Raw genomic sequence first — 57,671 nt, forward strand, 5'->3', positions numbered from 1 at the left:
TGCGGCGGATCAGGTTGGCCGCGGCGACCAGCGTGCCGCCGGTGGCGATCAGGTCATCGAACATCACCACCGAGTCGCCGTCGCACAGGCTGTCGGCGTGGACTTCCAGAAACGCCTCGCCGTACTCGGTCTGATACCCCTCGGCCAGCACGTCCGCAGGCAGCTTGCCTTGTTTGCGAAACAGCACCAGCGGCTTGTTCAGTTCGTACGCGATGATCGAGCCGATGAGAAAACCCCGCGCATCCATCGCGCCGACGTGGGTGAATTCCGATTCAATGTAACGCTGGACGAAGCTGTCGATCACCAGGCGCAAGGCCTTGGGCGACTGAAACAAAGGGGTGATGTCACGGAAGATGATGCCGGGCTTGGGGAAGTCCACGACCGGGCGGATGAGGGATTTGAAGCTGAGTTCGTCGAAAATCATCGAAAGGTCCTGGGCAGGAAGACGCGCACAAAGAGCGTAGTCTAAGCCTGCCCGACCCTGACGGCCATCAGCTTTCCAGCGAACCTCCGGCCAAGGCGCACAGCTGGATCGGGTCCAGAATGTGAATTTCCTTGCCCTCGGCAGAGATCAGTTGGTTCTGCTGGAAGCGCGTGAACACCCGCGAAACGGTCTCTACGGCCAGCCCGAGGTAGTTGCCGATTTCGTTGCGCGACATGCTGAGGCGGAACTGATTGGCCGAGAACCCTCTGGCGCGGAAACGGGCGGAGAGGTTCACCAGAAAGGTGGCAATGCGCTCGTCGGCGGTCTTTTTCGACAGCAACAGCATCATTTGCTGATCATCACGAATCTCGCGGCTCATGACCCGCATCAACTGACGTCGCAATTGCGGCAATTGCACGGACAATTCGTCCAGACGCTCGAACGGGATCTCGCAGACCGACGTGGTTTCCATCGCTTGGGCCGAGACCGGGTAGGCCTCCGCGTCCATGCCCGACAGCCCGACCAACTCGCTGGGCAGATGAAAGCCGGTGAGCTGTTCTTCGCCGCTGTCGCTGAGGCTGAAGGTTTTCAGCGCGCCGGAACGCACGGCGTACACCGAATCGAACCCGTCACCCTGACGGAACAGAAACTCGCCTTTCTTCAGTGGACGGCCACGTTTGACGATGTCGTCGAGTGCGTCCATGTCTTCCATGTTCAATGAAAGCGGGAGGCACAGCGGGGCCAGGCTGCAATCCTTGCAGTGAGCCTGGGTATGAGCGCGCATTTTGACTGGCTCAGACATTGGGAAATTCCTTGTGAGAAGACACTTATCAGTCATAAGGGTAGCCCAGGGCTCAACCTTGCGACCAGCACGCGCCCTCCGTGGCGTGAAAATGATTCCTGCCGGCTTTGCGGAAATTTCCTAGATCACTCTGGAAAAACGCTGACGGTTTTGTAAGTCGAGGTAGGCGTCGAACACCATGCACACCGAACGCACCAAGAGACGTCCGGCGGGTGTGATCCGGATGCCGTTGGCGTCCAGATGAATCAGGCCGTCTTTGGCCATGGCCAGCAGTTTTGGCCAAACGTCGTTGAAATAACCGCGAAAATCGATGCCGAAGCGTTTTTCAATCGCGGCAAAGTCCAGCGTGAAATGGCAGATCAATTGCGCGATGACGGCGCGGCGAATGTGATCGTCCTCGTTGCACAGCAGCCCACGTTTGGTCGCGAGTTGATCGCTGGCGAGGGCCATTTGGTATTCAGCCAGATCACTGCTGTTTTGCGCATAAAGATCGCCAATCTGACTGATGGCCGACACGCCGAGGCCGATCAGGTCGCAGTGTCCGTGGGTGGTGTAGCCCTGAAAATTGCGTTGCAACGTGCCTTCTTCCTGCGCGATCGCCAGGTCGTCGTCGGGGAGGGCGAAATGATCCATGCCGATGTAGCGATAACCGGCGCGGGTCAACTGTTCGATGGTGCGTTGCAGCATCTGCAATTTGTGTTCGGCACTGGGCAGTTGGGCCGTGTCGATGCGCCGCTGCGGCATGAAACGCTCCGGCAGATGGGCGTAATTGAACACCGACAGGCGGTCAGGCTGCAGGGCAATGACCTCGTCCACGGTGCGGGCGAAACCGTCCGGGGTCTGTAACGGCAGGCCGTAGATCAGGTCGATGTTCACCGAGCGGAATTGCAGGGTGCGGGCCGCTTCGACGATGGCGCGGGTTTCATCGAGGCTTTGCAGGCGGTTGATGGCGCGTTGCACGAGCGGGTCGAGGTCCTGAACGCCGAGGCTGACACGGTTGAAACCCAGCTCGCGGAGCAGGCCCATGGTCGACCAGTCGGCTTCGCGGGGGTCGATCTCGATGCCGTAATCGCCGGAATGTTCATCCAGCAGGGTGAAGTGTTTGCGCAGGTGCGCCATCAGCTGACGCAGCTCGACGTGGCTGAGGAAGGTCGGGGTGCCACCGCCGAAGTGCAGTTGCTCCACCACCTGACGCTCGTCGACATGGCAGGCGATCATCTGGATTTCCTGCTCCAGACGCTGCAAATACGCCTGCGCCCGGCCTCGGTCCTTGGTGATGACCTTGTTGCAGGCGCAGTAGTAGCAAATGTTGGCGCAGAACGGGATGTGCACGTACAGCGACAACGGGCGCATCGCCTTGCGGCTGTCGCGCAACGCATGCAGCAGATCGAACGCGCCAACCTGATTATGAAACTGCACGGCCGTGGGGTAGGACGTGTAACGCGGTCCTGTCAGATCGTGGCGGTGGATGAGGTCTGAGTCCCAACGAAGGTCGTCGAGCATGCGGGTAGTCCCGAGGAGGCTGGCGTTAAAGGCAGTTTAAGGACTGTAGGACGGGGGTTTATTGATCTGGGTCAATGGCGGGTCAACCGGATACAGCTGGAGAAACAGGCGCTTTCTATGGGAGCGAATCCATTCTGGGCGGCATTCCGACGAAAAAGGGTTCTGGCGATGGAGACAGGGTGATTGTACGGGCCATTCGCGAATGAATTCGCTCCCACAGAAGAGACCGCATTTTTCCAGACGTTTACCCGGCCGGTCGTGGCCAGGCGGGTGATAATCAATGCCCCATCAACCAATGCTGATGCGGCCCCGGCAGGGTCCACAGTCCGAACAGCATCACCAGCAATCCGCCCGCGATCCGGATGCCGCGTTTACGCAGCAGTGTCGTCGTGCGTTCGGCCGCCAGTCCCGTTGCCAGCAACACCGGCCAGGTGCCCAGCCCGAAGGCCAGCATCAACAACGCGCTGTACACGGCATTGCCCTGACTGGCCGACCACAGCAACGTGCTGTAGACCAGGCCGCAGGGCAACCAGCCCCATAGCGCGCCGAGCAGCAGGGCCCTCGGCAGGCTCGACACGGGCAGCATCCGACTCGCCAGCGGCTGAATGTAACGCCACAGCCAGCGCCCCAGTCCTTCGATGCGCGTCAGGCCACTCCACCAGCCCGCCAGGTACAACCCCATGCAGATCAGCAACAGTGCCGCGATCACCCGCAACACCATGGCCCCCGGGCTGTTGGCCACGGCCCAGCCTGCCAGCCCGATCAGCACACCGGCGCAGGCGTAGCTGAAAATGCGTCCGAGGTTGTAGGCCAGCAGCAGGCGGAAACGTCGGCTGCGCTGCTCTTTGGGGATGGCCAACGTCAGCGCGCCCATCAACCCGCCGCACATGCCCAGGCAGTGACCGCCGCCGAGCAAGCCGAGGATCAGGGCGGAAAGGAGTTGGGGAAGGAGGTCAGGCATGGGCGGCATTTGGTGTTTTTAGGCTGAGCGCACAGACGCTATCGCGAGCAAGCTCACTCCTACAGAGTTGTGCGACATCCTGTAGGAGTGAGCTTGCTCGCGATAGCGACGTTGAATGCACCTCAAGCCCTGAACTGTTCACCCGATCTTCTTCTCACTCGGGACCGCTTTACCCGACGCCTCATCCACCCCGGCCTTGTGACTCGGGTCCTGATCGTCAAACAGAATGCTGTGCGCCGGGCCGTCCAGGTCGTCGTACTGGCCGCTGTCCACGGCCCAGAAAAACACGTAGATCGCCACCGCCACGATCAGCAGGGCCACCGGAATCATGATGTAGAGCGCGGGCATCGGGCCTCCGGAATCCGTTACACAGGCAACGGGCGTTGATGGCCCATCGGAACGAGTGTGACATCGCTGGCCTTCATCCGCGTCAGACGCAGCGCGTTCAGCACGACAATCAACGAACTGACTGACATGCCCGCCGCTGCCCACAACGGGGTGATCCAGCCCAGCGCCGCGAAGGGCAGCATGACGCTATTGTACACAGCGGCCCAGATCAGGTTTTCAAGGATGATGCGCCGGGTGCGCCGTGCGAGATCGAACGCCTGGACCAACGCCTGCAAACGGTTGGACAGCAGCACCGCGTCGGCGCTGGTTTTCGCCAGGTCGGTGGCCGAACCCATTGCCACGCTGATGTCCGCCGCCGCCAGCACCGGCACGTCGTTGACCCCGTCGCCGAGCATCAACACGGTCCGCCCTTCGGCCCTGAGTTGTTGAAGCAGGCGCAGTTTGTCATCCGGGCGCAGGCTGCCATGGGCCTCGTCGATGTTCAGTTGAGCGGCGACACACGCGACCATCGGTGAGCTGTCACCCGAGAGCAGCAGCGTTTTCCATCCGCGCTGTTTGCACGCGTTGATCAATGACGCCGCGTCATCGCGCAGACGGTCGTCGAGCACCAGCCACGCCAACGCCTGCTGCTCATCGCCCAAGAGCAGCCGCTGGCCGGGTTCATCGGGCATCCTGGGCACTGCGTTACCGCTCAGCTCGCAGACGAAGCCCGGCTCGCCGATTCGCAAGCGGCGACCTTCCACCCTGCCTTCCAAACCCAACCCAGGCGTATTGATCACCTGTTCGGCGTTCATCGGTGCCATGCCAAACGCACGGGCAATGGGGTGTTCGGAATGGCGCTCCAACGCCGCCGCCAGGCACAGACAATCGTCGCTGCTCAACGACCCCAATGGATGAATCGCTCGCAAGGTCAGGCGTCCTTCGGTGAGGGTGCCGGTTTTGTCGAAGATCACGGTGTCGATACGATTCAGCCCTTCGAGCACATGGCCTCGGGTCAGCAGCAGGCCCAGGCTGTGCAGTGTGCCGGTGGCGGTGGTCAGCGCGGTAGGCGTTGCCAGCGACAGCGCGCAAGGGCAGGTCGCGACCAACATCGCCAGCATGATCCAGAACGCCCGTTGCGGGTCCAGTTGCCACCACAGCAGACCGATGCCTGCGGCGAGCACCAGCGAAATCACCAAGAACCACTGTGCGGCGCGGTCGGCGATCTGCGCCATTCGGGGCTTTTCCGATTGCGCGCGGTCCAGCAGGCGAACGATGGCCGACAGCCGCGTGTCATGGCCCAGCGCGAGGACTTCAACGGTCAGCGGGCTCTCGACGTTCAGCGTCCCTGCGGTGACAGCATCGCCTGTCTGTCGCGACTGAGGCAGGTATTCCCCGGTGAGCACGGATTCATCGATGCTCGATTGCCCGTCCACGATGCGCCCGTCCGCTGGCAGCACGGCGCCAGGGTGCACCCGCACTCGATCATGCAGGCGCAATTCGCTGAGCAAAATACGCTCGCTCTGGCCATCCTCATCGAGACGCAGGCAGGAGGCGGGCAGCAGATTGACCAGTTGTGCGGTCGCGGCGGCCGTTCGTTCCCGGGCGCGGCGTTCCAGATAGCGTCCGGCGAGCAGGAACAGCGCGAACATCCCGACCGCGTCGAAGTACAGCTCGCCGACCCCGGTGATCGCCGTCCAGATCCCGGCGATGTAGGCCATGCCAATCGCCAGCGACACCGAGACGTCCATGGTCAGATGACGGGTGCGCACGTCGCGCAAAGCCCCTTTGAAGAACGGCACGCAGCTGTAAAAGACGATGGGCGTCGTCAGAAACATCGCCACCCAACGAAGGATGGTGTGCATCTCGGGGCTGAGGTCGATGTTGAATTCCGGCCAGGTCGCCATGGTCGCCATCATCGCCTGAAACCACAGCAGGCCCGCGACGCCCAGTTGGCGCAGGCTGCGACGGTTTTCCTGCGCAAGCCGCTCGGTGGCCTGATCCGCCTGATAGGGGTGCGCGACGTAACCGATGCTGCGCACTTCGTTCATGACCTGACTCAACGGCAACTGACGGTCGTTCCAGCGCAGGTGCAGGCGGTGGTTGGACAGGTTCAGGCGCGCCTCGACCATGGCGGGCAGGGCGCGCAAATGACGCTCGATCAACCAGCCGCACGCGGCACAACTGATGCCTTCGATCAGCAGCGTGGTCTCGGCGACGTCTTCGGCGTGATGCACGAACGGCGCCTGCACGTCGGGACGGTCGTAGAGCGCCTGCTCGTCCGCTAATTGCGTGGGCAACGTCTGAGGGTTGGTCGAGGCTTCGCTGCGATGGCTGTAGTAGCTTTCCAGCCCGCCCTCGACGATGGCTTGCGCCACGGCCTGGCAACCAGGGCAGCAGAACGCCCGTGTTTCACCGAGCACGACTGCATTGAAACGGCCACCACGAGGGACGGGCAGGGCGCAGTGGTAGCAGGGGATGGGCGCGTTCACGTCATCACTTCTTCGGCGCTTCGGCACCTTGAATCGGCTCGTCGCCCAGAATCAAGTCCTTGTCGCGGGTGATGGCTTCTTCTTCGAACAGGCGCCAGGTCTGGCTGTTTTCCACCCCTAGCAGCTCAACGAAACGCCGCCCTTCCACCCGGTCGCTGAGCTGTCCGACGTAGCGCCCCGGCTCGGCCGCGACCCGTGCCAGCACGATCTTGCGGTCTTTTTCCGGTTGGGTCGGGGAGATCAGATTGAGCACCAGCGTTTCCGGCTGGCTGTTGCCGGTCAGGCGCAGGCTCGTTTCGCCAGTCACGTCATCGAGACTCACGGTGGCGCGCAGCTTCAGGTTTTGCGCGAACAGTTCGCGGTCCAGCGAGCGGTTGATGCCTTTGCCCGCTTCGTAATAATTGTCGCTGACGAGGTTGTCCGGATGGGTCACGGCAATCGTCACCATCGAGAGTGTGAGGGTGACCGAGCACGCCAGAATGCCGATGAGAATCCATGGCCACAGGTGTTTGTACCAAGGGCTTGAAGCGGTTGCTGCGGTCATGTCTGACGTCTCTCAACGAACGTGGGGGCCGATGAACCGGCTCTTGGCCTGAACTTCGGTGCCGCTGTTTTCAATGTCTTTCAGGATGAACGTGATGTCGTTGGTGCTCGACGGCAGGCGTTCGGGCGCCACCGACAGCTCCACGGGCTGGGTGTAGATGTCTCCCGCTGGCACTTTGATCTCGCGACGGCCTTGCAGCTTGAGGTCCGGCAGACCCGTGGCGTCCAGCACGTACGTGTGATCGACCTGATCCTTGTTCATCACTTTGAGGCTGTAGACGTTCTCGATCCGGCCTTCGGCGTTCTCGCGGTACAGCACGCGGTCCTTGCTGACGTCGAAGCCCACCAGCGAGCGCATGAAAAACGCGCCGGTCAGCACGCCGATCATCACCAGCAGCACGACTGCGTAACCGATCAGGCGCGGCCGCAGTTTATGCGTCACTTGGCCGGAGAGGTTGTGTTCGGTGGTGTAGCTGATGAGGCCGCGAGGGTAGCTCATCTTGTCCATGATCGTGTCGCAGGCGTCGATGCACGCCGCGCAGCCGATGCACTCGATTTGCAAACCGTCGCGGATGTCGATGCCGGTGGGGCAGACCTGAACGCACATCGTGCAGTCGATGCAATCGCCCAGTCCCTGCGCCTTGTAGTCCACGTCCTTTTTACGCGGGCCACGTTTCTCGCCGCGACGTGGGTCGTAGGAGACGATCAGGGTGTCCTTGTCGAACATCACGCTTTGGAAACGCGCGTAGGGGCACATGTAGATGCACACCTGTTCCCGCAGCCAACCCGCGTTGCCGTAGGTGGCGAGGGTGAAAAAGCCGACCCAGAAATACGACCAGCCGTCGGCCTGCCCGGTGAAAAACTCAACGGCCAGTTCGCGAATAGGGGTGAAGTAGCCGACGAAGGTCAGGCCGGTGACCAGGCCGATCAACAACCACAGACCGTGTTTGGCGAACTTGCGGCCGAACTTGCCCGCGCTCATGGGGGCCTTGTCCAGCTTCATACGCTGGTTGCGGTCGCCCTCGGTGACCTTTTCGCACCACATGAAAATCCAGGTCCAGACACTTTGCGGGCAGGTGTAGCCGCACCAGACGCGTCCGGCGAACACTGTAATAAAGAAAAGCCCAAAGGCGCTGACGATCAGAATGCCGGAGAGCAGGATGAAGTCCTGCGGCCAGAAGGTCGCGCCGAAGATGTAGAACTTGCGCTCTGGCAGGTTCCACCACACCGCCTGATGACCGCTCCAGTTGAGCCAGACCGTGCCGAAATACAACAGAAACAGCACAACGCCCCCGCCAATCCGCAGGTTGCGAAACACACCGGTGAACGCCCGGGTGTAGATCTTCTCCCGAGAGGCGTAAAGGTCAACGTCCTCGCTCTTTGAGGGCGGCGTGACGTTGTGGACCGGAATCTGATTGCTCATTGGCATGTGCTCATCAAAGCGCCCCACGGCTGGGAAATTGCCCCGGCCAGTGCGTGCCGGTCGGGGTCGTTGGTGGTGTTCAAGCGGTGCCTCTTTTCCCTGTGATTTTAGTCGACGGGGCGACCTGCACGGTCTGTTTTGCCCGAAGGTGGTGGGCGCATGCGTTGATGGTTTCAGGTCAGTCTTCTGTCCCGTAGGGAGCAAGTGTTTCATTCAGCTGACTGACCCACGGATTGATCACCTTCACGCCGCTGCCTGAAAAATCAGCGGTGTTTCGGGTTACCACTGTCATACCGTGAACCAACGCCGTGGCAGCGATCATGGCATCGTATTCACTGCGCGGATCTGGAACGTGCAACCGGGCGCATTTCAGGGCCACTGCGGCGTCAACGGGCAAGATTCGTCCCGAAAATGCAGGCAGTACGTGATGATCAAGCCAGGTCCTCAGCATTGCCGATTGCGTTGAATCATGTCGTTCCAGTCTTAGAATGCCTGTCTCCAGTTCAAGCACGGTAATTGAAGAGAGATAGAGGCTTGCGGCGGGCGTTCGGTCCGCCCACCTGCGCACGCTCGGCGCCGCCTTGTGATTTTTCCTGAGTTCGGACACCACGTTGGTGTCGAGCAGATACATCAGGAAAGGTCCACGTCTCGGGGCGTGATAACGGCACGTTTCGGATGGAAATCGATGTCTTCGATGCCGGGCATTGCGAGCAAATCGACGATGCTGACCGATCCGCCAGTAAGCTTTTGATAATCCTCAATCGTCAGCAGTACGTGCGCTGGCCGACCGCGATCGGTGATGAAAACCGGCCCTTCTCTAGTCGCCTTTTTTGCGCCACTGGTGTCTTGATTGAATTCGCGGCTGGAAATCGTAGTGATCATGGGGGGGACCTGCTTTATATTTGATGTAGTTACGTTGCTACGCTACGTGATTTCGCATCCTAAGCCACTTATGTGCCTCACTCAATCTTCAATATGTAACCAAGAAGGACCCCGCCAGCCGCACAGTGCGGGCCTATCTTTCCCATTCCTCACTCCCGCGGATCCGCCGCCTTCTCCCCATGAGAAAGGCTATACACATACGCCGCCAGCAAATGCACCTTGTCGTTCCCTTGCAGCAATTCCTGCGCAGGCATCTGCCCCTGACGCCCGTACCGAATCGTCTGTTGCAACTGCGCGAAGCTCGATCCGTAGATGAATGCGCCAGGGTGGGTCAGGTCGGGGGCGCCCATGGCGGCGGTGCCTTTGCCTTCGGGGCCGTGGCAGGCGACGCAGTTGGCGGCGAAGATTTTCTGCCCGGCGACCGGGTCGGCCTTGGCGTCTTCGGGCAGCTTGCGGCCGTCCAGTCGGGTCAGCACGAACGCGGAGACATCCCGCACGCCCTGGTCGCCGACGACTTCACCCCATGCTGGCATCACGGCGTGGCGACCGCCCATGATGGTGGTCTTGATGGTCTGCGGATCGCCGCCCCAGCGCCAGTCGGCGTCGGTGAGGTTGGGGAAGCCGTAGGCGCCTTTCGCGTCGGAGCCGTGACAGACCGAGCAATTGGAGGCAAACAGGCGACCGCCCATTTTCAGCGCTTGCGGGTCTTTGGCGACGTCTTCGATGGGCATCGCGGCGAACTTGGCAAAGATCGGCCCGAAACGCGCGTCCGAACGGGCCATTTCCTTCTCCCATTCGTGTACACCGGTCCAGCCGGTCTTGCCGTCCGAGAAGGCGACTTTCTTGTCGTTGTCGGCGTAGTCGTAGCCCGGCAGCAGGCCGGTCCAGTTGCCAAGGCCGGGGTACAACGCCAGATAGCCCAGCGCAAAGATGATGGTGCCGACAAAGAGCATGAACCACCACTTGGGCAGCGGGTTGTCGTACTCCTCGATGCCGTCGAACGAGTGGCCGACGGTCTCGTCGGTGGTGTCGGCGCGCTGGCCCTTGCGGGTCGCCAGCAGCAGCCAGGTCAGGCAAAAAATCGTGCCCAGCGTCAGGACCGTGACGTAGAGGCTCCAAAACGTAGTCATTCTGTGTGGCTCCTGGAGGCTTTCGCTTTTTCCAGTTGCGCGATGGCCTCGGGGTCATCGGCAAAGGGCAGCAGGGTCGCGTCGTCGAATTCGGCCTTGCGGCGGGGGCTGAACACCCACAGCGCGAGACCGATGAAGGCCACCATCACCACGACGGTGCCCAGACCTCGAATCATTCCGATATCCATGGCGATCACCGTTTACTCTTGATGACAGTACCGAGGCCTTGCAGGTAGGCCACCAGCGCGTCCATTTCGGTTTTGCCTTTCACCGCGTCGGCGGCACCGGCGATGTCCGCGTCGGTGTACGGCACGCCGAGGCTGCGCAGGACCTCCAGCTTGCGACCGGTCAACTTGCCGTCGAGCCTGTTTTCCACGAGAAAGGGGTAGGCCGGCATGATCGACTCCGGCACCACGTTGCGCGGGTTGTATAAATGCGCGCGGTGCCAGTCATCGGAGTAGCGGCCGCCGACGCGGGCCAGGTCCGGCCCGGTGCGTTTCGAGCCCCACAGGAACGGGTGATCCCAGACGCTTTCGCCTGCCACGGAGTAATGGCCGTAGCGTTCGGTTTCTGCGCGGAACGGCCGGATCATCTGCGAGTGACAGCCGACACAGCCGTTGGCGATGAACACGTCCCGACCTTCGACTTCCAGCGCCGGGCGCGGCTTCATGCCTTCGACCGGCTGGTTGGTGACGTCCTGGAAAAACAGCGGCACGATCTGCGTCAGACCGCCCACCGCCACCGCGATGACCATGAAAATCGCCAGCAGACCGATGTTCTTTTCGAGTGCTTCGTGCTTGATCATCAGTGCGCTCCCACGACAGCGATCTGGGTGGCGGCGTCAGCTTCTTCGGCGTTCGAGGCACGCACGGTGCGGAACACGTTATAGGCCATGAACAGCATGCCACTGGCGAAGAACGCCCCGCCCAGCGCGCGCACGATGTAACCCGGATGGCTGGCTTGCAGCGCTTCGACGAAGGAGTAGGTGAGCGTGCCGTCATCGTTGATTGCCCGCCACATCAGCCCTTGGGTAATGCCATTGACCCACATCGAGGCGATGTACAGCACGGTGCCGATGGTCGCGAGCCAGAAGTGGGTGTTGATCAATCCGATGCTGTGCATCTGCGGACGGCCGTAAAGGCGCGGGATCATGTGATAAACCGCACCGATGGAAATCATCGCCACCCAGCCCAGCGCCCCGGCGTGCACGTGGCCGATGGTCCAGTCTGTGTAGTGCGAGAGGGAGTTGACGGTCTTGATCGCCATCATCGGCCCTTCGAAGGTCGACATGCCGTAAAACGCCAGCGACACCACGAGGAAGCGCAAAATCGGGTCAGTGCGCAATTTATGCCAGGCGCCGGAGAGGGTCATCATGCCGTTGATCATGCCGCCCCAGCTCGGGGCCAGCAGAATGATCGACATCACCATGCCCAGCGATTGTGCCCAGTCGGGCAGGGCGGTGTAGTGCAAATGGTGCGGGCCCGCCCATATATAGAGGGTGATCAGCGCCCAGAAGTGGACGATGGACAGGCGATAGGAATAGATCGGGCGTTCGGCCTGTTTCGGCACGAAGTAATACATCATCCCCAGGAAGCCCGTGGTCAGGAAAAAGCCTACGGCGTTGTGCCCGTACCACCACTGAATCATCGCGTCGGTGGCGCCCGAGTAGGCCGAATACGACTTGAACAGGCTCACCGGCAGCGACATGTGGTTGACGATGTGCAGCATCGCCGTCACCACGATGAAGGCGCCATAGAACCAGTTGCCGACGTAAATGTGCTTGGTCTTGCGCTTGACGATAGTGCCGAAGAACACCAGCGCATACGTGATCCAGACAATGGCCAACAGGATCGCGATAGGCCATTCCAGCTCGGCGTATTCCTTGGTGGTGGTGTAACCCATCGGCAGCGTGACGATGGCGCCGATGATCACGGCCTGCCAGCCCCAGAAGTGAAAGGCCGCCATGCCGTCGGAAATCAGCCGCGTCTGACAGGTTCGCTGGACGACATAGTAGGACGTGCCGAACAGCGCGCAGCCACCGAAGGCGAAGATCACGAGGTTGGTGTGCAACGGGCGCAGGCGTCCGAACGTGGTCCATTCGAGACCAAAGTTCAGGTCAGGCCACACGAGTTGTGAGGCGATGAAGACACCGAGCCCCATGCCAAGGATGCCCCAGACCACCGTCATGATGGCGAACTGGCGGACTACCTTATAGTTATAAGCAGTCGGAGTGATTGCAGTGCTCATTCTAAGGTTCCACGGTTTGGGTTTTGTTATGTGTGGTAACGACCGCAACGTCGATTTAAGCGTAGACCCTTTGCCGCAACGAAGCGGAATCCGGGGCCTGCGGGACGATTGTCGGGTTGCTCCAACAGAGGCCTCTGCGAACGTGCGCAGAAGCGATCTGCCCAAGTGGGCCGAAGAAGGCGGGGAACAGGCGGGTGAGGCAGCGCGCGTGAATGGGAGAAAAATTGGATACAACCCTGCGGGTGACGGACAGGGCTGCGCTGTCTGTCTGCAAGAGGGCTGAGCGGTCGTGCACAATCCTTACGCCAAACCTGTGGCCAGCTGTCGCCGGACCACTGTGGCGCCTAGCTTAGACGGGTTTGATCGGCGATGGAAGCCTCAAGACAGGGGGATGCGACACTTCGACGCGTCGAAATGGCAGGATGCTGCGCCCCGTTGCGAGGCGCAGCGATCACCGGATTCGAAGGTCGCTGAAACGCTTCACTCCCTGCGTTCCTTGCGCGTGGGAGGTGCGTTTCTACTTCGAAGTTGTATACAAAAGCCGATGACATTTGCACTTGTTGCTGCCCAAAAAATGTTTGGCCCGAGCTGGCAGGCAAGGCCGGAGATCGTCACGGTTGATCGACCGGCACCGGACAAAAAGCTCACACGCCGATGAATCCGCCCGGTTGCGTATGGTTTGGGGCGCTCAAGGCAGGGGCGCTTTATGCCGAAGTGTTCTGAAAGGGTAAGTACCGCAAGCTGAACCGGGGCTGTCGCGGGTGGGTATCTTCATGAGGTGGCCGCGCCGGGGTCTCCCACAGGGATCTTCGATGGCCCACAGGTTTCGTGAACCCGCGTCTTCCCCTAACATCCAACCCCTTTCACCCGAACTGCATGGCGAGCCGAGACTTCATGAGCACATCACTTCCTCACGCCGACCCCTGCGCCCGGCTGGCAAAAGAACGCGGCTGGCTGTGGAACGCCCCGGCTTCCCTCGAAGGGAACGCGCCCGCAACGTTGATCCTGGCCCACGGCGCCGGTGCACCGATGGACAGTGCGTTCATGGACGACATCGCTACGCGGCTCGCCGCGTTGGGCATCGGGGTGCTGCGATTTGAATTTCCCTACATGGCCCAGCGCCGGATCGACGGTGGCAAACGCCCGCCCAACCCGAAACCCAAGCTGTTGGAGTGCTGGCGCGAGGTGTATGCGGCGGTTCGTGCTTGCGTCAGTGGCACCTTGGCCATCGGCGGCAAATCCATGGGCGGTCGCATGGCCAGTTTGCTGGCCGATGAGCTGCAACCCGACGCGCTGATCTGCCTTGGCTACCCGTTCTACGCCGCAGGTAAACCGGATAAGCCGCGAGTCGAGCACCTGGCTGCACTCCAGACCCCGACCCTCATCGTTCAGGGTGAACGCGACGCCTTGGGCAATCGCGAAACCGTCGAGGGCTACACACTGTCCTCCGCAATCCACGTCCATTGGTTGCCCACCGCCAACCATGACCTCAAGCCATTGAAGGCGGCGGGCGTCAGTTATGAAGCCTGTCTGCAAGACACGGCGGAACAGATCGCCAGGCACTTGGCGCCTTGATCAGCAGATGGCTTTACCCGCACGGCACACCAGGTTGAACTCGCCCCGGGTCACGTTGAAATCGATGGCCGGGATCGAGAACTCAAACGTCCCGCGCAGCCGACCGGTTTCAACGTTGCATTCCAGAAGGGTCAGCGTGCCATCTTGAAAATCCCGCGAATGAAACACCAGCGCCTGTTGTTTGGGCGTCAGGTGGTAGACCGCCGACACCCGCTCGTTGCGCACCAGGTCGTAGGTGCCGGGTTGCAACGATTGATCGATGAAAAAACCGAACACCGTTCGCCGGTGCGCGACCTTTCCCGTCGCGTGAATCTTCCAGATTTGCCGGGTCTGGACGCCTTCCAGCTCAGAGCGCAGGCAGGCAATACCTTGCAGACGTGTCGTGATAAACGGCTTGCCGTTGACCACCGCGCTGAAGCGCGAATCCTTGTCAAAAGGGAGGACGTTCGAAGGTGGGAGATGTATTGAACCGTTCATGATCTCTCTTGGAATTGTAGTGTTGCGTTAAAACGCGAAAATCGAGGGCATCACCGGACCGCAGCGATGCCCACGGACAGGGGTGGTTCAGAGCATCAGCGAATCGCGACGCCGAGGCTGGAGTTGGTGTGCAGCAGCTTGAAGTCTTGCCCGGTCTGCATGTTTTTCACGTAGTACCATTTCGCGCCGAGGAAATTCACGGCCCAGGTCGAGGACCAGAAATTCTGGGTGCCCATTGGCCAGCGGCTGCCATAGGCGTTGTAGATTTCGATCAGCTCATTGATGTTCGGAATGCGCCCACCCTTGGCAGCGGCGGCCGCTTCCATCTGGGTCAGATTGCCCGAACCCACGCCTTCACAATGAATCACGCCCGTGACCGACACCGTGTAGCTGCGGCTTTCGCCAGCGGCATCCGAGACCGTGATCGTTGCGCTGCCATTGCCACGCACCGAGGTCTGTCCCTCTTCCGTGACCTGCGCCACCAATGGATCGCTGGAGGTGTAGGTATAAGGAGGGCGACCACCGCTGGCCGGGCGCAGTACCGTGGTCCCGGTCGGGAAGGACGGCAGCAGATCGGGATGGCCGGGAATCAGGTAAATCTTGCCCGGCAACGCCACCGGCGACTCATCCAGAATCAGCCCCTCGCGCACGCTCACCTCGAGCTTGTGCGACTCCGTTTCCGCGCCATCGCGGTTCACCAGATAAGACACTGTCGCCGATTCCCCGATACTCGCTTCGATGAACGACTTGGGAATCGTGAATTTCAAGTGCGTGCTGTCGCCAACGGTCTGTGATTCGCCTTCAAACGGGGTCTTGCCAACCCAGCGCACCTTCACGGCGTCAGTGGCGAGCATGCCGCGATACGTCGCCCGGGCAATGGCTTCGTCGCCCGTGATCAGCGAAGGACGCAGCACGCCATCCGGCCCGACCGTGTCCAGCGTGGGCGCCGACAGATCCAGCGCCGTGCTGAGAATCTTCAGCGACACCTTCTCTGATTCCTGCACCCCACCGCTGCGACGCATGACGCTGTACGACACCACCACCGTTTGCCCGTCGTTCACCGTCACCAGCGCGCTGGAGATGATCACCGAAACGGCCTGCCCGGCTTCTTCAGCCGTGACCACGTGCTCCTTGAAATCACTGCCTTTCGGGCCCTCCCAGCGCACCGCAATCTTCTCGCCCTCGCGCAGATTGGCCGAGGTGTCGATGACCACCGTTGCGCCGTCGCTGGCGTTGGCCGGATCAAGAATGTTGTTGGCGGCCTCCTTGATGGTCGGGACCGGGAGCGGGGTGGTGACCGACAGTTGCAGGCTGATCGACAACGCTTCCGACTTCATCGACACATTGCCGGCCAGGTCCGTCACGGTGTAATACACCTCGGAACTCGCCCCATCCGCCTGCTCCAGCAGATCACGGGTGAAATTCACCGTCACACTGTTCAAGCCCATGTCATTGCCATCGACCGTGACCAACGGACCTTCCAACTCACCCCAATACGTGCGCACCACATCACCGAGCGCCATGCCGTTGTAACTGGCGATGCGGCCCGGGAGGATGTTGTCCAGCGCCTCAAGCTCGTCCGAGGTGAGCGTGTCCTGGATGGTGGATGGGAAGAGGATGGGGGCAAGGTCGGGGGCGCCGGGGGCGGTTTTGTCGATGCGCATGGGGATGCTATCGGAGAAGACTTCATATTGGGTATTCGGGCTGAAGATCCGATAGGACACAGCATGGTCACCCTCGGTAAGCAGGTCCACAGGGATTTCTACCGTCAGTTCGTCGCCAGGCTTATCCGACTCCATAATCTCCTTTTCGTCGGACACCCGTTGGCCGTCAAACACAAGTTGATAGGTATATTTAGGTTCCGCCGCAGGCCATACAGGGAAGTTAACAACTATAGGAGATACCAAATGTTCGATAGGGATCAAGCCACCTTCCAAGGCCGCTGGAATGGTCGGCAATTCCAATGGAATAGGCTCTCGCGGTGAAGCGTTATTTTCGATGTTCATCGTTACATCCTTTTCATTTCAATTGAGAGGGCAGACGACAGGTCTCGTGTCTGCCCGGCGTTGCTTAATTGTTATGGGCGCAAACTGCAGAAAGTTTCGTTAGTACGGCGCATGTCTACCGGGATGCGAGTCACTTTGGAGGTGACTGCGCTTTGATTGCTTTCCGGCGCGGGTTCAACTCGGAAGTAAGCCTCACAAAAACCTGTGCAAATCGAACGGAGGTTATTGTAAGGAACCTCAAAGCTGTATCCGTTGATTACATCAAGGTCGTCAAGAATGCGGCTGGCGGTCACCGTCGCAGCCTCAATCGGATTGTTATCACTGTCAAAACCTTTAAATGTGAACAAAAGCCTTTGCTTTTCTGCAATGTTTGTGTAAGGCGAGACAGTTCCGCTTGTCCCATTGGGAGCTGTAATCAACGAAATGTACCCGGTGGATGTGACTTCAAATACGGGGCCGTCAATCCCTTCGCCACCGCCAGGCAGATCTTCTCTGGAACGCACAGTCACTTTCTGAGATAAGGACGTGGTGGGGTTCGGGTTGCCTTGACGAGTGACAGTATAGAAAACTGGGATCTCCGCCCCCGTGCCTTGTGCCTTCATGATTGAGTTCGCAATGGGCACAATAAGGTCTTTTTTAACGGCAATATCGGTCGTATTAATTTGATGCCACTGAGTGATCTCTTGATCGCCCCAGAACAAATTCAGCTGATCATTGAGTCGGAAATCGTCACTCCACTCCACGATCGCAACGCTATTCAGCTCATAGTCGTCTTCGTCAATGAAATTATCCGTTTTGTTCGGATTAGTTACGCTGGTTCCTTGAATGGTGGGCGGAGACGATGGCACTGGCACCGGCAGCGTGACGAAAACATCGGCCACCGTTGGCAATGACGAGCCATTCAGTTGGTTCTGCCGCGACACTTTATAGCTGATCTCTACACTGCCTACTGGTTTGGCGGCTATGGTTTCGTATGGCACCTTCAAAGACAGGACCAAGGCTTCGTTTTCACTTCCCGAGGGTAGTTCGACTGGAAACATAGGGTTGTCTGTGCCCCAGTATAGGGTGATCTGGTCAAAGGCAGATGCGCCTGGATAGTGAGGAATATCGACCTGTACGCCTACGCGGGCTTCCGCGTAATCGATCTGATCACCTACACTGGGGTCTACGATCGGTGCGGGATAGTCTGCGGGAATTTCCTCCAACAGCAGCAGGATTTCGGTAGGTGTCGAATAATCGGACACATTGCCCGCCCGATCGGTAACGTGGTATTTGACCTGTTTTGCTCCTTCTTCAATAGACTCAAGAAACTCACGAGAAAAATCAAAAATGACTTTGTTTAAACCCATGTCGTTTGTGTCGACAACAGCGGAGGGGCCTTCAATTTCACCCCAATAAGTTTGAATGACATCGTGTTTAGCCATGCCATTATAACCAGCGACTTGCACCTCGAGCCTATTGCCCAGGGATTCAAGCTCGGTAAACGTCAACCCGTTAATGACTTCTACCGGAAATTGAATAGCAGCAAGAAGAGGCTTCCCTGGCGCTGTTTTATCGATGACTACTGGAAAAATTTCAGAGAAGTCTTGGACCCCGGTATTGGGGCTAAACGTTCGAAAGCCAAGCGTGTGACGCCCTTCGGTTTGTAGTTCCACCGGAAGTTCCAATGTCAAAGAGTCGCCAGGCTTATCATTCGGCGAAATGGCTTTTTCAATACCCTGTGCAGCGTCGTTCCACCACAGTTGGTAGGTATATCCTGCTTGAGCGCCTTCCCATACTTTGAGATCCACGGTAATGGGGGCGTTAAGCGCGGACGTAGGAATCAAGCCGGGCGTGTCGTCGTCGTGAAAAGCAACGGCGATGTCAGGCGCCTCAATGGGAATCGGGTCTCGTGAGTTATTTCCACGAAGAATAGTAGGTGTTTGCTTGATGTCGCTCATGAAACTTTCCTTGTTTGGAGTTGGTTTAGAACTCAGGATCATTCGTCACTCTGACCATCGTCAGATGAGTAGGATGCCCCTGTTCTGCTAATAAACTAATCGCATGATTAATCTCCGGTCAATGTCGTACAAATCCATCTGTGTAGGATATTTTTAGTATGTGTAGGACGTTTTAATAAAATGTCTGAAAAAGCCCTGTCGGGCTGTTGGCGATGGAGCCGGTAATTCAGGGGTATCCTCGTTTTTGGGGTGAGAAAAATTCCCTGTCATTTCGGAAACGTCCTACGCGTAAAAAAATTTTTTTTTCTCAAGAAGACGCTATGTATTCCCAAACTCGAGGACTCACTTATAGGAGGATTCAGGGTGTCTATCGGAAATATGCCGTCAAACCGGTTCCATCGAAGCGTGCTTGGAGTGGCAATCGGTGTGTTTTCACCGTTGATTTGGGCCGCTGATGAGGACATGACGCCACGTAAGGAAGTCTCTCAAGGCATCGGCACCGAGATGATTGACGTGAATGGAGTCCAACAAAGTGTTGTCGTGGTGGATGGGGTACCGCTTACCGTCGATAGAACGGCGGTATCCGCAAGCTATTTAGTCAGAAATGGCGGGATATTGAGTCTTCAGTCTGGAGCGGTGGCAGAGCATGTGCGGGTGGATAATTCCGACCTGAACATCAATGGAGGCGTGGTTTCAGGTGGAATAGAGCTGAGTTTGGGCTTGGCCCGTATCCAGAATGCAAGCATTTCGAATAGTCAAAGTGAGGCTTTGTCGCTCATAACGAGTGCCAAAGACCCCTTAGCTCTTTCGACTGCGATTATTTCGGACAGCCAGCTTCGAGGGCTGGGTCTAGGGGCGCTTATTTCTGCGAAAGGGGAACTATGGCTTGCCAGATCAAGTGTCGACGATTTGGCCAACGACGGGGGAAGCGACAGTAGTGGGATATCGCTCGTGGGGGGGGCCGTACATATCACGGATGGTAGCCATGTGCTGGGTGGGGGAAGCGGCGTGCGTATCGCTGACGAACCAAAGGCCGATTTTCCTCAGACGAATCGGCTCGAAATAGATCGTTCCACTATCACGGCGCGTACGGGATCTGCGGTTGAAGTGTCAAAGTTTTCCGAATTTCAGAGAAGGAACACGATTGCTAATATTTTGATAGCCAATCATTCCAAATTGGAAGCGGGCAACGGCCGCCTCATCAATGTGAAACAAGAAAGCACCGCTAACGTTGAGGTCAATGACAGTGCCCTCACCGGACATTTCGTCGCCGACGACACCAGCACCCTGAACGTCGCGCTGCGCAACCACGCTCGCTTGGACGGGAATATCGTCAACGGCAATGCCGTGATCATCGATTCCAGTGGTCACTGGCAGTTCGCCGAAGACAATTCGGTCAAGTCTCTGGCCATCGACGGTGGCAGTGTCGGCTTTGCCGGGGAAGGCTTTCACACGCTCACCCTCGGTCAGTTGTCGGGGCGAGGTCGGTTTGACATGCGCATCGATCCGGCTAACGGGGAGAGTGACTTGTTGAACGTCGAAGGCCAAGCCAGTGGCAATCATGTGCTCAACGTTCGTAATACAGGTGAAGAAGCGGTGCCGTCGGATTTCGACGCGTTGCGGGTGGTGCACACCGAAGGGGGCGATGCGCAGTTCCGCTTGCGAGGCACGCGCGCGGACATCGGTGCCTACTCGTACGCGCTGGAGCAGCAAGGTGATGACTGGTTCATCATCGGTTCCGGCAAGACCATCAGCCCTTCGACGGAAAGCGTGCTGGCGCTGTTCAACGTCGGGCCGACGATCTGGAACAGTGAGTTGAGCACGTTGCGTAGCCGAATGGGTGAGGTGCGCGGTCAGGAGCAAGGGGGCGGCTGGATCCGCAGTTACGGCAGTCGCTTCAAGGCATCGCTGGATTCGGGACTGAGTTATCAGCAGCGGCAACACGGGCTGTCTTTGGGTGCTGACGGGCCGGTGCCCGTCAGCAATGGCCAATTGCTGGTGGGTGTGATGGGTGGCTACAGCCAGTCCGATCTGGACATGGGCCGTGGCACGTCGGGTGAAGTCGACAGCTACTACGTGGGCGCCTACGGCACCTGGCTGTCGGACGAGGGTTATTACCTCGACGGCGTGGTGAAGGTGAACAAATTCCACAACACGTCGAAGGTGGCGATGAGTGATGGTGAAAAAGCCAAGGGCGATTACACCAACATGGCGGTGGGTGGATCGGTGGAGTTCGGCAAGCACATCAAGCTGCCTGACGATTATTTCGTGGAGCCGTTTGCCCAGCTGTCGAGCGTGTGGATCGGAGGCGACAGCTACACGCTGAATAATGGCCTGAAAGCCAAGACCAGTGAGACGCAGTCGATCGTGGGTAAAGTGGGTGCCACGCTGGGCCGTTCGTTCACCCTTAAGGATGGCGGCGTGGTGCAGCCGTACGTGCGAGTGGCAGGGGCGCATGAGTTCTCCCGTAGCAATGACGTCAGCGTCAACGACCAGCGTTTTGACAATGACCTGTTCGGCTCGCGGGCCGAGCTGGGCGCGGGTGTGTCGGTGTCGTTGTCCAAACGCCTGCAAGTGCATGCCGATTTTGATTACATGAAAGGCGAGCATGTCGAGCAGCCATGGGGGGCCAATCTGGGTCTGCGTCTGGCGTTCTGACCGGTTGACCCTGTAAACGATTCAAGTCGTAAGTCAGCCCCGACGGCAGTCATGCCGCCGGGGCTTTTTTTCTCCATTGTTTGAACGGGCATGGGGGCGCGCGACGGGTATCGAACGCCTTCATGCCGGATCGGTTTTACAGGTCCAGTTTACGTCGACGGATAGGTCGGCCATGGGAGCCTTTTGGCTCCCCTGTTCCATCGTCGCGCACGTAGATCGTCAGGGTCTCTGACACACCGACCAGACGTTTGCGACGGACCACTTCGTAGCGAATATCGATCAACCCGGTACGGTCGTTTGGTACTCCTCCAGCGTTGAGAAATTGAATCAGACGTGGCCCTTTTCGTGATTTGGAGGGCGGCACCGTGGTGTAGAACGTGCTTTTCCCCCAGCGCATCTTGAGCTGATCAGTGACCCAGATCTTTGAAGAACGCGGTACGGTAATCAGCACACCCTTGGCGAGCTGTGCGGTGGAGACCTCACCGTTTCTTCCGCCGTCCAGGGACGGCGGAGGCAACGAAGGGGCCGCCTTTCGAGCCTCTTCATCGATTTCCCAAGGGAAACCCAGAACGTGCTCGAGGTGTTCGCTGTAGAACGTGGCGATGTCCTTGGATGTGGCGCCAGGCGGGAGAATGGCGCGCAAATCTTCGTAATGCGGTATCGAATCAAAGTTAAAAGTCGACCCGTCCACACGTTCGTCAGCATTCGCCAGTTGATCTTCCGCAGATGTTTCATCCTTGTTCCGAGCGATGTCAGTCGGATTTACAGATGGCGGAATATCCTTTTCATCTTCCATTAAAGTTCCCTGAATTGGATGGGGTTGTGATAACAGAGGTTACAACGACGACAAACATCGTTGTGGGGCTGCGTGCCCCGGCTGCATATGTTCAAGTCATGACCTGTCACTGTCAATCGAGCCCCGTGCAGAGGTTGAATGTGTCCGCAGCGTCATTTACAACGCTTGAAGCGGAACCTGTTTTATGCATTACGGCATATTTAGTCGAATTTGACGGGGGTGTAAGTACATATGTACCGCATCCAAGGTCTTGGAGCGTGCTTGCGGCTTCACATAGTCCTCAATCGTTGTAGGCAAAAGGGAAATAAGCGAGAAAAAAATAATTCCCCGGCGTTCGAATTTCGACGTAATTGGGCCGCTCCTCCTTCAAATGAAGGGGGAGTGGCACGTCAAATGATCTAATTAATTTCAGCGGTCATGACATTACATAGTGAGGGAAATTGTTACAGGTAAGGAATTGAAGGATGGGTTGCCTGCGCGGTCGACGACAACGTACTCGATGGTCACCTCTTGGGCTGCGAGGCCCAGCAGGTAGTCTGCCTCGAAGACGATTTCGATGGGGCGCACGGTGAGTTCGTCCGCTTGCACGGTGTGGGTCGGGCCGGAAATGCCGTTGCACAGGGTGCGAACAACGTCGCCTATGGCCATGCCCGCGTAGCCGGGAAGAATGGCGTTGGCGTCGCCGTTGATCGAGCCCTCGGCGAAGAACAGCGGGGCGAGGACCGCGGCGCCGGGTGGGGTTCGGTCGACGATCAGGGGGATTGCCGGAGAGAAGTCTTCCGACTCACCAATCGGGCTGTAGATCCGGTACTGAAGGGAGTAGCGCTTGTCCTTCAACAGGTGATTTTCCGAGAGGTACAGCGTAATGATATCGCCGGGTTTGTCAGTGGCGGTGATGACGCGTTCTTCGGTTGCGGGCAGGCCGTCCAGGTTCAGCCGCACGGTGTAGCCTGTTTCAGCCGCAGGCCAGACTTCAACCTGCACGGCAACAGGGGCATTCAAGTCAGCGGTTTTCAGCAATCCATCGTCATAGGCTGTAGGCACGACGGCGGGCGGGAGTGGGATGGGTTTTTTGACATTCATGTCGTTCATGGCATTTCTCCATAAGGCACGATCGTCCGCATTCGCTTGCGGAACGGGTGCTTGATTGCTCGGATGAGCGTGTAGGTGTGCCCGGCGGCTTGGCCTGCCGGGCTGTGATGTGCGTGGTGGTGGTTACGGCACCAGTGACAGCGTTACCGGCACTGCCCGGATCGACTCATTGCCTGCGCGGTCCGTGACTGAGTAATCGACGACGACCTCGGGTGCCGCGAGACTCAGCAGGAAGTGCTCTTCGAAGGCGATCTGGATGGGAGCCAGCGAGAGTTCCTCCGCGACCACGGTGTGGACTGGGCCGGGCACGCCGTTGCAGAGGGTTTGGATCGTGTCCCCAGCTGCCATGCCGAAATAGGCAGGGACCCGCGCGGTCGCACGCGCGCCAAAGCTGGCACGAGGAAACATCATCGCAGCAAGGAGCGCAGCGCCGGGAGGGGTTCGGTCGACGATCAGGGGGATTGAGGGTGAAAACACTTCATCCCCGGTAAGGGGGTTACAAATTCGGTACTCAAGGGTATGGAGGCCTTCATCTCTCAAGTACGTTTCGGGCAGGTCGAGTGTAAGAATATCGCCCTGTTTATCAGCGTCGGTGATGACGCGTTCCTCGGTTACAGGCACGCCATCCAGATCCAGTCGCACGGTATAGCCGGTCATGGCCCCGATCCAGACCATTACCTGCACTGCAATGGGCGCATTCAAATCCGCGGTTTTCAACAACCCATCCTCATAAGCTGCGGGCACCACCGCAGGCGTCAGGGGGATCGGTTCTCTGACATTCATGTCGTTCATATCATTCTCCATAAGGCACAGTCGTCCGCGTTCTCTGGCGGAACGGGTGCCTGATTGATCAGGTGATCGTGTTGTGTTTGTCCGGCAGGTGGGTTCGCCGGTCAGTGTTACGAGATCAGCGTGAGCGTCTTGGGCAAGGATCGGATCGACTCATTGCCCGCCCGGTCGGTCACTGTGTAGTCGATGTCCACGTACTGCGCGGCGAGGCTTTGCAGGAAGGCTTTTTCGAAAACGATTTCGATGGGGCGCAGGGTGAGTTCGTCTGCCTGCACGGTATGGGTTGGGCCGGCAACGCCGTTGCACAGGGTGCGAATCAGGTCGCCTGCTTCGATGCCGGCGTAGCCGGGGACGAGGGCGAGGGTGTTGCCGTTGAATTCACCTTCTGCGAAGAACACGGGGCCGAGGAGTGGGCCGCCTGGTGGGGTGCGGTCGACCTTCAGCGTAACGGAGGGTGAGAAGTCTTCCAGATCTGAAAAGGGGCTGTAGATTCGGTACAGAAGGTTGTAGGCGCCGTCATTCTGTAGAAGGTTCTCGGCTACATGCAGTGTGAGAATATCGCCAGGCTTGTCGTCGTCGGAAATGACGCGTTCGTCCGTCACGGGTTTGCCATTCAGATGTAACCGCACCGTATATCCGGTTTCGGCCGCAGGCCACACCCCAACTTTAACGGCAATAGGGGCATTCAAGTCCGCCACTTTCAACAACCCATCTTCATACGCAACAGGCACGATTGCAGGTGGAAGTGGAATCGGCGCTTTGACATTCATGTCATTCATAACATTCTCCATCGAGCACTCATCAGATTTTTCGCCAGTGGGTGCTCTTTTATTAATTGGGTTAGATCAGCGAATTCACTCCAGAGGTGGTACATATATATCGCGATCTGAATTTCAACTAATAGCGATCCCGACTTTCTGTCAACCCTACATTTCGCTCCAATTCCGCAAAAACAGCACTGAACTTGCAACTTCGGAAACTTCCTACTTTTTCACCACGCAATAAAAAGCCCCGGCAGGGTCGCTGCCGGGGCTGGAGTTTTGCTGACTATTGATTAGCGGTTAAAACGTTCTACCAGCGAATACTGGCTAAGCGCAGTGTTGGTCAATTCGGCGCTGAGGTCGGCGGAGCGGCGGGCTTCGTCGGAGGTCTGGTCGGCCAGTTGAGCGATGGTGCTGATGTTGCGGCTGACCTCTTCGGCGACCGAGCTTTGTTCTTCGGTGGCGGCGGCGATTTGCGTGGTCATGTCAGTGATGTTGGCCACGGCGTCGCTGATCCCCACCAGCGCCTTGTCGGCTTCCATGACTTGTTCGACGCCTTCTTCCGCCTGGCGGCGGCCGGTGGCCATGGTTTGCACAGCGTTGTTGGCCGTGGCTTGCAGTTTGGCGATCAGGGAATGGATCTGGCCCGTGGATTCGGTGGTGCGTTGCGCCAGTTGGCGAACCTCGTCCGCCACGACTGCAAAGCCACGGCCCATTTCGCCGGCGCGGGCGGCTTCGATGGCAGCGTTCAGGGCCAGCAGGTTGGTCTGGTCGGCGATGCCTTTGATGACGTCGACCACGCCACCGATTTCGTCGCTGTCCTTGGCCAGTTGCGTGACGGTGAGGCCGGTTTCGCCGACCGAGGTCGAGAGGCGTTGAATGGCCTCGCGGGTTTCACTGGCGATGGTGCGGCCGCGACGGGTCAGTTCGTTGGCTTGCTGGGTGGCGTCGGCGGTGCGTTGAACGTGGCTGGCGACTTCCTGGGTGGTGGACGCCATCTGGTTGATCGCGGTCGCGACCTGTTCGGTTTCCACGCGCTGACGTTCCAGTCCGTTGGAACTGGCCTGGGCCAGGCTGTCGGACTGGCGCGCCTGGGAATTCAGGTGTTCGGCAGTGTCCTGCAAACGCGTGAGGCAGGTTTTGAGGCGGGCTTCCTGGCTCAGGATGGACATTTCCAGACGGGCCTGGGCGCCACGGCTGTCGGTGTACATCTGCGCGATCAGCGGGTCCGACGTGGTCTGATCCGCCAGACGCAGCAGGCGCTTGATGCCGCGTTGCTGCCAGCTCAGGCCCAGCAGCCCCAACGGCACGGACAGTCCCGCCGCGAGCGCGAAGCCCCAATAGGAGTTAAGCCAGACGCCGATCAGGAAGCTCAGTTGGCTGACCAGAATGAACGGAAGCCAGTCCTGCAGCACCGGCAGCCAGGTGTCGCGGCTCGGGACGGCTGACTTGCCGTTGTTCAGGCGTTGATACAGCGATTCGGCACGGCGGATCTGTTCGGCGGTGGGTTTGACGCGCACCGACTCGAAGCCCACCACCTGTTTGCCGTCGAAGATGGGCGTGACGTACGCGTTGACCCAGTAATGGTCGCCGTTCTTGCAGCGATTCTTGACGATGCCCATCCATGGCAGACCCTGTTTGAGGGTGCTCCACATGTGTTCGAACACGGCGGACGGAACGTCAGGATGGCGCACGGTGTTGTGCGGCGCCTTGAGCAATTCGTCGCGGGTGAAGCCGCTGATCTCGACGAAGGCGTCGTTGCAGTAGGTGATCACGCCGCGAGCATCCGTGGTCGAAATCAACCGCTGCTGTGCCGGGAAGGTCCGTTCGCGTTGGGTGATGGGCTGGTTATTGCGCATAAGCTGTTCTATCCGGGAAGGCTTTGAGGTGTTATCGGCCCTGTTGTCAGGAAATTAAGCATTTTGTGAACTGCGTCATGGGACGGTTTGCCGCAGGTCAACGCTCATCGGTCGAACATCGGATAGGTGAACAGGCTGAAGTGCGCAAGGTTGAGCCCAAAATGAGTGATGACCGCCGCCGGTAATCCGCCATATCGGTATGCGATGCCATACCCGAGTCCGGCCATGCTGGTGAGGATCATCCATTGCCAACCGCCGCCGAGGTGCATCACACCGAACAGCAACGAGCTGATGAGCAGTGCCAGCGTGGGGGCGTTTGGCATTCGCGCGAGCAAACGGCTGAGGCCGCCCTGCAGATAGCCGCGAAAGATCAGCTCTTCGGTCATCGTGACCAGCAGCAGATCGTTCAGCACCCAGATACCCCCTTGCTCGGGCCATTTCGGCGTCCAGCCCACGAGTCCCAGCGCCACCGCCGTAGCGAGGCAAGCGATGACTGTGACCGGCAGGGTCAGGCCAGTGGTGATCAGTGATCGGCGCAGATTGAACCCGGCGAACACCCAGGGGCAGGCGAGGATGATCCAGAAGCCGATCAGGGGCTTGTCGAGGTTGAGGTACATCGAAAAGGGCGCGGCTTCGGGAGTGAAACGCGCTGCGGCGATGACCCGGGCGCTGAAGAAGCCCGGCAGCCAATGGCAGGCCAGACCCGCCGCGAGGGCGATGAACAGGGCATGACCGAATCCGCGAACGGCCCAGTGTCGGAAATGGACGACGCAGATCCCCGCCATGATCAACAGCCCGAACGTGACGACCACCGGCAGGCTCAGCTGGCCATACACCCAGGCGATGCAATAACCGAGGGTCAGCAGCGTGAGCGCGCTCCAGCGCAGCACTGGCATGGGGTCGTCCTTGAACGTGGGATAAGGACGGCGATTTTAGCGTTGTTTAAACGTGGGTGCTTGTGGGAAAGGGCTGAAAGTATTGTCGGTGGAGCGGGGTGTGGTGGGGGCGGGCTGTGTGGGGTGTCAGGTCAATCGAGTTTTCAGGCCTTGCTGCCGCTGCGCGACAGATCGCAGGCAAGCCAGCTCCTACGCCTTCGGCAGAAGCAGGTGAGCGGGGCGGATCAAGCTTTTGATTCTGGCCGAAGGTCGTAGGAGTGCCGGGGTGGCGCTCCACCTTGCCTGCGATCTGTCGGGCACCGACAGCAAAATCGGTGCCCGCGGTGTATCTGAGAACACTGAGCAGGGCGCTCGCCCGCGATAACGGGCAAGCGCCTTACGGTAGGGCGTTACGACGCAATCAACTGCCGCAGTACGTAATGCAGAATCCCCCCGGCTTTGAAGTATTCGACTTCGTTCAGGGTATCGATCCGACACAGCACGTCGACGTTTTCTTGCTGGCCGTTTTCTCGGGTGATCTGCAGGGTCAGGCTCATGCCCGGTTGCAGCGTCGCGTCGGTCAGGCCGGTGATGTTGAGGATTTCCTTGCCGGTCAATTCCAGGGTCTTGCGGCTCTGACCGTTCTTGAATTGCAGCGGCAAGACGCCCATGCCCACGAGATTCGAGCGGTGGATACGTTCGAAGCTCTCGGCAATGACCGCTTTCACGCCCAGCAGGTTGGTGCCTTTGGCGGCCCAGTCACGGCTGGAACCGGTGCCGTATTCCTGACCGGCGATGACCACGAGCGGCGTGCCTTCCTTTTGATAACGCATGGCGGCGTCGTAGATCGGCAGTTTCTCGTCGGTCGGCACGTGCAGGGTGTAGCCGCCTTCTTCGTTGCCCAGCATTTCGTTGCGGATGCGAATGTTGGCGAACGTGCCGCGCATCATCACTTCGTGGTTGCCGCGACGGGAGCCATAGGAGTTGAAGTCTTTTGGCTCCACGCCTTTGCTGCGCAGGTAGCGACCGGCCGGGCTGTCCGCCTTGATGTTACCGGCAGGCGAAATGTGGTCGGTGGTTACCGAGTCACCCAGAATCGCCAGCACGCGGGCTTTCTCCACATCAGCGATCACCGGCAATGGACCCGCCACGTCGTCGAAAAACGGCGGATGCTGGATGTAGGTCGAATCGTCTTGCCACACGTAAGTCGCGGCCTGTGGCACTTCGATGGCTTGCCACTGCGCGTCACCGGCGAAGACCTCGGCGTATTCCTTGTGGAACATGCCGGTGCTGACGTTCAGTACGGCGTCGGCAATTTCTTTTTGCGTCGGCCAGATGTCGCGCAGGTACACGGGCTGGCCGTCGCTGCCTTCACCCAGCGGTTCGCTGCTCAGGTCCACGCGCACGCTACCGGCCAGCGCATAAGCGACGACGAGGGGCGGGGAGGCCAGCCAGTTGGTCTTCACCAAGGGGTGCACGCGGCCTTCGAAATTGCGGTTACCCGACAGCACCGACGCCACGGTCAGGTCCGATTGTTGAATGGCCTTTTCAATCGGGTCGCGCAACGGCCCCGAGTTACCGATACAGGTGGTGCAGCCGTAGCCCACGAGGTCGAAGCCGAGCTTGTCGAGGTACTCGGTCAGGCCCGCCGCCTTGTAGTAGTCGGTCACGACCTTGGAGCCGGGGGCCAGCGAGGTTTTCACCCACGGCTTGCGTTGCAGGCCTTTTTCCACGGCTTTTTTCGCCAGAAGGCCCGCCGCCATCATCACGCTCGGGTTCGAGGTGTTGGTGCACGAGGTGATGGCCGCGATGACCACCGCGCCGTTTTTCAAGCGATAGCGATTGCCTTCGTATTCATATTCGGCTTCGCCCACCTGCTCGGCGTTGCCCACGGCCACGCCACCGCCGCCTTCGCTTTCCAGACGGCTTTCATCGTGTTTGCTGGGTTTGAGCGCCAGGCCGAGAAAGTCGTCGAATGCCTGGGAAACGTCCGGCAGTGCGACGCGATCCTGCGGGCGTTTCGGCCCGGCCAGGCTGGCAACGACCGAACCCATGTCCAGCTCCAGTGCATCGGTGAACACCGGCTCTTTGCCGGGCAGGCGCCACAAACCCTGGGCTTTGGCGTACGCCTCGACCAACGCCACCGTTTCATCCGGACGGCCCGACAGGCGCAGGTAGTCCAGCGTCACGTCGTCCACCGGGAAGAACCCGCAGGTCGCGCCGTATTCCGGGGCCATGTTGGCGATGGTGGCACGGTCGGCGAGGGGCAGGTCAGCCAGGCCGTCGCCGTAGAACTCGACGAATTTCCCGACCACGCCTTTCTTGCGCAGCATCTGCGTCACGGTCAGCACCAGGTCGGTGGCGGTGATGCCTTCTTTCAGCTTGCCGGTGAGCTTGAAGCCGATCACTTCCGGGATCAGCATTGACACCGGCTGGCCCAGCATCGCGGCCTCGGCTTCGATCCCGCCGACGCCCCAGCCCAACACGCCGAGGCCGTTGATCATGGTGGTGTGGGAATCGGTACCGACCAGCGTATCCGGGAAGGCGTAAGTCCTGCCGTCCTCTTCCTTGGTCCAGACGGTGCGGCCCAGGTATTCAAGGTTGACCTGGTGACAGATCCCGGTGCCAGGCGGTACGACGCTGAAGTTGTCGAACGCGCTCTGGCCCCAGCGCAGGAAGGCGTAGCGCTCGCCGTTGCGCTCCATTTCGATGTCGACGTTTTCGCTGAACGCTTGTTGATCGCCGAACTTGTCCACCATCACCGAGTGGTCGATCACCAGGTCCACGGGGGAGAGCGGGTTGATGCGCTGAGGATCGCCGCCCGCCTTGGCCACGGCGGCGCGCATCGCAGCCAGGTCGACCACCGCGGGCACGCCGGTGAAGTCCTGCATCAGCACGCGGGCAGGGCGGTATTGAATCTCGCGGTCGGATTTGCGCTCGGTCAGCCAGGCGGCAAGGGATTTCAGGTCGTCGCCGGTGACGGTCTTGTTGTCTTCCCAGCGCAGCAGGTTTTCCAGCAACACCTTGAGCGACATAGGCAGTCGGTCGAGGTCGCCGAGTGTCCTGGCGGCGTCGGGCAGGCTGAAGTAATGGTAGGTCTTGTTGCCGACGTCGAGTGTCTTGAGGCTTTTCAGGCTATCGAGGGAGGGCATGACTAACTCCTTGACGGGTCCGCACGGCGCGGACGGGCGTATCACACAAAACGGTAAGACGATGGGTTTGAGCCCTCTGCATGGCGGCTTTAAACGGTCATTGAGTACTACTGGACCTTTGGCGTGGGCCAGTGGTTCCTGATTCCGCTATCATGCGCGGCTTTCGAGTCACTGAGGTGAAATCGCCTCAAGTATAGGACGCGCAGGATTTCTGCCCGGCGCGTCATGGAGAATTCCGTGAACACCCTTTTCATGCATTGCCGTCCCGGTTTCGAAGGCGAGGTCTGCTCGGAAATCAGTGAACACGCCGCGCACCTCGGCGTGTCCGGTTATGCCAAGGCCAAGCCCAATGCGGCCTGCGCCGAGTTCGTCTGCACCGAAGCGGATGGCGCCAAGCGCCTGATGGGTGGCGTGCGTTTCACCGACCTGATCTTCCCTCGCCAGTGGGCGCGCGGCGTGTTCGTCGAGCTGCCGGAAACCGACCGCATCAGCGTCATCCTGCAGCACATGGCGGATTTCGCGACCTGCGGCAGCCTGTGGCTGGAAGTGGTCGACACCAACGACGGCAAGGAACTCTCGACGTTCTGCCGCAAGTTCGAAGGCCCGCTGCGCAAGGCGCTTGAGAAGGCGGGAAAGCTGGTGGACAGCGCCAGGCTGCCGCGTTTGCTGCTGACCTTCAAAAGCGGTCGCGAGGTGTTTCTGGGCCTGGCCGATGCCGACAATTCGGCGATGTGGCCCATGGGCATTCCGCGCTTGAAGTTCCCCCGCGAAGCGCCGAGCCGTTCGACGCTGAAGCTGGAAGAGGCGTGGCATCACTTCATCCCGCGCGATCAGTGGGACGAGCGTCTATCAGGCGACATGACCGGCGTGGACCTCGGCGCGGCGCCGGGAGGCTGGACCTATCAACTGGTGAAGCGCGGCATGTTGGTGACCGCCATCGACAATGGCCCGATGGCCGAAAGCCTGATGGACACCGGGCTGGTGCAGCACTTGATGGCCGACGGCTTTACCTACAAACCGCGTCAGACCGTCGACTGGATGGTGTGCGACATCGTCGAGAAGCCTGCACGAAATGCCGCATTGCTGGAGACCTGGCTCGGTGAGGGGTTGTGCCGTGAGGCCGTGGTGAACCTCAAGCTGCCGATGAAGCAGCGCTATGCCGAGGTCAAGCGCCTGCTGGAACGCATCGAGGAAGGCTTCAAGGCGCGGGGCGTCAAGGTGTCGATCGGCTGCAAGCAGCTGTACCACGACCGCGAGGAAGTGACCTGTCATTTGCGGCGGTTGGATATGAAGCGCAAAGGGTGAGTGTCGGGCTGGCGGTTATCCTGACGGACCGTGGCACCTGATTTTGCCGCCGCTACGCGACGGATCGTAGGCAAGCCAACTCCTACGCCTTCGGCAGAAGCGAGTCCTTGCGCGATCTGGGCTTTTGATTCTGCCCGGAGGGCGTAGGAGTTGGCTTGCCTACGATCTGACGCGTAGCGGCAGCAAGACCAGCCGCCTCAATGCGTCAGGCTCTACGCAGGTTTGTGGCATATGGCGATGAGCAGTATATTGCCCACCAAACGCAGTGGGGGGAGCGATCCAGTGCACAAGGAACATTCGCAACGCGCGTCGGTGCTGCAGCACGTCAGCCTCAATGTTCGACGTTTGCGGCATGAGGCAGCGTTGAGCCAGACCACGTTGGCGGAAAAATCCGGGGTCAGTCGGCGCATGCTCGTGGCGATCGAGGCAGGGGAGAAGAACGTCAGTCTGGCCACGCTGGACCGCGTTGCGGAGGCGCTGGACGTGGCGTTCAGTGATCTGATCCAGGCGCCTGACGAGCGCGACCCGAGCCGCATCAATGAGGTGGCGTGGGCAGGCGCGCTGCCAGAGAGCAAGGCTGTGTTGCTGGCCAAGGCGTCGGCGCGGCATGGCGTGGAGCTGTGGGAGTTCTCGCTGGCGCCCGGCGAGGCGTACGCCTCCGAGGCTGACCCCAAGGGCTGGAGCGAGCAGGTCTATGTGATCGAAGGTTGCCTGACCGTTGCATTTCCGGACGACACCCGACAGATCGCGGCGGGGGAATTTTTCATGTTCGCCAGCGACCGGCCCCATGCCTACCGCAATGATGGGCGCGTGGCGCTGCGCTTTGTGCGCAATGTGGTGTCGTAAGCGTTTGGAGGAATGACCGCGCGTCACCTGTGGGAGCGAATTCATTCGCGAAAAAGGGGACTGACGATAGAGATGCATTGTCTGACAGAGCATCGCGAATGAATTCGCTCCCACAGTTTTGAACCGCGGTGTTGCCGAGGGTTGGGGTCACACCCTCGATGTTGGTCAGCCAACAGCCCTTCAACACGTTGCCCGCTTTCCCATCAGCAAATTCCCGATATCCCGGCACGCGCTGTGCCTTGCATCCTTCGTACCGAAACGGGCCGACCATCGTCCTGTTTGAATCCCTCCGCAGGCTCGCCATAATCGGGCAGGCGCGCCACTGTGGCGAAGACAAGGCAAAAACAATGACCTCACAACACAATCGACCTGACGCCGACATCCTGATCATCGGCGGCGGCCTTAGCGGCACGATGCTGGCCGTGCAGCTGCTGCGCCTGCCGGGACAGCGGCGGATCGTGATCGTCGAATCCCGCAGCGAACTGGGCCGGGGCGAAGCCTATAGCGCTACCGAATTGGGCCACACCCTCAACGGCAACGCTGCGCGCATGAGCGTCGACCCCGACGACGCGGATGACCTGACCCGTTGGCTGGGCGAGTTCATTGCGTCGGGCAGCTGGCCAGAGTCTGATCAGCAGCACGTGCCGCTCGCCGAGCTGTTTCCGCCTCGCGGTATTTTTGGACTGTACGTGCAACAGCGACTGGCCGAGGCTCAGACGGTTGGCGCGCAGTACGGTTCGAGCGTCGAGCATGTGCGGGGTGAGGTCGTGGATGTGCAATCCGTGGCATCTGGCACTCGTCTCACGTTGGCTGACGGCACCGAGTTGAGTGGCCGCTTCGCCGTTCTGGCGACGGGGATGTTCGCCGCCGCGCGCACCCCGCAAACCGACTCCAACGCCCTGAATGCTGCGGCCGTGGACCCATGGGACGTTGCCGCGATGCGTCAGCTTGACCCTCAAGGCCGGGTGCTGATCATCGGCTCGGGCCTGACCATGGTCGATGCGGTGGTGTCGCTGGAACAGGCCGGGCATCGCGGCCCCATTGACGTGTTTTCCCGGCATGGTTTGCTGCCGCACGTGCGCCGTCAGCCGCCTGCCTGGCCGGATTTTCTCGGCGCCGACCACAGCCTTCGCAGCCCCCGGCAACTGGTGCGCGCGTTGCGTGAACAGTGCGAGCAGGCCAGCGCCCAAAGGATCGACTGGCAGGCCCCGCTGGATACCGTTCGGGTTCACATCCCACGGCTGTGGAGTCAGGCGACTGATGTGCAGCGGCGACAGTTCGTACGCCACGTCCGCCCTTGGTGGGAAAGCCATCACCACCGCTCGCCACCGCCCAGCGCGGCTTTGTTGGAGCGGCTGGTGCAGGAGGGCCGTCTGAACATTCATGCGGCGTCGTTGCAAGACGTGCAGGATCGCGAGTCGGGGCAGGTGCGCATCAGCGTGCGCTATCGCGGCGAGGATCATCCGACCGAGGTGCGGGGGGCGGCGTTGATTAATTCGACGGGTATTCAATACGACTGGCGCCGCGTGGACCGAGCCCTGCCTCGGCAATTGCTAACGCGGGGGTTGATTCAGCCGGGACCGCTGGCGCTGGGCATCGCCTCCGATCCGGGCGGCGCGGTGCTGGACGCCGAAGGGCGCGTGTCGTCTCGACTGTTCGCCATGGGCCCGCCGCTGCGCGGGATGTGGTGGGAAAGCACGGCGGTGACCGATGTGGCGTTGCAGGCGAAGGCGCTGGCGGTGAGGTTGGCCGAGATGTCTGAACGCTGACGCGAGGCGCCTGCGGCCAGAATCAACGCCTGACAGCGTATCAACGCCAAGATTGTGTCGACCCCGACACACTTTCGGCCCCTCATCCTAAAGGGCTATCCGAAAGAGCCGACAGCGTGGGATGGAACTGGTGAAACCGTGTGGGTTTTCCACGTGGTCGCAGGGCAGCCAGGGCTATGGAGGCGTTTTTTTCATGATGAGCTTGAGTTTCCGCAACCCGGCGGACGCGGCGTTGCTTGTGCAGCAGGCGACCGCTAAAAGTCAGCAAACCACTGAGGATTCAACTGACATACCCAGCGCGGCTGAGCAAATGCGCAAAAGCGTCGAGGTGCTGTTGTCGCCCGAAGCGCAGAAGGCGGCGAAAACAGGTGACAAGGACGCCGACATCGACGCCTCGAACCTGCCGGACCGGATCAAGGATCAGCTCAAGATGATCCGTTCGATACAGGCGCGCATCGCGCAAAAGATGAAGGACATGCAGGCCTTCATGAGTGATCACTCGCTGTCGCCAAAAGCACGCGAAGGCAAGATTCGTCAGTTGCAGATGGAGATCATGGCCATGTCCAACTCGTTGATCCAGGCCACGAACGAGCTGAACCAGTCGATGCAGCAAATGCACCTCTCGGTCGACGACCGAGTGCTGGCCGCCACGCTGGTGGGGCCCCAGCACGTTCAGTCCTGATCCAGAAGTCGAGGACCGGCGCCATCTTCACCCAAGGTATCGCCCCGGTTGCGCAACGGGCAGGCCTCCATCGACAGGCAGCCGCAACCGATGCAGCCGTTGAGCTGGTCGCGCAGGGCCGTGAGGCGATGGATGCGTTCGTCGAGGTCGGCTTTCCAGCATTCCGACAGCCGGTTCCAGTCATCAAGGTTGGGCGGACGATCCTGTGGCAGGGTGTCGAAGGCGGCCTGAATGGTCGCCAGCGGAATGCCCAGCCGCTGCGCCGTCTTGATCAGCGCCACCCGGCGCAGCACGTCCCGTGAGTAGCGGCGCTGATTGCCCGCATTGCGCTGGCTGCAGATCAGCCCTTTGGTTTCGTAGAAGCGCAGGGCGGTGACGGCGACACCGCTGCGGGCCGACAGTTGGCCGACGGTCAGTTCTCGGGGCAGATGCTGAGACACGGTAGGGCGCATGGATTCCTTCAATAGCCCGTTGATCAACAGGCAAAAGATGCTTGACCTCTAGTTAAGTGGAGGTTTTACCCTCCGCAGCCTGTATTAACAACTGGCAGCGCCTGGCCACACCGTCGCCCCTGACAATACGACGCAAGAAACGTAGTTCACGCGAAACCTCAATGCTGCATTTTGTTCTGCGACATCCGTTCATCTGTGGAGAGCGTTCATGACGTCACAAGACTCAAACCTTCCGTTCAGTCAGTTCGTCGAGTTCACGGTAGATCCCCGATACCAGGCCGGTCTGGTGGCGGACCTGAATGAGCGCTTCGAGCGCTTCACCCGTACGTACCCCGGTTTTATCCGCGCAGTGTCCACGTCAGCGAAGACCAGGGGCGAGTCCTCAGCCATGTGCTGTGGCAGTCCAAATCCGCCTGTGAACAGGCGTTCCGCAATGCCGAGCAGGGGGAAGGGGATTTGTGGGGATTGATTCGCAGGCACCGGACGACGGCGATGGCGTTCAACGCCTACGAAATGGTGGGAGAAATCACAGGCTCGCGCTGAAGGTCTCAAACCGACAACTGCACCATCCGGTCGCCTTGCACCTGCTCGCCCGGTCGACGCTTGTTCACGGCCAACTCGCCGATTTTGATCAGCCGCGCCCGGATGACGTTGCGGCTCAAGCCCAACAGTTGCGCGGTGTGCACCTGGTTGTAGTGGCTGAAGCGATAAGCCGCGCGCAACAGCGCATCTTCGACTTTCTCGTGCAGCGCGCCTGCCTGCTCTTCGAACAACTTTTGAAACGCCCGGGCCAACAGCGCGTCGGTGGAGTCGTCGATAGCAGGTGATGCGTCGTCCTGACGCTCCAGACGCAGGTTCGACAGGCGCAGGTCGCTGGCCTGGACCACGCCGTTGCGGCAAATCAGCAGGGTGTGATGAATGACGTTTTCCAGCTCGCGGATGTTGCCCGGCCAGCTGTAGGTCCGCAGCTTGTGTTCGGCGTCGCTGCTGATCTGGATCGGGCCGCAACCCAGGCGCTGGCTGTAAACCTCAATGAAATGACGGGTCAGCGGCATGATGTCGCCAGGGCGCTCACGCAGGGTGCTCAGCTCCAGGTTGACCACGTTGAGGCGGTAGAACAGGTCTTCGCGGAAGTGCCCGGCGTTGATCGCACGCTCCAGCTGCACGTTGGTCGCGGCCAGCACGCGGACGTTGATCGGCGTGCTTTTGCGTGAACCCAGCCGCACCACTTCACGCTCCTGCAACACGCGCAGCAGCTTCACCTGAATGGCCATCGGCAGGTCGCCGATTTCGTCGAGGAACAGCGTGCCGCCGTTGGCCTCTTCGAACCAGCCGGCCTTGGCGGTCAGCGCGCCGGTGAACGCGCCTTTTTCGTGGCCAAACAGCTCGGCCTCGACCAGCGATTCGGAGAATGCCCCGCAGTTCACGGCCACGAACGGCTGATGGCGGCGGTCGCTCAGGTTGTGGATGTGACGGGCGACCAACTCCTTGCCGGTGCCGGTTTCGCCGATGATCAGCACGCTGGCATCACTGGGCGCGACCTGTTGCACGTGGGCCAGCAGGGCCTGGGATTTCGGGTCTTCGAACACCTGCGCGGTGGCGCGGATGGAGGTCGCCAGGGCTGGGGAGGGCGGTAAGGTCAGTAGCTGCATGGGGATCACTTGTGGTTGAAACGGAACGCTGGCGGTCATGTGGGGGAACTCCGTGTACGAATGCCGCCGGATACCTTGTGGGAGCGTGCGGAGGTTACGACAGCCGCGAAAGCGGTGTGTCAGGCGATACATCCAACCCTGACCCGACGCAGTCGCTGCCGTCGTAACCTCCGACGTCTCCCACAGGTCATGCGGTGAACGGGTTACTTCTGCGGTGGCAAATCGTTGGCGATCATCTCGCCGAACGGGCCGGTCAGGTTGGTGATGCCACGCCCCGCCAAGCTGCGGTACGGTTCAGGCAGCAACGGGAACACCAGCTCGGCGAAGCGGTAGGCTTCTTCCAGGTGCGGGTAGCCGGAGAAGATGAAGCTCTCGATCCCCAGGTCCGCGTATTCCTTGATCCGTGCCGCGACTTCTTCGGGGTTGCCCACCAGCGCTGTGCCTGCACCGCCACGCACCAGACCGACACCGGCCCACAGGTTCGGGGCAATTTCCAGGTTGTCGCGTCGTCCGTCGTGCAGCGCGGCCATGCGGCGCTGGCCTTCGGAATCGAAGCGCGAGAAGGATTTTTGCGCAGCGGCGATGGTTTCGTCGCTGATGTGCTCGATCAGGGTGTTGGCGGCTTTCCACGCCTCTTCGCTGGTCTCGCGCACGATCACGTGCAGACGGATGCCGAACTTCACGGTGCGGCCATTGCGGGCGGCGCGTTCGCGTATGTCAGCCAGTTTTCCGGCGACGGCGGCGGGCGGCTCGCCCCACGTCAGGTAAACGTCCACCTGCTCGGCGGCCAGCTCGTGGGCGGCTTCCGAAGAACCGCCAAAATACAGCGGCGGGTAGGGTTTCTGGATCGGCGGGTACAGCGCCTTGGCGTTCTGCACCTTGAGGTGTTTGCCTTCGAAATCGACGGCTTCGCCCTGCAGCACGCGACGCCAGATTTTCAGGAATTCGTCGGTGACTTCGTAACGTTCGCTGTGATCGAGGAAACTGCCGTCGCCACGGTTTTCGTCAGGGTCGCCACCGGTCACGACGTTGATCAGCAGGCGCCCACCGGACAAACGGTCCAGAGTCGCGGCCATGCGCGCGGAGACGGTCGGGGAGATGATGCCCGGACGAATGGCCACCAGATAACGCAGGCGTTCGGTCAGCGGCACCAGCGCCGAAGCGATCACCCAGGAGTCTTCGCAGGAACGACCGGTCGGGATCAACACACCGTGGTAGCCCAGATCGTCAGCGGCCTGGGCCACTTGCTTCAGGTAATTGAGCGTGACCGGGCGCGCGCCCTTGGTGGTGCCCAGAAAATGGCCGTCGCCGTGTGTCGGTAGAAACCAGAAAACATCCATGAGAAATCCTTCGAGCGGGAATCGGTGGCTTTTGGAATAAGTGCGCTAGTTATAGAGGTTGTGATTTATTCCGTAAAAGAACTGAATTCCATATTTTTAGAACGTTCGGAGATATGCCCGGTTTTACGTTTTTAAACGTATGAGCGGCGCGGGATGTTATTCTCTCGCCCTGCACAGGCCGCTGTAGGAGTGAGCTTACTCGCGATGGGGGCCGGCCAGTTCGTGATTGACACGACGCCATCGCGAGCAAGCTCACTCCTACAGGATGTATGTGAGGCTCAGATAGCACCCATACCGTGAAAATCGATTGACCAGAAAAAAGAAGCCGCATGACCTCAAAAAAAGAAGTGGCGCCGTTGCCCGAAGACCTTCGGGTGTTTCTCACCGTGATCCGCAAGGCGGGCTTCGCGGCCGCCGCCGATGAACTCGGGCTGTCGCCTGCGTACGTCAGCAAGCGCATCCATATCCTCGAATCGACCCTGGCCACGCGCCTGTTGCACCGCACCAGCCGCAAGGTCGCGCTGACTGAAGACGGCGAGCGCGTGCAGCGCTGGGCGGTGCGGATTCTCGAAGATTTTCAGTTGCTGCACGACGAATTGTCCGACGCCCATTCGGCGCCACGGGGCAAGCTGCATTTGTGCAGTTCGTTCGGTTTCGGTCGCAATCACGTCGCTCCGGCGATCTCGAAACTGGCCGAGGCGTACCCCGATCTGGAGGTGCGGCTGGACCTGTTCGACCGGGTGGTGGATATCGTCAGCGAGGGCTTCGATCTGGAGATCCGCGTGGGCGATGACATTCCCGGTCAGCACATCGGTCGCCAATTGGTGAGTAACCGACGGGTACTGTGCGCGGCGCCGGATTACCTGGCGCGTCGGGGCACGCCGCAGCAATTGGTGGACCTGGAACAGCACGACTGCCTGGTGATCAAGGAGCGCGACAACGCGTTCGGCATCTGGCATGTCGAGCGTGACGGCGTGCGGGAGAGCGTGCGGGTCAGCGGGCCGCTGTCGTCCAACAGCGGCGAGATCGTCCTGCAATGGGCGCTGGACGGGCGCGGGGTGTTGCAGCGTTCGCTGTGGGACGTCAAACCCTTTCTGGAGCAGGGGCGGCTGGTGCAGGTGCTCCCGGAATACACCGAAAGCGCCAACGTCTGGGCGGTGTACCCGACGCGGCTGGCCAATTCAGGGAAATTGCGGGTGTGCGTGGAGTTTCTGCAGGCGCATTTTCAGGGGTTGTCTTTGTAAGTCGCAACTCTCGTCCCTATCTCTGGGGGAGCGAATTTATTCGCGAAGGGGTCGGTGTGTCTGGCACTTCTCTATTGAATGTACCGACGTCTCGCGAATGAATTCGCTCCCACAGTTGAAATTCGCGTCACGCCTCAGACTTCGCGGCGCCGCTGGGCTTCTGTGGGAGCGAATTTATGCGCGAAGAGGCCGGTGTGTCTGGCACTTTCTATCGGATGTACCGACGCCTCGCGAATGAATTCGCTCCCACAGTTGAAATTCGCGTCACGCCTCAGACTTCGCGCCGCCCCTGGGCTTCTGTGGGAGCGAATTTATTCGCGAAGGGGCCGGTGTGTCTGGCACCTCTCTATCGGATGTACCGGCGTCTGGCGAATGAATTCGCTCCTGCAGTCGGGATGGGTTTCGTCAGTAATGTTTCAGGTTAGCCACGGGTTCTCTGCCAGATGCTTTTGCTGAAACGCGAGAATCTGTTCGCGCTTTTGCAGCGTGCTGCCAATGGCATCCAGCCCCAGCAGCAGGGCGTTTTTGCGCAGTTCGTCGATGTTGAACGGTATGACGCGTCCGTCTTGCAGGCGAATTTCCTGTGCGGGCAGGTCCACTTCGATCTGCGCGCTGTCGGGCTGGCTGATCACCTTGCCCAAGGCCTGAACCTGCGCCTCGTCCAGCACGATGGTCAGCACGCCGTTGCGCTGGCAGTTGTCGTAGAAAATCCCGGCGAAGCTGCTGCCAATCAGCGCCTGAATGCCCATTTGCTTGAGGCCCCAGACCGCGTGTTCACGGCTCGAACCACAGCCGAAGTTCGGCCCGGTGACGAGGAATTTCGCGTTTTGCCAGCCCGGCTGATTGAGGATGAATTCAGGGTTCGGCTCGCCCGAGGGAAGAAAGCGCAGGTCGAAGAACAGGCCGCGATCCAGCCCGGCGCGGTCGATGCCCTTGAGGAATTGCTTGGGCATGATCACGTCAGTGTCCGTGTTGGCGGCCAGCATCGGCGCGGCCTTGCCGGTGACTTGGGTGAAAGGCTGCATCTCAGAAACTCCCTTGCAGGCTGCGAACGTCGGTCAGGTGGCCGGTGATGGCAGCGGCGGCCACCATGGCCGGGCTCATCAGGTGAGTGCGGGCACCGGCGCCCTGACGGCCTTCGAAATTGCGGTTGGTGCTGGACGCGCAGCGGTCGCCGGGGGCGAGCACGTCGTCGTTCATCGCCAGGCACATCGAACAGCCTGACTGGCGCCACTCAAAGCCTGCATCGCGGAAGATCGACGCCAGCCCCTCGGCTTCGGCCTGATCGCGCACGGCGGTGGAGCCAGGGACGATCATCGCCCGCACATGCTCGGCCACGTGTTTGCCGCGCACAACCTTGGCAGCGTCACGCAGGTCTTCGATGCGCGCATTGGTGCAGGAGCCGATAAAGGCGTGGCTGATGACGATATCGCTCAGCGGCATGCCCGCTTCCAGGCCCATGTAGGTGAGGGCGCGGCGCATGTCCTGGCGCAGGATCGGGTCGGCGATGGCCTCTGGGTCGGGAACGCTGCCGTTGATAGCCGCTGCCTGATCCGGGCTGGTGCCCCAGGTGACCATGGGCTGCAGGTCGCGGGCGTCGAGTTGGACTTCGCGGTCGAATACGGCGCCCGGGTCGCTGTGCAAGCCTTTCCATTTGGCGACGGCCTGATCCCACAGATCGCCTTTTGGAGCGCGGGGTTTGTCCTTGAGGTAGGCAAAGACTTTCTCGTCCGGGGCCATGAACGCACCCCGTGCACCGGCTTCGACGGCCATGTTGCAGATGGTCATGCGCGCTTCGACGCTGAGGGCCGCGATGGTCGAACCGGTGAATTCGATGGCGTAGCCGGTGGCGCCCGACGCGCCGATCTTGCCGATCAGGGCCATGATCACGTCTTTGGAGGTCAGCCCGCTGGACAGATCGCCGTCAACCGTCACGCGCATGGTTTTCAGGCGTTTGTAGACCAGCGTCTGCGAGGCCAGCAGGTGTTCGATTTCCGAGGTGCCGATGCCGAAGCCGAACGCGCCCAAGGCGCCGTAGGTGGTGGTGTGGCTGTCGCCCGCGGCGATGACCATGCCCGGCAGGATGAAGCCTTGTTCGGGGGCGATGACGTGTTCGATGCCCTGGCGCTTGTCGAGGACGTCGAACAGCTCGATGCCGAATTTTTCGCAGTTGTCAGCGAGATAAGAGACTTGCAACGCGCCACCCGGATCGGCCATGGCGGCGACACGCTGTGGGGCGGTGGGGTTGACATGATCGACCACGGCCAGTGCGGTCTCGGGGCGCCAGACATCGCGCCCGGCTTCGCGCAGGCCGCTGAACGCCTGCGGGCTGGTGTATTCGTTGATCACCTGACGGTCGATGTAGAGCAGGACATGGCCCTGATCGTCGAGGTTGCACACGGTGTGCGAGTCGATGTGTTTGTCGTACAGCGTTCTTGTTTGAGTCATGGAGAGGCTCGCTTGGAAGAGATCACGGCCAGAGAGGCTGTAGTCAACATCTTAGGCAGGCGAGGAGGGGCATCAATGGCCGAAGGGTGTGGGCATGGGACATGGATCGTGTTTGATGGAGTCGTTTTGTATTCGAGCCTGCCGCGGATCGCAGGATCAATGCAGCAGCTGTGGGAGCTCGCGGAGGTTACGACGCTGGCGAATGCGGTGTGTCAGGCAATACATCTTTCACGGACCCGCTGCATTCGCTGCCGTCGTGGCCTCCGGCGTCTTCCACAGGGTTCGAGGTGCACCGAGACGTTGTGGATGTTGCTTTCAGCGCGCAAAAAAACAGGCGCCGAAGCGCCTGTGAAGGAGAGCACGTGAAGCTCTGCAAATCAGAAAATCTGGGTGAAGAACCAGTACAGGCCGCCCGACAGCAGGATCGCCGCTGGCAGGGTCAGGACCCAGGCCATGGCGAGGTTGCGCAGGGTGCGCATTTGCAGGCCTGAACCGTTGGCGACCATGCTGCCCGCCACGCCGGACGACAGCACGTGGGTGGTCGAGACGGGCAGGCCGTACATGTCCGCCGCACCGATGGTGACCATGGCCACGACTTCCGCTGAAGCGCCTTGGGCGTAGGTCATGTGAGTCTTGCCGATTTTTTCGCCGACGGTCACGACGATGCGCTTCCAGCCGACCATGGTGCCCAGGCCCAGCGCGATGGCGACGGCGATCTTGACCCACAGCGGGATGAAGCGGGTGGCGGTGTCGATCTGCTGCTTGAACAGGTTCACCTTGCCCTGAGTGTCGGCGTCGAAATTGCCGACCTTGCCCTTGTCCATCAAGCGAATGGCTTCTGAGGTCAGGTACATGTCGTTACGCACGTTGGCGGTGGCTTCGGCCGGCACTTTGGAGAGCGAGCCATAGCTGGCGACCTGATCACCGATCTTGCCTGCCATCACGGCCAGGGCTGGCACCAGTTCAGGTGTCGGCTGCTTGTCGCGGATGTAGGTGGACAGCGTCTGGCGCGAATCCGCAGGGGCCGGTGCTGGCGCCGCCTTGCTCAATGCCTGTTGGGTGACTTGCGCTACCGCCGCGAATTGCAGCGACTGATCGGCAGGCATCGCACGGTTCAGCGCGTAGGCCATCGGCAGGGTGCCCACCAGAATCAGCATGATCAGGCCCATGCCTTTCTGACCGTCGTTGGAGCCGTGGGCGAAGGACACGCCGGTGCAGGTCAGGATCAGCAGGCCGCGAATCCAGATCGGTGGCGGGGTGTTGCCTTCCGGTGCCTTGTACAGCGCACGGTTCTTCACGAACATGCGCAGGGCCATAAGCAGCAGCGCCGCGCAGGTGAAGCCCACCAGCGGCGACAGCAGCAGCGAGTAGCCGATTTTGGTGGCTTGCGACCAGTCCACACCGCTGGTGCCATCACGACCGTGCATCAGCGCGTTCGCCACGCCCACGCCGATGATCGAACCGATCAGCGTGTGCGACGACGACGCTGGCAGGCCCAGCCACCACGTGCCGAGGTTCCACAGGATGGCGGCGATCAGCAGGGCGAAGATCATCGCGTAGCCTGCGGAGGAGCCGACTTGCAGAATCAGCTCCACTGGCAGCAGGGCGATGATGCCGAACGCCACCGCACCGCTGGAAAACAGCACACCGAGGAAGTTGAACAGCCCCGACCAGACCACCGCCACGTTCGGCGGCAGGGAGTGGGTGTAGATCACGGTGGCCACCGCGTTGGCGGTGTCGTGGAAACCGTTGACGAATTCGAAACCCAGAGCGATCAACAGCGCAACGCCAAGCAACAGGAACGGGGTCCAGGTCGTCACGACCGTGCCCAGATCGTCCATGTCCGACTTCAGGCTGAAGGCCGTGTACAGCAGGCCCAGACCGAGTACGGCGAAGAAGATCACCATCGTCAGAACACCGGGCTTGCGCCCGAATTGAGAACTCAGCCCTGCGCCTTTCAAGGAGCCTTGAGCCAGTGTGGGGGTCGCCATGATTCACAATCCTGTTGAGATGGGATGTTGCCCATGATCATTACAAAATGTGACAGAGATACGACGCGGGTCAGGAAAGCGCGGGATTTGTTGCGCTAAGGGATGGATGGTGTTCGAAAAATCGAATAAACGCCGCTGTTGATTCTGCCCGGAGGGCGTAGGAGCGCAGCTTGCTCGCGATCTGCCGCGAAGCGGCAGCAAACCCTGACGATTCAATTTGCCTGACACTACTTGGCGCGTGATTTTACTGCCGCTTCGCGGCAGATCGTCAGCAAGCTGGACTCCTACGCCCTCCGGGCAGAATCAAAAGCTAGGCTCAATAATCCCGGCTCTTACGAAACGCCCAGCGTCCCGCCACGAAGGTAAACGTCGCCACCAGCAACACCAGAATCCAGAACCCATGAGGATCGGTGGCCAGGGGAATGCCGCCGACGTTCATGCCGAAAAAACCCGCGACGATGTTGATCGGCAGCGCCAGCACGGTCACGACGGTCAGGGTGAACAGCGTGCGGCTGCTCTGTTCATTGAGGTTGGCGGCGATTTCTTCCTGCAGCAGCTTGATCCGCTCGCCCAGCGCGGTGAGGTCACTGATCACCAGCGCCGACTCTTCGGTGGACTGCCTCAATTCCTGCAAGTCCTCTTCCAGCAGCCATTGCGGCGGGCGGTGCAGCAGGCGCATCAGCGAGCCCGGCTCCAACGCCAGCAGCCGCTGCAGGCGTACCAGCACCCGCCGCATCGCGCCCAGTTCGCTGCGGTTATTGCTCAGCCGCTGCGACAGCAACTGGTCTTCGATCTTGTCGACACTGATGCTGGTCTTGCGCATGAACTGCGCCAGCACGTCGCTTTGATCGCGCAGCAGGTGGGCGAGCAATTCGAGCGGGGAGCGAAACGTTTCGCCGTGTTTGACCGACGAGCGCAGCTTGTCCACCGAACGCAACGGCTGATGCCGCGCCGAGATCATCAGGTTGCTGCGCACACAGACCCACAGCGTGGCGATGTCGGTGGAGACGCGGTTGAAGTCGAAGACCACGTCGTTGACCACCGCCAGCAGGGCCGAGTCCACATGCTCGATGCGCGTCGAGCGTGAGCCTTCGTGCAGCGCTTCGAGGAATTCGTCCGGCAGCTCCAGGTTGGTTTTCAGCCAGCGTTCGCAACTGGCGTGGGCCAGGTTCAAGTGCAGCCAGATGAATTCGTTTTCGTCGGTCGGGTTGCGCAGGGACTCCAGCGCCGTTGCCGCGTCAATTTCTCGGGCGGACTCATCGGGACGAAAGCGGAATCCATACAGCAGACCGAAAATGTCGGAGTCCTGATGACGGGCAATGGTTTGATTCATGAAGGCTCGCAGGCGAGAGGGGCCGCTGAAGGCAGAAGATCTAAAGCGGCATCATCGCAAGCGGTTTTGACAGTTTTGTGACGGTTTGTATCGTTTCATGTTTGGGTGGCAGCGGGAGGTTCAGACCATTCCCAAACGCTGTTTGCGGATCGGCGCGGGCCATGAGGTGTCGATCAACAGCTCGTCCTCCAGCGTCAGCTCGATGCTCGCCGCTTCTGCGTTCAATTGCAGGTGGTGCGGGTCGACCGCCTTAGGGATGGCAATCACGCCGTCCTGTCGCAGCACCCACGCGAGGCTTATCTGCGCTGGAGTGACGTCGTGGCGCTGGGCGACTTCGAGGATGGCGGGGTTCATCAGCAGATTGCCAGCTTGGCCGATGGGGCAGTAGGCCATCAGCGGCATGCTGGCGGTTTCCATCCACGGGATAAGGTCGTACTCGATGCCGCGCTCTTCGGGGTTGTAGAGCACCTGATTGGTGGCGCAGCGGGGGTCGTTCAATTCCAGCAAGTCCGACACGTCGAAGTTGGACACGCCCCAACGACCGATCTTTCCGTCTTCGCGTAGCCGCTCGAAGGCTTCAACGGTTTCGTCGAGGGGGTATGAACCGGGCCAGTGCAGCAGATAGAGGTCGATGAAATCGGTTTTCATCCGTTGCAGGCTGCGCTCGCACGCCGCGGGGATGCCCTTGCGGCTGGCGTTGTGGGGGTAGACCTTGCTCACCAGCGTGACCTGATCGCGTTTGCCCGCGATGGCTTGACCCACCACTTCTTCCGCGCCGCCTTCGCCGTACATCTCGGCGGTGTCGATCAGCGTCAGCCCGAGGTCGATGCCCCGTTGCAGCGCCTTCACCTCGTCCTGCCGCTGATACCGATCTTCCCCCATGCGCCACGTGCCCTGACCGATGACGGGAACGGTTTTGTCTGCCAGTTGAAGCGTGCGCATGGGGTGCCTCCTGCCGAATGGGGTATAGAACGATCAGGCAGTGTAGGCGGGTAAGGGTTCCCTTCGGGAAGCAGTTATGAGTGGCAAGCGGCAAGCGGCAAGCAGATCGGTGGCGTTACGCGAATCTGCTTCTGGCCGATCTGATTACTTCTGTGCCTGCGCCGCCTGTTTGTTCTCCCAACCCCCACCCAGCGCCAGGAACAAATCGATCTGTCCCATCGCCACCTGCGTATTCGCCGCCGCCAGTTGCGCGGTGACGTCGGTGTAGGTGCGGGTCGCTTGCAGGTCGGCGAGGAAGGATTCGCGCCCGGCCATGAAGAAGCGGTGGGTCTGGTCGGCGGCTTGTCTGGCGGATTCTTCGGTGTCGGCCAGGGCGTCGCGGCGTTCCAGCAGGGCGGTGTATTGCGACAGGCCGGTCTGGGCTTCGCGGATCGCGTTCAGCACCACACCGTCGAAATGCGCCAGGGCCGCCTGATTCGAGGCTTCGGCCATGTGAATCCGCGCCCGTGCGCCGTTTGACGGGATGGTCCAGCTGATCACGCCGCCAAAACCCCAGCGGTTGGTCGAAGGCTCGCCCAGCTCCTTGAGAATACCGACGGTGCCGACGGTCGCGCCGATGCTGATGTCCGGGTACAGCTCGCCGGTCGCCACGCCAATCGCCGCACTCGACACCGCCAGACGACGCTCGGCCTGACGCACGTCCGGGCGACGCTTGAGCAGCGCGGCGCCGTCGCCCACCGGCATCACCTGGGCGATGTGGGGCAGTTCGGCGCAGTCAGCCGCGCCTTTCGGCAGTTGATCCAGCGGTCGCGCCAGCAGCATCGACAGGCGATACAGGCCCGCCCGTTGCGCGGCTTCGTAGCGCGGCAGTTCGGCGCGCAGGGATTTGAACTGGGTTTGCGAGCGCGTCACCTGGGTCTCATCGCCACGACCGGCATCGCGCAGGCGTTGGGTCAGGTCGACGCTTTGTTTTTGCAGATCAAGCGAGTGCAGCGCGATGTTGCGCTCTTCATTGGCCGCGCAAATCTGCGTGTACGAACGCACCACGTCGGCCACGAGGGTGATCCGCGCCGTGTCGACGGCGGCCTGGGCGGCGTCGGTGTTGGCTTCGGCAGCCTCGATCCCGCGCTGCAATACGCCGAACAGGTCGAACTGATAGGAGGTGGTCAAACCGATATCACCGACGTTGGCCACCGGCACTTTTTCCGGCAGCAGAAACGCCTGACCGGCTTCCTGCAAGCGCTGGGCTCCGGCCTTGGCGCTGTTGGTGAACCCTCCTGCGGCGTCGGCTTCATCAGTCTGATAACGGGCCCGTTGCAGGTTGGCGGCGGCCACCCGCAGGTCGGTGCTGGAGACCAGCGCCTGACTCACCAGGGCATCAAGGGTCGGGTCGTTGTACAGGCGCCACCAGTCGGCAGGCACCGGTGCGGAGACCACGTTGACCGAACTGCCGGCGATCTCGCCCTGCAAGTCGGGGCGGTTGACCGCCGCGTCCTTTGGCATCTTGTAGTCAGGGCCGACCACCGTGCAGGCCGACAGCAACAGGCCCAGGCCCGCGCTCAGGAAGGCCGTGCTGCGTTTCATTGGGCGGCTCCTTTCTGGGTGTTTTTGTCGGCGAGGGCGTCGTCGATGATCGACACGGTGGCGGTCCGCCCGGCGATCATGCGGAAGTCTTCCGGCACTTCGTCAAAGGCGATGCGCACCGGAATCCGTTGCGCCAGCCGCACCCAGCTGAATGCCGGGTTGACGTTGGGCAGCAGGTTGGAGCCGCTGCTGCGGTCGCGGTCTTCGATACCGGCGACGATGCTGACGACGTGCCCGCTCAGGCGGGCGTTGTCGCCGATCACGCGGATGTCCACTTTCGAGCCGATGTGAATGCCGTCGAGCTTGGTCTCTTCGAAATAGCCGTCGATGTGGTACGAGGCGCTGTCCACCACCGACAACACCGGGCGTCCGGCGCTGACGAATTCGCGGTCCCGAGGGGCGCGGTCGTTGAGGTAGCCATCGACCGGGCTGCGGATCACCGAGCGGTCGAGGTTCAACTGCGCGGCGTCCACGGCCACCTGCGCTTCGTTCAACGCCGACAGGGCGCGGGCTTCCTTGGACTGGCTTTCTTCCAGTTGCTCGCGAGCGACCAGGTTGCCGAGGCCACGGTTACGCTTGTTCTCGCGCTGGGCCTGTTCCCAGGTTTCCTTGCGGTCGGCCACGGTCGCCTGGGCCTGACGCAGCGCCAGGCGGAAGCGGTCCTGGTCGATGGTGAACAGGATCTGGCCTTTGGTGATGGCCTGGTTGTCGCTGACCGAGACTTTTTCGATCAGGCCGGACACGTCCGGGGCGATCTGGATCACGTCGGCGCGGATGTGCCCGTCGCGGGTCCAAGGGGCGTACATGTAATACATCACCATGCGCCAGACGACGACCGCGGCGAGCAGGATGACCAGCAATGTCAGGACCACACGGCCCAGCGTCAACAGAGGTTTTTTCATTTCATCAGGTATCGACTAAGGGTATCCACGACGCCGAGCAGCAGAGCGTATAGACCGACGTTGAACAAAGCCCGGTGCCAGACCAGGCGGTAGAAGTGGGCACGGGACAGCACGGCGTGCACCACCAGAAAAATCACGTAAGCGATGCCCATCAGCACCAGAAAGGTCGGCAGGAAAATCCCGCTGATATCCAGATCACCAATCACAATGGCGCTCCATCGATGCCGTACGGCGGTTGTTCTTCTTGCTCGGCGAGCACGTCGACGATTTCCACACCCGGCAGCAGAGCCAGGCGCAATCCGCTGAGCGCGTGCAGCAGGTGCAGGCGCGACTCGTCGTCGCCCATCCAGTCGAAGGTCAGCGAGCGGCGTGCGCGGTCCATGGTCATCAACAGACCTTTGGGCGCCGGCAAACGCTCGCGGGCCTTGAGGCACGCGCGGAAATACGTGCCCACTTCAGTGGCCACCTGACGCAGCAATTGGCGTGGCACCGCGTGCACCCGTGGCATGTAGGCCAGCAAATCCAGCATGTTCAGCGCGACCCGCACTTCACGCAGGGCGATGTTGGTGTCCTGGGCGGTGATGGTCAGGCGCGGCAAATGCTGCATCAGTCGGTCGAGCATCCGCACGCCCATGCGCCGGTGTTCGGCCAGGCTCGCTTCCTCGCTCAGCGAAACGATGTCGTTCCAACTGAAGCGTGTCAGGCGCTTGGCCGCCACTTCGGTGCCGAACGGGCGCACGATCAGGGTCCAGACGAAGGCGAACGCCAAGCCCACGGGACCGGCAATGTTGGAATTCACGAAGTTCAGGAAGTCGGCGTCGTAGGCGCTCTGAATGCTGATGAACGACGAGGTGTTGACGATGGTCAGCAGCGTGCCGAGGTAGAACTTCGGTTGCACGGTGAGGGTGCCGACGCAGATGAACGGCACGGCGAACGCCAGCACCAGCATCGGAAAGTCGTGCAGGTTCGGCAACACCACGAACAGATAGAGGCTGGCGAAAACCACCGACAGCATTGTCCAGAAAAAGAAGCGGTAAATCTGCGGGGCGGGGTCGTCCATGGCCGCGAAGAAGCTGCACGCCACTGCGGCCAGCGCGACGGCACTGGCGCCGTCCTGCCAGCCCAGCAGAATCCACAGCACCGAGGCGACGATGATTGCGCTGACCGAGGTGGCCACCGAGTACAGCATCATGCCCTTGTCGAGGAATGGCGACAGGCGCCCCAGCCGCCAGTGCCGATAGACCGCGCGCCATGGGCGGTGATCGTCGGTGGCGATGGCGACTTGGAGGCTGCGGCAGTCCTGCCACAAATCGATCCATTCGCGCAGGCGATAGAGCACGTTGGACAGCAGCAATTGCCGCCGGTCATCCAGCTGCGCCGGGGTCGGCTGCAGGCGGTCGAGTTCGGTGTGCAGCGCTTCCCAATAGTTCACGGGGGCGCCGTCGGTGGTCTTTTCCACCCAGTCGCGGCATTCGAGGATCAGCGGCGCGACGTCGGCCACCAGTTCGGGGGTGCGGCGTTCCAGGGCCCACAAGGCATCGTCGAGGGCGTCGATCACCGGCAGCAGGTGAATCATGCGCCCGCGCAACTCCTTCGCGTTGCGCACGGTCTGGCGGTGTGTGCCTTCGTGGGGCAACTGGCCGATCATCAATTCCAGCGTGTTGAAGGTGCCAACCATGGCCGTGCGCAGGGCGCCGACGGTTTCCGGGGTCGCACGACGAGAGAGAAACAGGTCGCTGTAGGTCGAAGCGTCCTGAAACCACTTGCCCATGGTGTCGACCAGCACCGGCGCCAGGCGCCGGGGCCAGAACATCGCGCCGACCACGGCGGCGCAGACGATGCCCAGCAAAATTTCTTCGGTCCGCGACACGGCCACGTCGAACACTGCTTGCGGGTTGTCGACCACGGGGAAGGAAATCAGCGGCATGGTGTAGCCCGCGAGCATCAGCGCGTAGCTGTTGGCGGTGCGCAAATGCAGGGACAGGTAGAGCAGGGTGCCGGTCCACAGCGCGATCACCGTGGCCAGCAAAAAAGGCGTCTGCACGAACATTGGCACCAGCACGACGGAAGCCGCCGCCCCGAGGAACGTGCCCGCTGCGCGATACAACGCCTTGGAGCTGGTGGGGGCGACGAAAGGGCTGGAGACGATGTAGACCGTCGCCATCGCCCAATAAGGACGGGGCAATTCGAAGATCAGCGCAATGTACAGCGCGAGCATCGACGCGGCAAAGGTGCGCACGCCGTAGAACCAGTCGCGGGAAGGGGGGACGCCCTGAAAGAAGCCCTGGAACATACCTTTCAAGAGGACAGCTCCGGACCGACAGGGCTGGCCTTCGCAAAGGCTTTGAACACGCGGAGAGTGGCTTCCAGATCGGCGGGATCGATATCGGCGAACACGTCGCGGCGCAGTCGGATGAGTTCGTCTTCGATGGAGTTCGCCAGTGCGCGACCTTCTTCGGTCAGGCTCAAGGCCTTGGCGCGGCGGTCGGTCGGGTCTTCGGTGCGCTGCACCAGATTGGCTTTGCCCAACTGATCGAGCAGGCGCACCAGCGAGGGGCTTTCAAGGCCACAGGCTTGGGCGACGGTGACCTGACGTACCCCTTCGCCCAGGCGCGCAATCATCAGCAACGGACCCGCGCAGGCCTCGGACACGCCGTAGTTCACCAGCGTGGTCTGGCAGACGCGGCGCCATTGACGGGACGCCGCGACCACGCCGCCGGTGATGTGCATTTGCAGTGAGTCGAGGTTCATGAGCGGTGCCACTGGTTGATTCGACAAAGGGATTTGGTTAGGCAGTGAATGATTAGGCGCTGCATTATTAGGTTGCTAACTATTAATATCCGGTAACAAAGTCGTTTCGTCAATGGGGGCATGTGGCGAGGAGATGGATGGCGGGTCGCGGGCTGCCGCATATCCCTGTGGGAGCGAATTCATTCGCGAAGGTGTGTCAGGCGCTAGAGATGTTTCGGATGATCCTCCTTCGCGAATGAATTCGCTCCTACAGGGACAGGTACGCAGTGGCAACCGCGATTGGCCGGGAAATTCTTCGACCGTCTGTCGGCGCTTGCACACGCTTTTTGGCGATTTTTAGGATTTGCTCTACGGGCGCTTCCAAAAAAATGGCGCGACCGGTGAAAACCGCTGACCCCGGAATTCGCCGTGCTGATCAAAATTTGCGCAATCAAGCGTTTGAACTCGCTGATGTCGAGATGATAGCCAAGGCCGAATTTCGACCCTTTTCGGCAGTTTCTTGACTGGGTGCGCGCGCTAAAGAAAAACCGGTTCAGCCGATAGCAAAGGCGACAGGAAACGGGGCGCAAACCCCCGTTCCAGAGACATCCCTTTGCTGGTGCGCATGTCGCACCCACGAGCGCAACATGATCGACCTCGCCACCTGGAACCTCTCCGTACCCGTAGGCACCCCTGCGGCCATCATCGACACGACGAAGCTGGTCAGCGGCTATCAGGATGGGTACTTCCGTTCGGGAGAGACGCTGTTTTTCTGGGCGCCCGTGACCGGGTCTCGGACCGATAACGCCATTTACCCGCGCACGGAATTGCGTGAGACCTACGCCAACGGCGCCGTGCACAACTGGGCCTACAGCCAGGCGGACAACTTCCTGCGTGCCGCGTTGACGGTCGATCAAGTGCCGTCGACCGGCAAGATCGTCATCGGCCAGATTCATTGCTACGGCAGCACGGAACCGCTGCTCAAGCTGGAATACCAGTACAAGGAAAAAACCAGGAACGGCAATCTGGTCATCAAATACCGCCCGACGCCCACGTCCGAACCGGTGGTGATCCAGCTCGCCACCGGGGTCCTGATGAAAGAGCGTTTCAACTACACCATCCACCTGACCCCCGCGGGCGACCTCAGCGTCAACGCCCACGACATGCAATGGAACGCCCGGCTGGACGGCACGTGGAATGGCAAGCAGCTGTATTTCAAGGCGGGCGTCTACACCCAGGACAACGCCGGGTATGCGACGGAAGGTGGGGCGGCGACGTTCTACAAACTGCAGATCAGCCACGACAAGAAGGCCTGACCGCAGCGGCAAGCTGCGAGCTGCGAGCTAAGGCGGTTGGCGGCGATGCCGCTTTTGATTCTGCCCAGAGGGCGTGGGAGCTGGCTTGCCTGCGATCTGCTGCGCAGCGGCAGTAAACCCCAACCACGGGGTGTATCAGATACAACCGAGTTGTCTGACTTTACTGCCGCTGCGCGCCAGATCGTAGGCAAGCCAACTCCTACGGCCTTCGGCCAGAATCAAAAGCCCTGATCGCGTCACCCCGGCAGCCGCTATGTCTTGCGCAGAAGGAACATCACGCAGGCATCGGGAAAATGAGCGCAAAGCAGATCCGCCCCGGTATCGGCTGGTTCACCGCCACGTCGCCCCCATGCAATTGCATGATTGCCGCGACGATGGCCAACCCCAGCCCGTTGGAATCGGAACTCTGATGGCGAGAGGCGTCGGCGCGGTAGAAGCGGTCGAACAGTTTGCCGAGGGCTGATTCGCTGAGTACGGGGCCCTGATTTTCTACTTCGATGCGGCTTTCATCGTCGTGGTCGATCACCCGGATTTCAATCTCGCTACTTTCATCGGCGTACCGAATCGCGTTGGCCACGAGGTTGCTCAAGGCGCGACGCAGCAATAGCGGATCGGCGTCGAGCTGGCCATCGCCCGATACGTTGAACGTCATCTGCCGTTCCTCGGCCAAACCTTCGAAATACCCCGTCACCCGCTGCACTTCATCAGCGAGGCTCAGTGGCTGACGATTGAGCGCGGCCTGTGCATCGTCGGCGCGGGCGAGGAACAGGATGCTTTCGACCATCCGCGAAATCCGCTCCAGTTCCTCAAGATTCGACGCCAACAGCATCTGGTACTCATCGGCGCTGCGCGGTTGCCGCAACGCCACCTGACAATGGCCCATCAACGAACCCACCGGCGTACGAATCTCGTGGGCGAGGTCCGCGGAAAACTGGGTCAGGCGCTGGTAACCGTCTGCGAGGCGGTCGAGCATGCCGTTGTAGGCGTCGCTCAGTTGCTGCAACTCCACCGGCGTGTCGCGGCTGTCCATCCGGCTGTCGAGGCGCGCCGGGGTGATGGCGGTGGCGTGGGCCGCCATGTTGCGCAGCGGTCGCAGGCCTCGGCGCAGCAACAGATAGCCGAGCCCGGCCGTCACCGCGAACGCCAGTGCAATCGAAATCAGGATGCGGTCGCGAAAGCTGGCCAGGGTCGCCATTTCCTTCACCGCCAGGTGCGCGGCGGTCAGGTGCACGACCTTGCCGCCAGACACCGCTTCCACCGTGGCCGCCCGCATCGGCACGTCCCCGCGGACCATGCCACTGCGCATGTCGTCCGCGCTCAAGGGTGCGTTGGCGCTGATCACGGGCATCTGCGGCAAAGTCGCGTGCAGCGGGTTGACCATGATCACCGGGGATTTGCCCGGCTCGCCAATGACGAAAATATCGTCCTCGCTGTCCAGCATGTTTTCGAACAGTTGCGGGCTGCTGCGCAGGGTGTCGAGGGTCAGGTCGTATTGCAGCAGTTTGCGAAAGTGATCGAGCCGCGCCAGCACCGCGTGGTCGCTGCGGGTCATCACCGAGGCTTTCATGGTTTCGTACAAATACATCCCGGCGCTGGCCACGGCGAGCATCGCCACCACCGCAAAGGCCAGGGTCGAGCGCAGGGTCAGAGAGGGCTGGCGTCGGGCTCGCATGGCCGCACCTCGCACACGTAACCGATGCCGCGCACGGTATGGATGAGCTTGACCGGGTAGGGTAGGTCCACTTTGCTGCGCAGGCGTTTGATCGCCACGTCGACCACGTTGGTGTCGCTGTCGAAGTTCATGTCCCAGACCTCCGAGGCGATCTGCGCCCGAGACAGCACGTCACCTTCGCGGCGCAGCAGCAGATGCAGCAGGGCGAATTCCTTGTTGGTCAGGGTGATCACCTGTTGCTGGCGGGTGACGCGTCGACGCAGCAGGTCCAGCTCCAGGTCCGCGAGATGAAAATGATCGGCCTCGCGCACCACGCCCCGGCGCAGGATCGTGCGGATGCGCAGCAACAGTTCGGTGAAGGAAAACGGTTTGACCAGGTAGTCGTCGGCGCCCAGCTCCAGCCCGCGAATGCGGTCCTGCAACTGGTCGCGGGCAGTGAGGAACAGCACCGGCACGTCCTGCTTGGCGCGCAGCACTTCGATGATCTGCCAGCCGTCGATGCCGGGCAGCATGACGTCCAGCACCAGCAGGTCGTAACGGTGCTCCAGCGCCATGTGCAGACCGTCGGCGCCGTGCTGGGTCCAATCGACTTTGTAGCCGGATTCGCTGAGGCCCTTTTTCAGGTACTCACCGGTTTTGGTGTCGTCTTCGATCAGCAGGATGTGCATCGTGGGCGGGGCTCGCTTCGCGTCAGGGCAGTGTCGCCGGGCGGTTATCAAAGGGCGCTGAAAGCGGCTGGATGCCGCGTCGTGTGCGGAGTTTAACCATTTGGGCCGTTGAGGTCGGTTACATTTTTGTCATTGATCGAAGGGGATTTGGGCGTGCGGCGAATGACAAAAATGTCATCGCGCGGTCATTGTCCGGTGCCGGTTGCGGGCGGAGGATGGCAGTCATTCAACACGCACTATGCTTCATCCCTCTGCCCTCAAGGAACGTCACGATGAAAATGAAGAATGCATTGTCCGCCACCTTTGGTCTGCTCGCCCTGAGCGCGGCCGTCATGGCCTCGGCGGCTGACATGCCCGTGGTCAAGCCGGTCCGCGGCACCATTGATAGCTTCGAAAACAACACCCTGACTTACACCACCCGCGCCGGTGCTCATCAGAGCATCGCCCTGACCGACAAGACTGGCGTGCGTCTGGTCTCGAAAGGCGACATCGCCTCGATCAAGGCCGACAGCTTCATCGGTTCGGCGGCCACGCCTCAGGCAGACGGCACGCTGAAAGCGCTGGAAGTGGCGGTGTTCGAGCCAAGCCTCAAAGGCAGCGGCGAAGGTCACTACGGTTGGCAGAATGCTGACGGCAGCACCGGGACCATGACCAACGGCACCGTCGGCAAGCTGACCGGCACCAACGGCCACACCCTGAGCGTGAGCTACAAAGGCGGCGAAAAGCAGTTGGTGGTGCCGGACGACGTGCCGATTGCCTACATCGAAGCAGGCAAGGTCGACCAACTGGTCAAGGGCGCCAAGGTCGTGGTGTTCCCGGCTGACGACGGCAAGACTGCCCGTGGTGTAGCGGTCGGCAAGGATGGTTTCCAGCCACCGATGTAAAATTCAAAACCATCGCGAGCAAGCTCACTCCTACAAAGACCGCGTATCAACTGTAGGAGTGAGCTTGCTCGCGATACCGATGGCTATAGGTTGTCTTGAGCCTTCCTGAATGAGCCTCACACCATGAAAAAAAACAGCATTCATCCCTGGCCCATTCGCCTCACGCACTGGATCAACGCTTTTGGCATGGTCTGCATGTTCATGAGCGGCTGGGGCATTTACAACGCGTCGCCGCTGTTTCGCTTTTCCTTCCCCCGGGATTTCACCCTCGGTGGCTGGCTCGGCGGCGCGCTGGCCTGGCACTTCGCGGTGATGTGGCTGTTGGTGATCAACGGCCTGATCTACGTGGCGTACGGGCTGCTCAGCAAGCACTTCAAGCGCGACTTCCTGCCTGTCACCCCCAAGGCGGTCAAACGCGATTTGGTGGACGCCTTGCGTTTTCGCCTCAAGCACGAGAAGGGCGTGTACAACGCCGTCCAGCGCTTGATGTATTGGCTGGTGCTGGCGGCGGGCGTGCTGATCGTGGTGTCGGGGCTGGCGATCTGGAAACCGATTCAATTGCAGGAATTGACCGCGTTGTTCGGCGGCTACGACTTTGCCCGCTTCGTGCATTTCGGCGCAATGGCGGCGATTGGCGCGTTTGTCGTGGTGCACCTGGCGCTGGTGTTGCTGGTGCCCAAAACCCTGTTGCCGATGATCACCGGCGGCACGCGTGTGATGGAAAGCGGGAAGGGCGAACATGATTGAACCGAAAAAACGCGCGATCCAGCGCATCAAGCTGGAACCGGCGCAACAGACCCAACTGGAAAACCTGCAACGCCGTCACTTCCTCAAAGGCGGCCTGACCGTGGGCGCGATGGCCATGCTCAGCGGCTGCAACCTGCAGGACGGCGATCAGGTGGACAAAGTGCTGTGGAGCATGTCGCGCTGGAACGACCGGGTGCAGGCCTGGCTGTTCAGCGGGCAGAAACTGGCGCCGACCTTCGCCAAGGAGCAGATCCGCAACCCGTTCCCGTTCAACGCGTTCTACGGCGAGGACGACATCCCCGACCTGGACGTGGCCGACTGGAAGCTTGGCGTCTCCGGGTTGGTGCGCGACAAGGCCTCGTGGACTCTCGACGGCCTGCGCAAACTCCCGCAGCGCACTGACATCACGCGACTGATCTGCGTCGAAGGCTGGAGCGCCATCGGGCAGTG

Annotated in this window: 50 protein-coding genes (2 of these 50 running past the window's edge); 11 read left to right on the plus strand and 39 right to left on the minus strand. The window is 60.7% G+C overall.

What is annotated here, in order from left to right; all coding sequences use genetic code 11:
• The 14 genes from ACWKWE_RS26515 to ccoN form a co-directional block, all read right to left on the minus strand.
• On the minus strand, nt 1-424 hold the 5' portion of the coding sequence (locus ACWKWE_RS26515) for an adenine phosphoribosyltransferase (RefSeq protein ID WP_483852157.1). It extends 125 nt beyond the left edge of the window; only the first 424 of its 549 coding nucleotides appear in the window; its start codon is at nt 422-424; its stop codon lies beyond the left edge, outside the window.
• 67 nt (nt 425-491) lie between these two features.
• Nucleotides 492-1,226, minus strand: a complete 735-nt coding sequence (fnr, locus tag ACWKWE_RS26520; protein WP_341958892.1) for a fumarate/nitrate reduction transcriptional regulator Fnr — start codon at nt 1,224-1,226, stop codon at nt 492-494.
• 120 nt (nt 1,227-1,346) lie between these two features.
• A complete protein-coding gene (gene hemN, locus ACWKWE_RS26525) occupies nt 1,347-2,729 on the minus strand; it encodes an oxygen-independent coproporphyrinogen III oxidase (protein WP_483852158.1) in 1,383 nt (460 codons plus the stop codon).
• Nucleotides 2,730-3,006: 277 nt separating this feature from the next.
• Nucleotides 3,007-3,690 (minus strand): sulfite exporter TauE/SafE family protein, encoded by a 684-nt coding sequence (locus ACWKWE_RS26530; RefSeq protein WP_483852159.1) that lies wholly within the window; start codon nt 3,688-3,690, stop codon nt 3,007-3,009.
• Between the two features lie 138 nt (nt 3,691-3,828).
• The gene (gene ccoS / locus ACWKWE_RS26535) at nt 3,829-4,038 is read right to left on the minus strand and encodes a cbb3-type cytochrome oxidase assembly protein CcoS (RefSeq protein ID WP_166597852.1); all 210 of its coding nucleotides are present in this window, start codon (nt 4,036-4,038) and stop codon (nt 3,829-3,831) included.
• A gap of 17 nt (nt 4,039-4,055) precedes the next feature.
• Entirely contained in the window at nt 4,056-6,509 is a 2,454-nt protein-coding gene (locus ACWKWE_RS26540; protein ID WP_483852160.1) for a heavy metal translocating P-type ATPase, read from the minus strand.
• A gap of 4 nt (nt 6,510-6,513) precedes the next feature.
• Nucleotides 6,514-7,053, minus strand: coding sequence for a FixH family protein (locus ACWKWE_RS26545; RefSeq protein WP_341958889.1), 540 nt, complete (start codon nt 7,051-7,053; stop codon nt 6,514-6,516).
• 12 nt (nt 7,054-7,065) lie between these two features.
• Complete coding sequence (gene ccoG / locus ACWKWE_RS26550; protein WP_483852161.1) at nt 7,066-8,475, minus strand: cytochrome c oxidase accessory protein CcoG; 1,410 nt, start codon at nt 8,473-8,475, stop codon at nt 7,066-7,068.
• Nucleotides 8,476-8,653: 178 nt separating this feature from the next.
• Entirely contained in the window at nt 8,654-9,106 is a 453-nt protein-coding gene (locus ACWKWE_RS26555) for a type II toxin-antitoxin system VapC family toxin (RefSeq protein ID WP_166597848.1), read from the minus strand.
• Nucleotides 9,106-9,357, minus strand: coding sequence for a type II toxin-antitoxin system Phd/YefM family antitoxin (locus ACWKWE_RS26560; RefSeq protein ID WP_166597847.1), 252 nt, complete (start codon nt 9,355-9,357; stop codon nt 9,106-9,108). Before ACWKWE_RS26560 ends, ACWKWE_RS26555 begins: the two co-directional genes overlap by 1 nt.
• Before the next feature lie 149 nt (nt 9,358-9,506).
• Nucleotides 9,507-10,487 carry a cytochrome-c oxidase, cbb3-type subunit III gene (gene ccoP / locus ACWKWE_RS26565; RefSeq protein ID WP_483852162.1) on the minus strand — a complete coding sequence of 327 codons (981 nt, stop codon included), beginning with the start codon at nt 10,485-10,487 and terminating at the stop codon, nt 9,507-9,509.
• Nucleotides 10,484-10,675, minus strand: a complete 192-nt coding sequence (locus tag ACWKWE_RS26570) for a cbb3-type cytochrome oxidase subunit 3 (RefSeq protein ID WP_166597845.1) — start codon at nt 10,673-10,675, stop codon at nt 10,484-10,486. Before ACWKWE_RS26570 ends, ccoP begins: the two co-directional genes overlap by 4 nt.
• A 5-nt stretch (nt 10,676-10,680) precedes the next feature.
• Nucleotides 10,681-11,292 carry a cytochrome-c oxidase, cbb3-type subunit II gene (ccoO, locus tag ACWKWE_RS26575; RefSeq protein WP_166597844.1) on the minus strand — a complete coding sequence of 204 codons (612 nt, stop codon included), beginning with the start codon at nt 11,290-11,292 and terminating at the stop codon, nt 10,681-10,683.
• A complete protein-coding gene (gene ccoN / locus ACWKWE_RS26580) occupies nt 11,292-12,734 on the minus strand; it encodes a cytochrome-c oxidase, cbb3-type subunit I (RefSeq protein WP_401151356.1) in 1,443 nt (480 codons plus the stop codon). The genes ccoO and ccoN overlap by 1 nt, the downstream gene beginning before the upstream one ends.
• A gap of 894 nt (nt 12,735-13,628) precedes the next feature.
• On the opposite strand from ccoN, the gene ACWKWE_RS26585 reads away from it, so the two are divergent.
• Entirely contained in the window at nt 13,629-14,309 is a 681-nt protein-coding gene (locus tag ACWKWE_RS26585) for an alpha/beta family hydrolase (protein ID WP_483852163.1), read from the plus strand.
• On the opposite strand, the gene ACWKWE_RS26590 is transcribed toward ACWKWE_RS26585, so the two are convergent.
• The 3 genes from ACWKWE_RS26590 to ACWKWE_RS26600 all read right to left on the minus strand — a co-directional run bounded on the left by ACWKWE_RS26590 (nt 14,310) and on the right by ACWKWE_RS26600 (nt 18,732).
• On the minus strand, nt 14,310-14,786 hold the full coding sequence (locus tag ACWKWE_RS26590; protein ID WP_166597841.1) for a hypothetical protein: 477 nt from the start codon (nt 14,784-14,786) through the stop codon (nt 14,310-14,312).
• Nucleotides 14,787-14,881: 95 nt separating this feature from the next.
• Complete coding sequence (locus ACWKWE_RS26595) at nt 14,882-16,585, minus strand: hypothetical protein (RefSeq protein WP_483852164.1); 1,704 nt, start codon at nt 16,583-16,585, stop codon at nt 14,882-14,884.
• Between the two features lie 278 nt (nt 16,586-16,863).
• Nucleotides 16,864-18,732: a hypothetical protein gene (locus ACWKWE_RS26600; protein WP_483852165.1), complete on the minus strand. Its 1,869-nt coding sequence runs from the start codon at nt 18,730-18,732 to the stop codon at nt 16,864-16,866.
• 768 nt (nt 18,733-19,500) lie between these two features.
• On the opposite strand from ACWKWE_RS26600, the gene ACWKWE_RS26605 reads away from it, so the two are divergent.
• Nucleotides 19,501-21,390, plus strand: a complete 1,890-nt coding sequence (locus ACWKWE_RS26605; protein WP_483852196.1) for an autotransporter outer membrane beta-barrel domain-containing protein — start codon at nt 19,501-19,503, stop codon at nt 21,388-21,390.
• 136 nt (nt 21,391-21,526) lie between these two features.
• On the opposite strand, the gene ACWKWE_RS26610 is transcribed toward ACWKWE_RS26605, so the two are convergent.
• The 7 genes from ACWKWE_RS26610 to acnA form a co-directional block, all read right to left on the minus strand.
• Nucleotides 21,527-22,186: a hypothetical protein gene (locus tag ACWKWE_RS26610; RefSeq protein ID WP_166598470.1), complete on the minus strand. Its 660-nt coding sequence runs from the start codon at nt 22,184-22,186 to the stop codon at nt 21,527-21,529.
• A gap of 423 nt (nt 22,187-22,609) precedes the next feature.
• Nucleotides 22,610-23,278 carry a hypothetical protein gene (locus ACWKWE_RS26615; RefSeq protein ID WP_483852166.1) on the minus strand — a complete coding sequence of 223 codons (669 nt, stop codon included), beginning with the start codon at nt 23,276-23,278 and terminating at the stop codon, nt 22,610-22,612.
• 123 nt (nt 23,279-23,401) lie between these two features.
• Nucleotides 23,402-24,070, minus strand: coding sequence for a hypothetical protein (locus ACWKWE_RS26620; protein WP_483852167.1), 669 nt, complete (start codon nt 24,068-24,070; stop codon nt 23,402-23,404).
• A 107-nt stretch (nt 24,071-24,177) separates the two neighbouring features.
• Nucleotides 24,178-24,846, minus strand: coding sequence for a hypothetical protein (locus ACWKWE_RS26625; protein WP_483852168.1), 669 nt, complete (start codon nt 24,844-24,846; stop codon nt 24,178-24,180).
• 275 nt (nt 24,847-25,121) lie between these two features.
• On the minus strand, nt 25,122-26,687 hold the full coding sequence (locus ACWKWE_RS26630) for a methyl-accepting chemotaxis protein (RefSeq protein WP_483852169.1): 1,566 nt from the start codon (nt 26,685-26,687) through the stop codon (nt 25,122-25,124).
• A 104-nt stretch (nt 26,688-26,791) separates the two neighbouring features.
• Entirely contained in the window at nt 26,792-27,583 is a 792-nt protein-coding gene (locus ACWKWE_RS26635; protein ID WP_483852170.1) for a lysostaphin resistance A-like protein, read from the minus strand.
• A 389-nt stretch (nt 27,584-27,972) separates the two neighbouring features.
• Nucleotides 27,973-30,714, minus strand: coding sequence for an aconitate hydratase AcnA (gene acnA, locus ACWKWE_RS26640; RefSeq protein WP_483852171.1), 2,742 nt, complete (start codon nt 30,712-30,714; stop codon nt 27,973-27,975).
• A gap of 237 nt (nt 30,715-30,951) precedes the next feature.
• On the opposite strand from acnA, the gene rlmM reads away from it, so the two are divergent.
• From rlmM to ACWKWE_RS26660, 4 genes are all read left to right on the plus strand, one after another.
• Entirely contained in the window at nt 30,952-32,019 is a 1,068-nt protein-coding gene (gene rlmM / locus ACWKWE_RS26645) for a 23S rRNA (cytidine(2498)-2'-O)-methyltransferase RlmM (protein ID WP_483852172.1), read from the plus strand.
• 282 nt (nt 32,020-32,301) lie between these two features.
• Entirely contained in the window at nt 32,302-32,865 is a 564-nt protein-coding gene (locus ACWKWE_RS26650; protein WP_483852173.1) for a helix-turn-helix domain-containing protein, read from the plus strand.
• A 347-nt stretch (nt 32,866-33,212) separates the two neighbouring features.
• The gene (locus ACWKWE_RS26655; RefSeq protein ID WP_483852174.1) at nt 33,213-34,634 is read left to right on the plus strand and encodes an FAD/NAD(P)-binding protein; all 1,422 of its coding nucleotides are present in this window, start codon (nt 33,213-33,215) and stop codon (nt 34,632-34,634) included.
• A 193-nt stretch (nt 34,635-34,827) separates the two neighbouring features.
• Complete coding sequence (locus tag ACWKWE_RS26660; protein WP_341958869.1) at nt 34,828-35,316, plus strand: hypothetical protein; 489 nt, start codon at nt 34,828-34,830, stop codon at nt 35,314-35,316.
• Here ACWKWE_RS26660 and soxR read toward each other — a convergent pair.
• The 3 genes from soxR to ssuD form a co-directional block, all read right to left on the minus strand.
• A complete protein-coding gene (gene soxR, locus ACWKWE_RS26665) occupies nt 35,307-35,768 on the minus strand; it encodes a redox-sensitive transcriptional activator SoxR (protein WP_341958868.1) in 462 nt (153 codons plus the stop codon). The genes ACWKWE_RS26660 and soxR overlap by 10 nt on opposite strands.
• A gap of 548 nt (nt 35,769-36,316) precedes the next feature.
• Nucleotides 36,317-37,420 carry a sigma-54 interaction domain-containing protein gene (locus ACWKWE_RS26670; protein WP_401151604.1) on the minus strand — a complete coding sequence of 368 codons (1,104 nt, stop codon included), beginning with the start codon at nt 37,418-37,420 and terminating at the stop codon, nt 36,317-36,319.
• 203 nt (nt 37,421-37,623) lie between these two features.
• Nucleotides 37,624-38,760, minus strand: coding sequence for an FMNH2-dependent alkanesulfonate monooxygenase (ssuD, locus tag ACWKWE_RS26675; RefSeq protein ID WP_166598483.1), 1,137 nt, complete (start codon nt 38,758-38,760; stop codon nt 37,624-37,626).
• A gap of 329 nt (nt 38,761-39,089) precedes the next feature.
• Here ssuD and ACWKWE_RS26680 point away from each other — a divergent pair, with 329 nt between their 5' ends.
• Entirely contained in the window at nt 39,090-40,004 is a 915-nt protein-coding gene (locus ACWKWE_RS26680) for a LysR substrate-binding domain-containing protein (RefSeq protein ID WP_483852175.1), read from the plus strand.
• Between the two features lie 416 nt (nt 40,005-40,420).
• Here ACWKWE_RS26680 and leuD read toward each other — a convergent pair whose 3' ends face one another.
• From leuD to ACWKWE_RS26730, 10 genes are all read right to left on the minus strand, one after another.
• The gene (leuD, locus tag ACWKWE_RS26685) at nt 40,421-41,029 is read right to left on the minus strand and encodes a 3-isopropylmalate dehydratase small subunit (RefSeq protein WP_483852176.1); all 609 of its coding nucleotides are present in this window, start codon (nt 41,027-41,029) and stop codon (nt 40,421-40,423) included.
• Nucleotide 41,030: 1 nt separating this feature from the next.
• Nucleotides 41,031-42,452 (minus strand): 3-isopropylmalate dehydratase large subunit, encoded by a 1,422-nt coding sequence (gene leuC, locus ACWKWE_RS26690; protein ID WP_483852177.1) that lies wholly within the window; start codon nt 42,450-42,452, stop codon nt 41,031-41,033.
• A gap of 377 nt (nt 42,453-42,829) precedes the next feature.
• Nucleotides 42,830-44,443: an inorganic phosphate transporter gene (locus ACWKWE_RS26695; protein WP_483852178.1), complete on the minus strand. Its 1,614-nt coding sequence runs from the start codon at nt 44,441-44,443 to the stop codon at nt 42,830-42,832.
• 316 nt (nt 44,444-44,759) lie between these two features.
• Nucleotides 44,760-45,776 carry a transporter gene (locus tag ACWKWE_RS26700; RefSeq protein ID WP_166598488.1) on the minus strand — a complete coding sequence of 339 codons (1,017 nt, stop codon included), beginning with the start codon at nt 45,774-45,776 and terminating at the stop codon, nt 44,760-44,762.
• A gap of 120 nt (nt 45,777-45,896) precedes the next feature.
• A complete protein-coding gene (locus ACWKWE_RS26705; RefSeq protein WP_483852179.1) occupies nt 45,897-46,718 on the minus strand; it encodes an aldo/keto reductase in 822 nt (273 codons plus the stop codon).
• A 144-nt stretch (nt 46,719-46,862) separates the two neighbouring features.
• Nucleotides 46,863-48,302 (minus strand): efflux transporter outer membrane subunit, encoded by a 1,440-nt coding sequence (locus ACWKWE_RS26710; protein WP_483852180.1) that lies wholly within the window; start codon nt 48,300-48,302, stop codon nt 46,863-46,865.
• Entirely contained in the window at nt 48,299-49,204 is a 906-nt protein-coding gene (locus ACWKWE_RS26715; protein WP_401151427.1) for an efflux RND transporter periplasmic adaptor subunit, read from the minus strand. Before ACWKWE_RS26715 ends, ACWKWE_RS26710 begins: the two co-directional genes overlap by 4 nt.
• On the minus strand, nt 49,201-49,410 hold the full coding sequence (locus tag ACWKWE_RS26720) for a DUF1656 domain-containing protein (protein ID WP_166598493.1): 210 nt from the start codon (nt 49,408-49,410) through the stop codon (nt 49,201-49,203). Before ACWKWE_RS26720 ends, ACWKWE_RS26715 begins: the two co-directional genes overlap by 4 nt.
• Nucleotides 49,407-51,497, minus strand: coding sequence for an FUSC family protein (locus ACWKWE_RS26725; protein WP_166598506.1), 2,091 nt, complete (start codon nt 51,495-51,497; stop codon nt 49,407-49,409). The genes ACWKWE_RS26720 and ACWKWE_RS26725 overlap by 4 nt, the downstream gene beginning before the upstream one ends.
• Before the next feature lie 5 nt (nt 51,498-51,502).
• The gene (locus tag ACWKWE_RS26730; RefSeq protein ID WP_166598494.1) at nt 51,503-51,955 is read right to left on the minus strand and encodes a MarR family winged helix-turn-helix transcriptional regulator; all 453 of its coding nucleotides are present in this window, start codon (nt 51,953-51,955) and stop codon (nt 51,503-51,505) included.
• Nucleotides 51,956-52,581: 626 nt separating this feature from the next.
• Here ACWKWE_RS26730 and ACWKWE_RS26735 point away from each other — a divergent pair.
• Nucleotides 52,582-53,250 carry a polysaccharide lyase family 7 protein gene (locus ACWKWE_RS26735; protein ID WP_483852181.1) on the plus strand — a complete coding sequence of 223 codons (669 nt, stop codon included), beginning with the start codon at nt 52,582-52,584 and terminating at the stop codon, nt 53,248-53,250.
• 274 nt (nt 53,251-53,524) lie between these two features.
• On the opposite strand, the gene ACWKWE_RS26740 is transcribed toward ACWKWE_RS26735, so the two are convergent.
• Both ACWKWE_RS26740 and ACWKWE_RS26745 read right to left on the minus strand, forming a co-directional pair.
• Nucleotides 53,525-54,922, minus strand: coding sequence for a heavy metal sensor histidine kinase (locus tag ACWKWE_RS26740; protein WP_483852182.1), 1,398 nt, complete (start codon nt 54,920-54,922; stop codon nt 53,525-53,527).
• Nucleotides 54,895-55,590, minus strand: a complete 696-nt coding sequence (locus ACWKWE_RS26745; RefSeq protein ID WP_341958856.1) for a heavy metal response regulator transcription factor — start codon at nt 55,588-55,590, stop codon at nt 54,895-54,897. The genes ACWKWE_RS26740 and ACWKWE_RS26745 overlap by 28 nt, the downstream gene beginning before the upstream one ends.
• Nucleotides 55,591-55,868: 278 nt before the next feature.
• On the opposite strand from ACWKWE_RS26745, the gene ACWKWE_RS26750 reads away from it, so the two are divergent.
• From ACWKWE_RS26750 to ACWKWE_RS26760, 3 genes are all read left to right on the plus strand, one after another.
• On the plus strand, nt 55,869-56,474 hold the full coding sequence (locus ACWKWE_RS26750) for a hypothetical protein (protein WP_166598507.1): 606 nt from the start codon (nt 55,869-55,871) through the stop codon (nt 56,472-56,474).
• A gap of 123 nt (nt 56,475-56,597) precedes the next feature.
• Nucleotides 56,598-57,221 (plus strand): cytochrome b/b6 domain-containing protein, encoded by a 624-nt coding sequence (locus ACWKWE_RS26755; protein ID WP_166598498.1) that lies wholly within the window; start codon nt 56,598-56,600, stop codon nt 57,219-57,221.
• Nucleotides 57,214-57,671: the 5' portion of a molybdopterin-dependent oxidoreductase gene (locus ACWKWE_RS26760; protein WP_166598499.1), read on the plus strand. Its footprint extends 313 nt past the window's final position; 458 of the gene's 771 nt are visible here — the first part of the coding sequence; its start codon is at nt 57,214-57,216; its stop codon lies off the right edge, out of view. Before ACWKWE_RS26755 ends, ACWKWE_RS26760 begins: the two co-directional genes overlap by 8 nt.

It is taken from the genome of Pseudomonas salicis (assembly GCF_057128705.1).

Coding starts and splice junctions, on each gene's coding strand:
- fnr (WP_341958892.1), bottom strand. CDS start 1,226: ATGTCTGAGCCAGTCAAAATGCGCGCTCATACCCAGGCTCACTGCAAG.
- hemN (WP_483852158.1), bottom strand. CDS start 2,729: ATGCTCGACGACCTTCGTTGGGACTCAGACCTCATCCACCGCCACGAT.
- ACWKWE_RS26530 (WP_483852159.1), bottom strand. CDS start 3,690: ATGCCTGACCTCCTTCCCCAACTCCTTTCCGCCCTGATCCTCGGCTTG.
- ccoS (WP_166597852.1), bottom strand. CDS start 4,038: ATGCCCGCGCTCTACATCATGATTCCGGTGGCCCTGCTGATCGTGGCG.
- ACWKWE_RS26545 (WP_341958889.1), bottom strand. CDS start 7,053: ATGACCGCAGCAACCGCTTCAAGCCCTTGGTACAAACACCTGTGGCCA.
- ccoG (WP_483852161.1), bottom strand. CDS start 8,475: ATGAGCAATCAGATTCCGGTCCACAACGTCACGCCGCCCTCAAAGAGC.
- ACWKWE_RS26555 (WP_166597848.1), bottom strand. CDS start 9,106: ATGTATCTGCTCGACACCAACGTGGTGTCCGAACTCAGGAAAAATCAC.
- ACWKWE_RS26560 (WP_166597847.1), bottom strand. CDS start 9,357: ATGATCACTACGATTTCCAGCCGCGAATTCAATCAAGACACCAGTGGC.
- ccoP (WP_483852162.1), bottom strand. CDS start 10,487: ATGACTACGTTTTGGAGCCTCTACGTCACGGTCCTGACGCTGGGCACG.
- ACWKWE_RS26570 (WP_166597845.1), bottom strand. CDS start 10,675: ATGGATATCGGAATGATTCGAGGTCTGGGCACCGTCGTGGTGATGGTG.
- ccoO (WP_166597844.1), bottom strand. CDS start 11,292: ATGATCAAGCACGAAGCACTCGAAAAGAACATCGGTCTGCTGGCGATT.
- ccoN (WP_401151356.1), bottom strand. CDS start 12,734: ATGAGCACTGCAATCACTCCGACTGCTTATAACTATAAGGTAGTCCGC.
- ACWKWE_RS26585 (WP_483852163.1), top strand. CDS start 13,629: ATGAGCACATCACTTCCTCACGCCGACCCCTGCGCCCGGCTGGCAAAA.
- ACWKWE_RS26590 (WP_166597841.1), bottom strand. CDS start 14,786: ATGAACGGTTCAATACATCTCCCACCTTCGAACGTCCTCCCTTTTGAC.
- ACWKWE_RS26595 (WP_483852164.1), bottom strand. CDS start 16,585: ATGGAGTCGGATAAGCCTGGCGACGAACTGACGGTAGAAATCCCTGTG.
- ACWKWE_RS26600 (WP_483852165.1), bottom strand. CDS start 18,732: ATGAGCGACATCAAGCAAACACCTACTATTCTTCGTGGAAATAACTCA.
- ACWKWE_RS26610 (WP_166598470.1), bottom strand. CDS start 22,186: ATGGAAGATGAAAAGGATATTCCGCCATCTGTAAATCCGACTGACATC.
- ACWKWE_RS26615 (WP_483852166.1), bottom strand. CDS start 23,278: ATGAACGACATGAATGTCAAAAAACCCATCCCACTCCCGCCCGCCGTC.
- ACWKWE_RS26620 (WP_483852167.1), bottom strand. CDS start 24,070: ATGAACGACATGAATGTCAGAGAACCGATCCCCCTGACGCCTGCGGTG.
- ACWKWE_RS26625 (WP_483852168.1), bottom strand. CDS start 24,846: ATGAATGACATGAATGTCAAAGCGCCGATTCCACTTCCACCTGCAATC.
- ACWKWE_RS26630 (WP_483852169.1), bottom strand. CDS start 26,687: ATGCGCAATAACCAGCCCATCACCCAACGCGAACGGACCTTCCCGGCA.
- ACWKWE_RS26635 (WP_483852170.1), bottom strand. CDS start 27,583: ATGCCAGTGCTGCGCTGGAGCGCGCTCACGCTGCTGACCCTCGGTTAT.
- acnA (WP_483852171.1), bottom strand. CDS start 30,714: ATGCCCTCCCTCGATAGCCTGAAAAGCCTCAAGACACTCGACGTCGGC.
- ACWKWE_RS26655 (WP_483852174.1), top strand. CDS start 33,213: ATGACCTCACAACACAATCGACCTGACGCCGACATCCTGATCATCGGC.
- ACWKWE_RS26660 (WP_341958869.1), top strand. CDS start 34,828: ATGATGAGCTTGAGTTTCCGCAACCCGGCGGACGCGGCGTTGCTTGTG.
- soxR (WP_341958868.1), bottom strand. CDS start 35,768: ATGCGCCCTACCGTGTCTCAGCATCTGCCCCGAGAACTGACCGTCGGC.
- ACWKWE_RS26670 (WP_401151604.1), bottom strand. CDS start 37,420: ATGCAGCTACTGACCTTACCGCCCTCCCCAGCCCTGGCGACCTCCATC.
- ssuD (WP_166598483.1), bottom strand. CDS start 38,760: ATGGATGTTTTCTGGTTTCTACCGACACACGGCGACGGCCATTTTCTG.
- ACWKWE_RS26680 (WP_483852175.1), top strand. CDS start 39,090: ATGACCTCAAAAAAAGAAGTGGCGCCGTTGCCCGAAGACCTTCGGGTG.
- leuD (WP_483852176.1), bottom strand. CDS start 41,029: ATGCAGCCTTTCACCCAAGTCACCGGCAAGGCCGCGCCGATGCTGGCC.
- leuC (WP_483852177.1), bottom strand. CDS start 42,452: ATGACTCAAACAAGAACGCTGTACGACAAACACATCGACTCGCACACC.
- ACWKWE_RS26695 (WP_483852178.1), bottom strand. CDS start 44,443: ATGGCGACCCCCACACTGGCTCAAGGCTCCTTGAAAGGCGCAGGGCTG.
- ACWKWE_RS26700 (WP_166598488.1), bottom strand. CDS start 45,776: ATGAATCAAACCATTGCCCGTCATCAGGACTCCGACATTTTCGGTCTG.
- ACWKWE_RS26705 (WP_483852179.1), bottom strand. CDS start 46,718: ATGCGCACGCTTCAACTGGCAGACAAAACCGTTCCCGTCATCGGTCAG.
- ACWKWE_RS26710 (WP_483852180.1), bottom strand. CDS start 48,302: ATGAAACGCAGCACGGCCTTCCTGAGCGCGGGCCTGGGCCTGTTGCTG.
- ACWKWE_RS26715 (WP_401151427.1), bottom strand. CDS start 49,204: ATGAAAAAACCTCTGTTGACGCTGGGCCGTGTGGTCCTGACATTGCTG.
- ACWKWE_RS26725 (WP_166598506.1), bottom strand. CDS start 51,497: ATGTTCCAGGGCTTCTTTCAGGGCGTCCCCCCTTCCCGCGACTGGTTC.
- ACWKWE_RS26730 (WP_166598494.1), bottom strand. CDS start 51,955: ATGAACCTCGACTCACTGCAAATGCACATCACCGGCGGCGTGGTCGCG.
- ACWKWE_RS26735 (WP_483852181.1), top strand. CDS start 52,582: ATGATCGACCTCGCCACCTGGAACCTCTCCGTACCCGTAGGCACCCCT.
- ACWKWE_RS26740 (WP_483852182.1), bottom strand. CDS start 54,922: ATGCGAGCCCGACGCCAGCCCTCTCTGACCCTGCGCTCGACCCTGGCC.
- ACWKWE_RS26745 (WP_341958856.1), bottom strand. CDS start 55,590: ATGCACATCCTGCTGATCGAAGACGACACCAAAACCGGTGAGTACCTG.
- ACWKWE_RS26750 (WP_166598507.1), top strand. CDS start 55,869: ATGAAGAATGCATTGTCCGCCACCTTTGGTCTGCTCGCCCTGAGCGCG.
- ACWKWE_RS26755 (WP_166598498.1), top strand. CDS start 56,598: ATGAAAAAAAACAGCATTCATCCCTGGCCCATTCGCCTCACGCACTGG.